The 57671-nt window shown below is 43.7% G+C and carries 59 protein-coding genes and 1 pseudogene (2 of these 60 cut by a window edge); 25 read left to right on the forward strand and 35 right to left on the reverse strand.

Annotated features, from left to right (window positions below):
- A protein-coding gene (locus FE810_RS10890; protein WP_246037024.1) for a S9 family peptidase crosses the window boundary here: on the forward strand, positions 1 to 297 show its end. 1788 nt of this gene lie to the left of the window's left edge; only the last 297 of its 2085 coding nucleotides appear in the window; the start codon falls outside the window, past its left edge; its stop codon occupies positions 295 to 297.
- A 109-nt stretch (positions 298 to 406) separates the two neighbouring features.
- Here FE810_RS10890 and FE810_RS10895 read toward each other — a convergent pair whose 3' ends face one another.
- A complete protein-coding gene (locus FE810_RS10895; RefSeq protein ID WP_138320090.1) occupies positions 407 to 874 on the reverse strand; it encodes a DUF6174 domain-containing protein in 468 nt (155 codons plus the stop codon).
- A 516-nt stretch (positions 875 to 1390) separates the two neighbouring features.
- On the opposite strand from FE810_RS10895, the gene FE810_RS10900 reads away from it, so the two are divergent.
- Together FE810_RS10900 and FE810_RS10905 are read left to right on the forward strand one after the other, a co-directional pair.
- Positions 1391 to 1849, forward strand: coding sequence for a hypothetical protein (locus tag FE810_RS10900; protein WP_138320091.1), 459 nt, complete (start codon positions 1391 to 1393; stop codon positions 1847 to 1849).
- A gap of 1 nt (position 1850) precedes the next feature.
- Positions 1851 to 2063, forward strand: a complete 213-nt coding sequence (locus FE810_RS10905) for a helix-turn-helix transcriptional regulator (protein WP_138320092.1) — start codon at positions 1851 to 1853, stop codon at positions 2061 to 2063.
- A gap of 67 nt (positions 2064 to 2130) precedes the next feature.
- Here the strand turns inward: FE810_RS10905 and FE810_RS10910 are convergent, their stop codons facing one another.
- From FE810_RS10910 to FE810_RS10945, 8 genes are all read right to left on the reverse strand, one after another.
- Positions 2131 to 2496: a hypothetical protein gene (locus FE810_RS10910; protein WP_138320093.1), complete on the reverse strand. Its 366-nt coding sequence runs from the start codon at positions 2494 to 2496 to the stop codon at positions 2131 to 2133.
- A 12-nt stretch (positions 2497 to 2508) separates the two neighbouring features.
- A complete protein-coding gene (locus tag FE810_RS10915; RefSeq protein ID WP_138320094.1) occupies positions 2509 to 3441 on the reverse strand; it encodes a peptidylprolyl isomerase in 933 nt (310 codons plus the stop codon).
- A gap of 143 nt (positions 3442 to 3584) precedes the next feature.
- Positions 3585 to 5042: a sodium/proline symporter gene (locus FE810_RS10920; protein WP_138320095.1), complete on the reverse strand. Its 1458-nt coding sequence runs from the start codon at positions 5040 to 5042 to the stop codon at positions 3585 to 3587.
- A 408-nt stretch (positions 5043 to 5450) separates the two neighbouring features.
- Positions 5451 to 6425, reverse strand: a complete 975-nt coding sequence (locus tag FE810_RS10925; protein WP_138320096.1) for a transposase — start codon at positions 6423 to 6425, stop codon at positions 5451 to 5453.
- Positions 6426 to 6687: 262 nt separating this feature from the next.
- Positions 6688 to 7767 carry a MaoC family dehydratase gene (locus FE810_RS10930; protein ID WP_138320097.1) on the reverse strand — a complete coding sequence of 360 codons (1080 nt, stop codon included), beginning with the start codon at positions 7765 to 7767 and terminating at the stop codon, positions 6688 to 6690.
- A 17-nt stretch (positions 7768 to 7784) separates the two neighbouring features.
- Positions 7785 to 8696, reverse strand: coding sequence for an HpcH/HpaI aldolase/citrate lyase family protein (locus tag FE810_RS10935; RefSeq protein WP_138320098.1), 912 nt, complete (start codon positions 8694 to 8696; stop codon positions 7785 to 7787).
- Positions 8693 to 10366 (reverse strand): acetate--CoA ligase, encoded by a 1674-nt coding sequence (locus FE810_RS10940; RefSeq protein ID WP_138320099.1) that lies wholly within the window; start codon positions 10364 to 10366, stop codon positions 8693 to 8695. Before FE810_RS10940 ends, FE810_RS10935 begins: the two co-directional genes overlap by 4 nt.
- The gene (locus FE810_RS10945) at positions 10366 to 11487 is read right to left on the reverse strand and encodes an HpcH/HpaI aldolase/citrate lyase family protein (protein WP_138320100.1); all 1122 of its coding nucleotides are present in this window, start codon (positions 11485 to 11487) and stop codon (positions 10366 to 10368) included. The genes FE810_RS10940 and FE810_RS10945 overlap by 1 nt, the downstream gene beginning before the upstream one ends.
- Positions 11488 to 12028: 541 nt before the next feature.
- On the opposite strand from FE810_RS10945, the gene FE810_RS10950 reads away from it, so the two are divergent.
- Positions 12029 to 13018, forward strand: a complete 990-nt coding sequence (locus tag FE810_RS10950) for an HpcH/HpaI aldolase/citrate lyase family protein (RefSeq protein WP_212744500.1) — start codon at positions 12029 to 12031, stop codon at positions 13016 to 13018.
- Between the two features lie 61 nt (positions 13019 to 13079).
- A complete protein-coding gene (locus tag FE810_RS10955) occupies positions 13080 to 14213 on the forward strand; it encodes a zinc-binding dehydrogenase (RefSeq protein ID WP_138320102.1) in 1134 nt (377 codons plus the stop codon).
- 25 nt (positions 14214 to 14238) lie between these two features.
- Here the strand turns inward: FE810_RS10955 and FE810_RS10960 are convergent, their stop codons facing one another.
- Together FE810_RS10960 and FE810_RS10965 are read right to left on the reverse strand one after the other, a co-directional pair.
- Positions 14239 to 14547, reverse strand: coding sequence for a DUF3630 family protein (locus FE810_RS10960; RefSeq protein ID WP_138320103.1), 309 nt, complete (start codon positions 14545 to 14547; stop codon positions 14239 to 14241).
- A 69-nt stretch (positions 14548 to 14616) separates the two neighbouring features.
- Entirely contained in the window at positions 14617 to 16170 is a 1554-nt protein-coding gene (locus FE810_RS10965; protein WP_138320104.1) for a protein adenylyltransferase SelO, read from the reverse strand.
- A 341-nt stretch (positions 16171 to 16511) separates the two neighbouring features.
- On the opposite strand from FE810_RS10965, the gene FE810_RS10970 reads away from it, so the two are divergent.
- The 7 genes from FE810_RS10970 to FE810_RS11000 all read left to right on the forward strand — a co-directional run bounded on the left by FE810_RS10970 (position 16512) and on the right by FE810_RS11000 (position 21635).
- Positions 16512 to 16811, forward strand: a complete 300-nt coding sequence (locus FE810_RS10970; RefSeq protein WP_138320105.1) for a c-type cytochrome — start codon at positions 16512 to 16514, stop codon at positions 16809 to 16811.
- A gap of 154 nt (positions 16812 to 16965) precedes the next feature.
- A complete protein-coding gene (locus tag FE810_RS10975) occupies positions 16966 to 17664 on the forward strand; it encodes a c-type cytochrome (protein ID WP_138320106.1) in 699 nt (232 codons plus the stop codon).
- Between the two features lie 80 nt (positions 17665 to 17744).
- A complete protein-coding gene (locus tag FE810_RS10980; RefSeq protein WP_246037025.1) occupies positions 17745 to 19016 on the forward strand; it encodes a hypothetical protein in 1272 nt (423 codons plus the stop codon).
- Positions 19017 to 19353: 337 nt separating this feature from the next.
- Positions 19354 to 20298, forward strand: coding sequence for a CsgG/HfaB family protein (locus FE810_RS10985; protein WP_138320107.1), 945 nt, complete (start codon positions 19354 to 19356; stop codon positions 20296 to 20298).
- An 11-nt stretch (positions 20299 to 20309) separates the two neighbouring features.
- Positions 20310 to 20636 carry a hypothetical protein gene (locus FE810_RS10990; RefSeq protein WP_212744501.1) on the forward strand — a complete coding sequence of 109 codons (327 nt, stop codon included), beginning with the start codon at positions 20310 to 20312 and terminating at the stop codon, positions 20634 to 20636.
- A complete protein-coding gene (locus FE810_RS10995) occupies positions 20633 to 20977 on the forward strand; it encodes a DUF4810 domain-containing protein (protein WP_138320108.1) in 345 nt (114 codons plus the stop codon). Before FE810_RS10990 ends, FE810_RS10995 begins: the two co-directional genes overlap by 4 nt.
- Position 20978: 1 nt before the next feature.
- Complete coding sequence (locus tag FE810_RS11000; RefSeq protein ID WP_138320109.1) at positions 20979 to 21635, forward strand: GNA1162 family protein; 657 nt, start codon at positions 20979 to 20981, stop codon at positions 21633 to 21635.
- 124 nt (positions 21636 to 21759) lie between these two features.
- Here the strand turns inward: FE810_RS11000 and FE810_RS11005 are convergent, their stop codons facing one another.
- Positions 21760 to 22848: a zinc-dependent alcohol dehydrogenase family protein gene (locus FE810_RS11005; RefSeq protein ID WP_138320110.1), complete on the reverse strand. Its 1089-nt coding sequence runs from the start codon at positions 22846 to 22848 to the stop codon at positions 21760 to 21762.
- 308 nt (positions 22849 to 23156) lie between these two features.
- Here FE810_RS11005 and FE810_RS11010 point away from each other — a divergent pair, with 308 nt between their 5' ends.
- On the forward strand, positions 23157 to 23633 hold the full coding sequence (locus tag FE810_RS11010) for a protease complex subunit PrcB family protein (RefSeq protein WP_138320111.1): 477 nt from the start codon (positions 23157 to 23159) through the stop codon (positions 23631 to 23633).
- On the opposite strand, the gene FE810_RS11015 is transcribed toward FE810_RS11010, so the two are convergent.
- From FE810_RS11015 to ubiD, 5 genes are all read right to left on the reverse strand, one after another.
- Complete coding sequence (locus FE810_RS11015; protein WP_138320112.1) at positions 23630 to 24226, reverse strand: biotin/lipoyl-containing protein; 597 nt, start codon at positions 24224 to 24226, stop codon at positions 23630 to 23632. The genes FE810_RS11010 and FE810_RS11015 overlap by 4 nt on opposite strands.
- A 441-nt stretch (positions 24227 to 24667) precedes the next feature.
- Positions 24668 to 25579: a hypothetical protein gene (locus tag FE810_RS11020; protein WP_138320113.1), complete on the reverse strand. Its 912-nt coding sequence runs from the start codon at positions 25577 to 25579 to the stop codon at positions 24668 to 24670.
- A gap of 18 nt (positions 25580 to 25597) precedes the next feature.
- Positions 25598 to 26299: a hypothetical protein gene (locus FE810_RS11025; RefSeq protein WP_138320114.1), complete on the reverse strand. Its 702-nt coding sequence runs from the start codon at positions 26297 to 26299 to the stop codon at positions 25598 to 25600.
- A 188-nt stretch (positions 26300 to 26487) separates the two neighbouring features.
- Positions 26488 to 27189 carry an NAD(P)H-flavin reductase gene (gene fre, locus FE810_RS11030; protein ID WP_138320210.1) on the reverse strand — a complete coding sequence of 234 codons (702 nt, stop codon included), beginning with the start codon at positions 27187 to 27189 and terminating at the stop codon, positions 26488 to 26490.
- A gap of 156 nt (positions 27190 to 27345) precedes the next feature.
- Positions 27346 to 28815 carry a 4-hydroxy-3-polyprenylbenzoate decarboxylase gene (gene ubiD / locus FE810_RS11035; RefSeq protein WP_138320115.1) on the reverse strand — a complete coding sequence of 490 codons (1470 nt, stop codon included), beginning with the start codon at positions 28813 to 28815 and terminating at the stop codon, positions 27346 to 27348.
- A 165-nt stretch (positions 28816 to 28980) separates the two neighbouring features.
- Here ubiD and FE810_RS11040 point away from each other — a divergent pair, with 165 nt between their 5' ends.
- The 4 genes from FE810_RS11040 (at position 28981) to FE810_RS11055 (ending at position 33042) form a co-directional block, all read left to right on the forward strand.
- Positions 28981 to 29547, forward strand: a complete 567-nt coding sequence (locus FE810_RS11040) for a hypothetical protein (protein ID WP_138320116.1) — start codon at positions 28981 to 28983, stop codon at positions 29545 to 29547.
- A gap of 137 nt (positions 29548 to 29684) precedes the next feature.
- On the forward strand, positions 29685 to 31112 hold the full coding sequence (locus FE810_RS11045) for an amidohydrolase (protein WP_138320117.1): 1428 nt from the start codon (positions 29685 to 29687) through the stop codon (positions 31110 to 31112).
- Positions 31109 to 32380: an amidohydrolase family protein gene (locus FE810_RS11050; protein ID WP_138320118.1), complete on the forward strand. Its 1272-nt coding sequence runs from the start codon at positions 31109 to 31111 to the stop codon at positions 32378 to 32380. The genes FE810_RS11045 and FE810_RS11050 overlap by 4 nt, the downstream gene beginning before the upstream one ends.
- 233 nt (positions 32381 to 32613) lie before the next feature.
- Positions 32614 to 33042, forward strand: coding sequence for a hypothetical protein (locus tag FE810_RS11055; protein WP_138320119.1), 429 nt, complete (start codon positions 32614 to 32616; stop codon positions 33040 to 33042).
- Here the strand turns inward: FE810_RS11055 and FE810_RS11060 are convergent, their stop codons facing one another.
- Both FE810_RS11060 and FE810_RS11065 read right to left on the reverse strand, forming a co-directional pair.
- Entirely contained in the window at positions 33043 to 34320 is a 1278-nt protein-coding gene (locus FE810_RS11060) for an MFS transporter (protein ID WP_138320120.1), read from the reverse strand.
- A gap of 3 nt (positions 34321 to 34323) precedes the next feature.
- Positions 34324 to 35700, reverse strand: a complete 1377-nt coding sequence (locus tag FE810_RS11065; protein ID WP_246037026.1) for an MATE family efflux transporter — start codon at positions 35698 to 35700, stop codon at positions 34324 to 34326.
- Positions 35701 to 35791: 91 nt separating this feature from the next.
- Between FE810_RS11065 and FE810_RS11070 the strand changes: the two genes are divergently transcribed.
- Positions 35792 to 36874, forward strand: a complete 1083-nt coding sequence (locus FE810_RS11070; protein ID WP_138320121.1) for a polysaccharide deacetylase family protein — start codon at positions 35792 to 35794, stop codon at positions 36872 to 36874.
- Between the two features lie 393 nt (positions 36875 to 37267).
- Here the strand turns inward: FE810_RS11070 and FE810_RS11075 are convergent, their stop codons facing one another.
- The gene (locus FE810_RS11075) at positions 37268 to 37876 is read right to left on the reverse strand and encodes a HEAT repeat domain-containing protein (RefSeq protein ID WP_138320122.1); all 609 of its coding nucleotides are present in this window, start codon (positions 37874 to 37876) and stop codon (positions 37268 to 37270) included.
- A gap of 226 nt (positions 37877 to 38102) precedes the next feature.
- Entirely contained in the window at positions 38103 to 38606 is a 504-nt protein-coding gene (locus tag FE810_RS11080) for a hypothetical protein (protein WP_138320123.1), read from the reverse strand.
- Positions 38607 to 38889: 283 nt separating this feature from the next.
- On the opposite strand from FE810_RS11080, the gene FE810_RS11085 reads away from it, so the two are divergent.
- Both FE810_RS11085 and FE810_RS11090 read left to right on the forward strand, forming a co-directional pair.
- Entirely contained in the window at positions 38890 to 39195 is a 306-nt protein-coding gene (locus FE810_RS11085; protein ID WP_138320124.1) for a Bor family protein, read from the forward strand.
- The gene (locus FE810_RS11090; RefSeq protein ID WP_138320125.1) at positions 39192 to 39491 is read left to right on the forward strand and encodes a Bor/Iss family lipoprotein; all 300 of its coding nucleotides are present in this window, start codon (positions 39192 to 39194) and stop codon (positions 39489 to 39491) included. The genes FE810_RS11085 and FE810_RS11090 overlap by 4 nt, the downstream gene beginning before the upstream one ends.
- Positions 39492 to 39800: 309 nt before the next feature.
- On the opposite strand, the gene FE810_RS11095 is transcribed toward FE810_RS11090, so the two are convergent.
- Positions 39801 to 40451, reverse strand: coding sequence for a class I SAM-dependent methyltransferase (locus FE810_RS11095; RefSeq protein WP_138320126.1), 651 nt, complete (start codon positions 40449 to 40451; stop codon positions 39801 to 39803).
- Between the two features lie 300 nt (positions 40452 to 40751).
- On the opposite strand from FE810_RS11095, the gene FE810_RS11100 reads away from it, so the two are divergent.
- Positions 40752 to 41417 carry a glutathione S-transferase family protein gene (locus FE810_RS11100; protein ID WP_138320127.1) on the forward strand — a complete coding sequence of 222 codons (666 nt, stop codon included), beginning with the start codon at positions 40752 to 40754 and terminating at the stop codon, positions 41415 to 41417.
- Positions 41418 to 41560: 143 nt separating this feature from the next.
- Here FE810_RS11100 and FE810_RS11105 read toward each other — a convergent pair whose 3' ends face one another.
- From FE810_RS11105 to FE810_RS11140, 8 genes are all read right to left on the reverse strand, one after another.
- Complete coding sequence (locus FE810_RS11105; RefSeq protein ID WP_138320128.1) at positions 41561 to 41956, reverse strand: hypothetical protein; 396 nt, start codon at positions 41954 to 41956, stop codon at positions 41561 to 41563.
- Between the two features lie 193 nt (positions 41957 to 42149).
- Positions 42150 to 42875, reverse strand: coding sequence for a YebC/PmpR family DNA-binding transcriptional regulator (locus FE810_RS11110; protein WP_138320129.1), 726 nt, complete (start codon positions 42873 to 42875; stop codon positions 42150 to 42152).
- A gap of 237 nt (positions 42876 to 43112) precedes the next feature.
- On the reverse strand, positions 43113 to 44087 hold the full coding sequence (locus tag FE810_RS11115; RefSeq protein WP_138320130.1) for a DUF2167 domain-containing protein: 975 nt from the start codon (positions 44085 to 44087) through the stop codon (positions 43113 to 43115).
- Between the two features lie 37 nt (positions 44088 to 44124).
- On the reverse strand, positions 44125 to 44757 hold the full coding sequence (locus FE810_RS11120; protein WP_138320131.1) for an SCO family protein: 633 nt from the start codon (positions 44755 to 44757) through the stop codon (positions 44125 to 44127).
- Between the two features lie 75 nt (positions 44758 to 44832).
- Positions 44833 to 45774: a heme o synthase gene (cyoE, locus tag FE810_RS11125; protein WP_138320132.1), complete on the reverse strand. Its 942-nt coding sequence runs from the start codon at positions 45772 to 45774 to the stop codon at positions 44833 to 44835.
- Positions 45767 to 46774: a COX15/CtaA family protein gene (locus FE810_RS11130; protein ID WP_138320133.1), complete on the reverse strand. Its 1008-nt coding sequence runs from the start codon at positions 46772 to 46774 to the stop codon at positions 45767 to 45769. The genes cyoE and FE810_RS11130 overlap by 8 nt, the downstream gene beginning before the upstream one ends.
- A gap of 48 nt (positions 46775 to 46822) precedes the next feature.
- Positions 46823 to 47383 carry a redox-active disulfide-containing membrane protein gene (locus FE810_RS11135; protein WP_138320134.1) on the reverse strand — a complete coding sequence of 187 codons (561 nt, stop codon included), beginning with the start codon at positions 47381 to 47383 and terminating at the stop codon, positions 46823 to 46825.
- A complete protein-coding gene (locus tag FE810_RS11140; protein ID WP_138320135.1) occupies positions 47370 to 48170 on the reverse strand; it encodes an SURF1 family protein in 801 nt (266 codons plus the stop codon). Before FE810_RS11140 ends, FE810_RS11135 begins: the two co-directional genes overlap by 14 nt.
- A gap of 38 nt (positions 48171 to 48208) precedes the next feature.
- Between FE810_RS11140 and FE810_RS11145 the strand changes: the two genes are divergently transcribed.
- Positions 48209 to 48424, forward strand: a complete 216-nt coding sequence (locus tag FE810_RS11145) for a DUF2909 domain-containing protein (protein ID WP_212744502.1) — start codon at positions 48209 to 48211, stop codon at positions 48422 to 48424.
- A gap of 45 nt (positions 48425 to 48469) precedes the next feature.
- On the opposite strand, the gene FE810_RS11150 is transcribed toward FE810_RS11145, so the two are convergent.
- From FE810_RS11150 to lexA, 5 genes are all read right to left on the reverse strand, one after another.
- Positions 48470 to 49348 (reverse strand): cytochrome c oxidase subunit 3, encoded by an 879-nt coding sequence (locus FE810_RS11150; RefSeq protein WP_138320136.1) that lies wholly within the window; start codon positions 49346 to 49348, stop codon positions 48470 to 48472.
- Positions 49349 to 49392: 44 nt separating this feature from the next.
- Positions 49393 to 49935, reverse strand: a complete 543-nt coding sequence (locus FE810_RS11155) for a cytochrome c oxidase assembly protein (protein WP_138320137.1) — start codon at positions 49933 to 49935, stop codon at positions 49393 to 49395.
- A gap of 15 nt (positions 49936 to 49950) precedes the next feature.
- Positions 49951 to 51561: a cytochrome c oxidase subunit I gene (gene ctaD / locus FE810_RS11160; protein WP_138320138.1), complete on the reverse strand. Its 1611-nt coding sequence runs from the start codon at positions 51559 to 51561 to the stop codon at positions 49951 to 49953.
- An 11-nt stretch (positions 51562 to 51572) separates the two neighbouring features.
- Positions 51573 to 53153 (reverse strand): cytochrome c oxidase subunit II, encoded by a 1581-nt coding sequence (gene coxB, locus FE810_RS11165; protein WP_442478232.1) that lies wholly within the window; start codon positions 53151 to 53153, stop codon positions 51573 to 51575.
- Between the two features lie 565 nt (positions 53154 to 53718).
- Positions 53719 to 54333 carry a transcriptional repressor LexA gene (gene lexA / locus FE810_RS11170; protein ID WP_138320139.1) on the reverse strand — a complete coding sequence of 205 codons (615 nt, stop codon included), beginning with the start codon at positions 54331 to 54333 and terminating at the stop codon, positions 53719 to 53721.
- A gap of 247 nt (positions 54334 to 54580) precedes the next feature.
- Here lexA and FE810_RS11175 point away from each other — a divergent pair.
- From FE810_RS11175 to FE810_RS11185, 3 genes and pseudogenes are all read left to right on the forward strand, one after another.
- Positions 54581 to 54790 (forward strand): annotated as a pseudogene (locus FE810_RS11175) (VF530 family protein); the annotation flags it as partial.
- Between the two features lie 369 nt (positions 54791 to 55159).
- A complete protein-coding gene (gene plsB, locus FE810_RS11180) occupies positions 55160 to 57589 on the forward strand; it encodes a glycerol-3-phosphate 1-O-acyltransferase PlsB (RefSeq protein WP_138320141.1) in 2430 nt (809 codons plus the stop codon).
- Between the two features lie 24 nt (positions 57590 to 57613).
- A protein-coding gene (locus FE810_RS11185; protein ID WP_138320142.1) for a Kelch repeat-containing protein crosses the window boundary here: on the forward strand, positions 57614 to 57671 show its start. The gene runs 1028 nt beyond the window's last position; the window shows 58 of its 1086 coding nt (coding positions 1-58); its start codon is at positions 57614 to 57616; the stop codon falls past the right edge of the window.

Raw genomic sequence — 57671 nt, forward strand, 5'->3', positions numbered from 1 at the left:
TGGATGCCAGGTATGCCTTGGGAGCAGGTCGATCATTTATGGAAGCACTCGCCATTAAGCTTGGTGGGTAATGTTTCAACGCCAACCATGCTGTTGACGGGTGAGCAGGATTACCGCACGCCGATGAGTGAAACCGAGCAATATTATCAGGCATTGCAACTGCGTAATATCGACTCAGCCATGGTACGTATCCCTAAGGCCAGTCATGGAATTGCAGCCCGACCCAGTAATCTGGTGCAAAAAGTGGGTTATATCCTCGCCTGGTTTGAGAAATATAAACCTGAACAGGCCGAATAATTCCAGCCATTAAAAAAGCTACCGACCTGGTAGCTTTTTTGTTTGCCTCGATCATGAGTTTATAACTCATTAAATCGCTCAATGAGCCGTAAACTATCGAGAAAATTTGTTAAATAAAATCGGTGATAATATATTGATACGCATCACAGCTACTTGAGGAGTAATCAAAAAAGAAGCTCGTTGGGTAACCTAAGTTGGGATCAAATTGTGGTAAATTCGAACTCATGTACGCATCACTGATATGGTCTGGTTTTTCATAAACAACACCGAGCATTAATACAAACATGTTATCAACCGTTAAGGCTTCCTCGGTATCAACAGCAATGCTGGTGCCACTGACATACACACCCGCTACCTGATTATCTTCTATTTGAATATCCAACGCTGGAATTTCATCTGCGACATCACAATCTGGCAGAGAAACCTGGACGGTAAATTGATAATCAATGATCCCCTGAGAGTTCCACAACCGTTGGTTGTCGGTAATGAGTGACGCTAAATCGATTTCATTGTTATCTTCATCGCCGCCACAGGCGGTTAACAGCAATACCGCCGAGAGTAGTAAAAATCGCTTCATATCCATTTCCTTGTTTTAACTTGAACGAACCATGTCAACGCTATATGGAGTCGCTTGATAATTGACCTTCGAAATTTATACTACCAGCGGATACTCGAAAACCCCAGACTAAAAATGCTCGTTGTATCAGACGGATAAACTTTTTTACTGGAGGTTAATTATCATTGTCTCTCCAAACGATATGGTAACAAATGGCCCATTTGAATCTGCCTGTTTTGGTCGAATCCCCACGGAACCGCAGATGCGGCATTTGCTGCGCCTCGTTACAACCAGACCATAGGTGTTTCCTCCTCGGAAAATATCACGTAAATCCGTATTGTTTTAAGCTAAAACGTTTGGATTGAAACATGGGTCACTATCATCGCTTTAGTCCATCTATAGCGATGAACACCAATAGCGTATTCACCTTAATTTTCGAACGTATGTCAAAAATGTTTGACATATGTTTAATGTCAAACTAACCTAACACCATGTCAAAAATATTGTACTTTCGTTGTTTGGCGTAGAGGAGCCATTATGTCTTATAAAGAAAAAAGCGTTTGGGTGTCATTAATTTTGAATCTGGCCATAGCTGGCTACTATATTTTCCACTTACATGGTTTGTATCAAGCGGATCTTTTAACGGAAGAAACATTGACGGGCCTATTTGTAAAGATTGTTCTGATGCTCATCGTCTGGGAAATTATTCTGCAGGCGAGTTTAGCTCTGCTCAATTATCATGAAAGTGATAAAGGCGAGGATGAACGTGAGTCTTTGTTTAAATTACGCGGCAACCGCAACGGTTATCATGTGCTTACGGCTGTTGTTTTTATGGCAATTTTTATTCTATGGAAGGTTGACTTCAGCGAGCATAGATTGGTGTTTAATGAACTCTCTGCAGCAATGAACACGTTGAACATTCTTGTGATGGGTGTCTTAGTAGCGGAAATCGTCAACTATGTCAGTCAGGTTTTCTATTTCCGCAGAGGTTATTAATATGGCGAAGGTGATAACTAATCAGATTCGCCGTCTGCGCTTTGATCATAATGAAATGACGCAACAAGAGCTGGCTGACGCCATTAACGTATCTCGGCAAACGGTTGTTGCTATTGAAAAGGGTAAGTATTCGCCGTCGTTAGAGGTGGCTTTTAAGATTGCTGATGTTTTCTCAAAACCTATAGGCGAAGTCTTTGAGTATAAAGAAGCGTAAATCAGTAGAGGCAGAGTTGTTAATTAGATTGTATTGAACAACTCTGCTCTATTCCATTGAAAGTGAATTATCGGCGCCGGGTCTTTAAGTCGGAAAATGAACTTGGCAGAATGTCGACCCCGACCCATTGACCCACTTTAATCACCACGGGGATGGTGATAGGGGCAAACGGCATGACCGCAAAGACCCCAAGACCAATACCTTTAAGCACATCAAGAAACTGCTCATTCGCCTGCGCCAATTGTTGTTTCGATGCCTGACCCTTGGTGTATTGCCGATAAATAATCAGCATTTCACGGGTTTCGTCTTTTTCCTGATGTAACGCGACTTTTAACAGTAGCATCTGCCTTTTCAAGCTGACACTACTGCGTTTGCGTTTAATCTTTATCGTGCGAACAGGTGCTCTGAGAACAAAGTTTCTGGCTTTAAACATTAATGCCAGATTTTACTTATTTACTGTGCGACGCAAACGAGATGTCAGGCCTAATGCAATAAGAGCCCACAGTGACAAACTTCCACCACCAGAAGAGTCGTTACTTTCGCGCTCTGATCGAGAAGGATCTAATGGGAAATCATCATTTGCATCGGCTACGCCGTCATTATCATCATCCGAATCTGCATTATTGCCAGTGCCGTCACTATCTGTATCCAACCATTCTGTGTCATCTTCCGGAAAAGCATCTACGTCGTTTGGGTAACCATCATGGTCAGCATCAATCGTCAAAGGAGGCAATAGCTCAAGGTTAGTATCAACATTATTGTCGGTTACCGTAATGGACTCGACAATGACAAGATGTTCATTGGTAATTTCGCCACCGTCTTCCGGCACACTAATCAATGGTGCGGAATCAAAAGCACCACCAAGGTTGTATCGGTCTAAGGCATTGATCGCATCGATAACTTCCATGCCATCACCCATCACAATTCCAAATACAGTAAAGCCACCATTTTGGAGGTCTAGGTTGGCGCTGTTGTCGCCCATATTCACAAACCACTGATTGGTCGCACTGTTCGGATCGCCACCAAGTTTGGCCATGGCGATGGTACCGCGAACATTAGAGAAAATGGGCTCATTGATTACAGGATCAAAGGCCGGCACCGCATCAACGGTGTTATCTTCTGAAAAGTAATTAAAGCCGCCGCCTTGTGCGACAAAATCAGTAACAGAGCGATGAATAATCGTATTGTCAAAGCTTCCTGCTTCAACATAGCTTAAGAAATTTTCGACTGTCTCAGGTGTTGATGAATCGAAAAGGTTAACGTCGAAATCACCCACGTTGGTTTTGAAGTGAACAACAGTCGCTTGCGCGTTAGCGATTAGAGCCGCTGCTGCAACGGCAATAGTGCGACGTAATAATTTTGTTTTAGAAAATGACATTAGCGTTCCTGAATAATTTTTTTCTGTCTGTCTTGATGGCTGTCTTCATTGAATATCATTAATTGAAGTTCAACACCGCTTCATCAGGACATACGAAGTCTTTATTATTCAATGGAGGTTACTCGAATTGAATGCAAAATTCATCAAGAATTGTGAGCTGAGCTGTGATTTTTTGTAGCTTCCACGTCAGTTGAGTGTTTCAATCGGCCAGTAAAAGCAATGTAAAATGCTAATGCAAAAGGGATTATTCGCTCAAGGTAATCGTCTGGTGGAGAATCAAACAAACTTAATAAAACTGCACTAAAAAAGCCAATGAACATGGATGCAAATGCGGCTTTACCTGCAATTTTTCTGCCTAACAACCGCACGATTAATAAAGGCCCAAATGCCGCTCCGAGTGCATTCCAGGCAAATAGGACTCTGGAAAAGATGTCTTCCGGGGCGAACAAGGCAATAATGACGGATATTAAGCACATGATGACTACTGTCAATCGCGATTTGAGTAGTGAATGCTGCGCTAACGAATGCTCATCTGTGGCTTTAATATCATAAGAAATGGCTGACGCACTGACCAGTAACTGACTGTCAGCAGTAGACATAATGGCCGATAAAATTGCGGCAATCATAATGCCGGCGATCATCGGTGGAAATAATTGGTTGGTAAAGTCCAAAAGCGCCTGTTCGCCGTTAGCTACCGGCTCAATGATGATTTTGGCGCACCAGCCTAGAATCAGCATGCCAGTGATGACAATCATTGACCATCCTATGGCGATCACTTTCGCCTGCTTCACCGCTTTGCTATCTCTTAGTGCCATCATTCGGTTGACCACATGGGGTTGGCCAGGATTTCCTAAACCTATACCAAGTAAACCGATGATAAACGCAAGGCCAACCAATCCCGAGTACGGGCCAGTAATACTGAGTTGCTCTGCTGTGAAGGCAAGTTGCATTTGTTGCCATAACTCCAGCGGTCCACCGAGCGTCAATAGTCCTGCTATCGGCAATATCAGTGCCGCTGCCGCCATTAACAGGCCCTGTAAAGTATCGGTAATGCTAACCGCCCAGAAGCCACCGAGCAGAGTATAAATCAAAATAATGATAGCCCCGGTAATCACGCTCCATTGCATGGACACATCAAAGGTACTGGCAAAGGTATTGCCGGCGGCTTGAAACTGTGCGGCGATATAGAAAGCAAATGAAAACACGATACATAAAGAAGAGAGGTACAAGATAGGCTTACGCCACCGGCCAGTACCATTTGCTAACAGTTGCGATAAAGTAATGGCCTGCTGCTGATCCGCGAGTTTCTGCAACCTAGGGGCAACCCAAATCCAGTTAAAACAATAACCAAGCACCACCGCCGGAACAATCCACACTGCACTGACACCCATAGTATAAGCAGCCCCACTCATCCCCAGTAGAGTCCAAGCTGACGATGCACTGGCCGCTGAACTTACTGCTGCCACCCAAGGTCCCAATCCTCGTCCCGCAATAAAATAATCTTCACTACTATTGGTACGTTTTTGGCTCCAAAGGCCAATACCAACAAGGAGAAATTTGTAACCAATCAGGGTGATAAGAACGGTGGTTGAATAATCCATAGGAATATCGCATTGCTATTTGATGATTCATCTAACCACAGCCACAGTCAAATATCGAGCCAGATATACCACGAGAAGTGAATGCTCACGTCAATTCACAAATCAAGATAATTAATAGAGCCACCCATACCGAATTGACAATTGATGCGAAATAAAAGAGATACTATGCAGACACCCACTATTAAACTAGATAGACACCCATCGTTCTTTTTCACAATCCATAGCTAATTAAGACACCCAAATCAGATGTGCTGAAAATAAACTCTTAAAGCGAATAATGTTTTGAGAAATTTTCAAAAATATCTGTATTTTTCACTTAACAAATAGAAATTTCTTAAAAAATTAAATTTTAGATGAGCGTATGCCTTAGCTTCGGCCAATGATTGGATTCCCAAGGATGGAGTTACTCTATCCGAAAAGCTGTTTACTTACCGCTATATTCGGACGTCTCATTCGGTTTTGCAATCTGCAAAAATCGCTTAATGCGACGCTATTTCCCACAGGACCCTTGAAGTAATCTTCAAATTTGGTCGTTAATTGATACCAATTGGATGACGATATATTCAACCGGCTGAGAATACCGGGTAGCGCACTATCAATTACATTTACCTGGCGATTCTTCATTGTCTTTCCCGTGAAATCCACAAGCTTAAGGTAATCATCTAAATTGAAAGGTAAGGTTTCTGATCGCTTTGATTTTGCTTTATCAGAGAAAGGCATGATTTGTTCATCTTCTTTGCCTTGGAGTAACGCTTTGATGCGACGACGGATGCTTGTGAACTCAGATTTTTCAGGGATATCAACAATACCAGCACGGACAGGGTTTAAATCTACATATGCCATACATGCTGCCAGAGCCGATTCATTTAATAGTGCTTGGCTTACGAATCGTCCTTCCCAAAATCTTCCCGTACATTCGTCTTCTGCATTTGCCATTCTAGCGATGGGTTCATTCAATAAACGCATGAACCAACTGACGCTAAAAAGTCGATTTCGATAAATGGAAATGGTTTGCTTTAAAGTAGGAAGGAGATCTCCATCTATCTGGTTTCCTAGCGCAAATTGTTGGGTGATCAGTGTGCCTTTACACACTTTATGCCAGCGATTAACTACTTCTTCATCATTGAGTTTAAGGGCTTGGGCGTGGTTTATGTGAAGCACTAGATGACAATGGTTGCTCATTACAGCGTAAGCGCAAATATCAATACAAAAAATTTGGGAAAGAAAAAGTAATCGTTTTTCTATCCAGCCTCGACGATGTTCGTAAGAACGATCTGAAACGTGGTCTTTACCGCACAAATAAGCACGTCGCACACAGCGACTGATGCAATGATAATACGGTGTTGCCTGCAAACATACCTGTTTGCTTCTTGGTGTTGGCATGATTCCTCTCCTTGGAATTGAACTGCTATTTTTTAGCTTAGCCAACAACGGGCTGTTTGCTTGATATTTAATGATGGAGGGTAACTTTCTGCAAAAATGGTGGGTGTCTCAATAAGTATATTCCCTATAAAAGGTGGGTGTCTCGATAGGGAATCGCTTAGTGTAATGGTGGGTGTCTCAATAAGGGAGGGTGGAAAAAAGGACCTGGCGAAACAGCTGCTCAGGCCCTGAGATTAACGAAATGGTTAAGGGGCGAAGTAGGTTAGCGTCGCATTAATACGCTGTAATCAATATCCAATACAACGTCGGAATGGTAGCGGGTGCGTCCATTGTCCACTTTGCTCAAGTATTCCATGTTATCCGGAGTATTATTTTTGATGCCTAGACTTTGTATGCGCACCAGCGCCATGTCATCGCGGCGGTTAAATTGCTTCACTTCTAATATTTTCGACTGACAATAAATTGTATCGCCGGCATAGCTTGGATTTGCATGGGTGCCTCCATGGATAGCGCTCAGCCATAATCCATTGCCGAGGCCGTTGTAGGATAACGCACGACATAATGAAATGATGTGACCACCAAATACTAAGCGTTTACCTGTGTGGGTGTTATCCATCATATGCTGGTCAAAATGCACCCGGGCATTATTTTGATACAAACGCGTTGCCATGGAATGTTCACTGTCATTAAGGGTTATGCCATCGCGATGGAACAAGATATCACCGGGTTTGAACTCATCGGCTCTTAACTGGTGATCACTGTAATGTTCTTTCCAAAGCTTTAAATCGAGATTTTTAGGTACGACTTGTTGCTCACTATCGACAACGTCAAGTAATTCGGGGATTACGGGTGTCTCCATATGGGTATGTAAGTCCCGTTTGTGCACCATGACCCAGCGCTTGAATGACAACACCACTTGGTGATGCTGATTCGTCGCAACAGAATGCACATAAACGATGCCGGTTTTGCCATTTGAGTTTTCTTTCAGGCCAATAACCTTACTGGTTACTTCCAAGGTGTCTTGGGTAAATACCGGAGTATTAAAGAGGACCTCAGCATATCCGAGATTAGCAACCGCATTTAACGAAATGTCGTTAACGGTTTTGCCAAACGCCATATGAAACACCAGCAAGTTGTCCACGGGGATGCCGTAGAATCCTGCACTTCTGGCCACGGTTTCGGCGCAATTCAATGCAAATCGCGACCCAGTTAGCGCTATGTACAGACTCACGTCACCTTCACTGATGGTGCGGGGCACACCGTGAATCAACTCTTGACCCAGCTTAAAATCTTCAAAAAATAAGCCGCTTGGGGTCGATAAGTAGTTATCTTGTTGTGTCATTACGCTGTCTTGTATCATCACTTTCTCTCCGGACCCAATAAATCACTTTGACCAATTTCGTTTACTATGTCGCACAAACACAGAACTCGATTTGCCCAATGTTCAAGGCAAGGTTCGATAATTCGTTCGTCGATAACGGCCATTGACTGGCCTTGCGACTTTGCTTGTTTTATCGCTTCGATGATGGCATTTGCCTTGGCAACTTCTTCGCGTTTTGGGGTCATCGCATCATTGGTATAAGTCAGTTGTACAGGGTGGATGACTGCCTTGCCGTCAAAACCGAGATCGCGCGCCTGGCGACAACTGTACTCACAGGCCACAACATCTTTTAGGTTAAAATGAGGGCCATCGATTATGCTTTTATGATGAGCGCGCGCGCCCAGCAAGCACATCGATAAGTAGGTGATTAAGCCTTGACGATCTAAGGTCTGGTTGACTCTGAGCGAATTGGCTAAATCACTAGTCCCCATAACTATGGTGGTTAAGCGTTCGCTACAACCTGCAATTTCTTCTGCGCGCAGCACACCCATTGGCGATTCGATATTTGCCATTACGGTTTTATCGGAGCCGCCGGCCTGATCTAGCGCATCAATAGCTCTGAGCAATTCATCCTTGGATTCTATGTTTGGGAATAGAACGGCATCAATATCCAACGCGGCAATCGCTTTTAGATCGTCCATTCCCCAAGGAGAATCGAGTTTGTTAACCCTGACAATTCGCTCCGAATAGCCAAAGTCACTTTGGCCTAACTCTTTGGCTAATAATAAACGCGCATCGATTTTGCCTGTTGGCGGCACGGATTCTTGCAAATCAAAAATAATGCAGTCGGCATTGAGCTTGCGAGATTTTTCGATAAATCGTTGTTCATGTCCGGGAACATATAAAGCGCTGCGACGAGGACGATAATCGTTCAACTGGTTACTATTCATGCTTGAGCCTCCGTCGGGCTTTGGGTTAATTGTTCTCGTTTGTTGGACAAATCTTCCAGCAGTTGTTTACGCAGAACTTTACCGTTCTTAGTACGGGGAAATTCCTGATAAAAATGCACTTGTTTTGGGGCTTTATATTTCGCTAAATGTCGATTACCAAATTCCAATAGCGACGCTTCATCGAGATGGGCATCTTTGGTTAGTATCACGCAGATGCTAACGATGGTTTTTTCCTTGGCAATGGTGTCACCCAAAGCAACACAATCGGCTACCAGTGGATGGGTTTTGACGACACGTTCGATTTCATGGGGGGAAACTCGATAGCCGAACGTGTTAATAATGTCGTCTTTGCGACCGACAAACCAGATATAGCCATCTTCATCCTGGCGGGCATAATCACCCGTTAGGAAGTAGCCCGAACGTCGACTTGCGCGCGTTTCCTGAGGCAATTGCCAATAGTGTAAAAACAATCCAGGATCCTCGATATTGATGGCAATCATACCTTCCTGACCCGATGCTACAGGGTTTAAATTGTCATCTACCAGCGCCACTTTATGCCCCGGTTGAATAAATCCTGCAGCGCCAGGGCGGATCTCTGCGCCAGTATGCTGAGAGATGTAATAAGAAAACTCTGACATACCAATCGCTTCATAGACATCCATCGCAAAACGCTGACGCCAAGCCAGCAACATTTCATCACTCAAATGTTCACCGGCACTCATACAATGGCGCAAACTTGGCACATCTTTGGCCGTGTATTTAGTTTTTTGAATGATCTGCCGATAGATTGTCGGTACACCTATGAAAATCGTACACTGATGTTTCGCAATTAAACGCGGCCAGGTATTCGCATCGTTTGCTCCTTCATGCACGATAACCGTATGGCCATGGAATAACGGGTCCATCAGTGCGGAACCCAAAACATAGGTCCAATTAAATTTTCCAGAATGTAAGATGCGATCGCCGGATTGAAAGTTGAACCAATATCGACTTGCCGGAATGCGGCCGATTAACGAACGGTGGCCGTGCAGCACGCCTTTTGGAAATCCTGTTGTTCCTGAGGTATATACGAGATAAGCAGGGTCATCGGGTCGTGTTGCCACTATGCTGTCGTCGACTGGGCTATTTTGTAAAGCTTCATGTAAATCAATGACTTCAAGATTGGCGCTGGCGTCTGTCTTCGGGATAGCTCCATCCCCCGCCAATAATACCGTTTTCAGCTTATCGTTTTTACCTAAGATATGACTTAGTTCTGACCACATCGATTTGTCTGTAACCAGAACCTTAGCGCCAGAATCCTTAGCCAAATAAGCCACTTCATGAGCCGACAACAAGGTCGATGTCGGTACCGCTACGGCACCATGTTTTAAGCATCCAAAAAAACTAATTGGATAACTGGACGCGTTGGGCAATCGAATCAACACCCGATCGCGTTCGCTGACATTCAATGACTTCAACAGGTAGTTAAATTGACCACTGGCCTTGTCCAACTCACCATACGTAAGCTCTGTAGTTCCAAGATTCTGATCCTCGACAATCATTGCCAATGTATTTCCGTTGCCTTGTTCGACGTGCTGGCGCACACAGGCATAGGCAATATTAAAGTGATTTGGTAGCTGCCAATGCCAGCCGCTGGCATCCTGAGTCAGTAAATTTTCAAAATTCAACATTAGATACGTCCATATGGCCAGTTTTCTCGAATAACGGTAATTGGAAGTTTTTTCAGGACATCCATCGCAAATTGCTTGTCTCTTTCATCCAGAGATTTCAAGGCATAAGCTCGCAGCAAGGTTTGCAGGGCCTTACCAAACATTGGTGGATCCAGCATTTCGCCTTCAAATTTAATCGCACCCCCAAGCAGAGCATCAGCGGCGATGGCGGCTTGTAAAATCTCAACATTCCGTTTGATTTCCTTCGGGGAAGGGGTGAAGGCAACCTTACATAAATGAATATGATAGGGGTGGATTAACTGTTTACCGGTCAGGCCCATTTGTGCTTCGATAACGGCGTGGCTATGGACTACATGGGATTCATGATCACCATGTAAATCTAACCAACGGCGAACATCGTCCGGTTCAATGTTTTTTTCTGGCATCGGGGTGTCATTGATCAAAACTTCAACGCCGCCGATGACCCCTTTACCGGCAATTCTTGCCTCCAGCAATAAGGTCCGCAGGTAAGTCAGCAATTCATCGATCCAACCTTCAGGTGTCAAGTGGATCGCCATCGCCTTGGAAAAATCATGAATACCGAAGACCACATGTTTTACCGCTGGAAATGCCATCAATTCGGCTGCAATTTTTAACGATCTTGGGTGCTCAATAATTGGCTGGATTTCAATGTCTGGATTAACCCCGACAAGCCAGGCACTGAGATCGCGAATTTCCGCGGCGCCATAGAGTTCACCCGCTTTGGCAAGCACTATCACATCGATATGCTCAGCTACCTGCATAATCATTTGCAGGTCTTTTTCATACTCGTCTGTGCGAAAAGGGTTAATTCGAACTGCAATTTGAAAGTTTCTTTCAGGAAATATTGGTAGCTCTTTGATCAGTAATTCTCGGGAAAGTGCCTTTTGACGACAGCCATCTTCCAGATCAAAAAGCAATGTGTGGGCTTGGCAAAGGTGCGCATGTTTACGCATTCTTTCCGTAGCCTGCTCCATAGATTCATACTCGCCATTCTTTGGAGAATACTTGATTGGCGGGTAATACAGCTGGATCCCGGGCCAAAACCCACCAAGGACATCTTCTTCATTCACCTGATCCAGGAATTCATTATGGTAATTCAAAGTACCCTCCAGCGTTTTAATTGATGACAGTTATCGATATTGTTTTGCATCACCCAAGGGATTTTCCTTGGTTGAATTTATTGTTGTTATAAGCGAAATGAAAGTTTTTATGTAAGTTTTCATGGCGACTTCTATTTATTCTTACAGCATTAGAGTATTTATTTCAAACTTTTGTTTAAAAAAGTGTTTGAAAAGTATCTACAATCTAAGGTAGTTTAATAGACATCTTGTTTATAAACCTTAATAAACAAGCTGTATCTAGTGCTTTAGTGGTATTGATAACTTTCTGATATCAAATAGTATTAGTATCTAATGCGAGTGCTAATTACGTTGTGTGAATGCCGATTAAGAGGTAATGATGTCAATAATTATGAATCGATTCGGCGAAGCGGTATTTTAGAGTGATTTTTTACCAAATATGACAACGTTTAGAGTTGTTTTGTAATATTACCTGTCGACTTTCATAATTGAGGGTGGACAATAAAATAAAGCGCGAATGAAAATTGTTGCTAGGACTGTTGAATATATACCAGGAGGATCTGTGTCATTACCTGTACACCCAAATAAAGCCTTGTTTGAGGGCGAGAAACCCTTTCCCGTATTACCTAGTTGTGAGCATTTTGCTGGTAGCGAAAAACTGATTAGCAAAGCAATGCAGATGCAGCAGGAATTAGGGCCGGTTTTCGATATTACCTGCGACTGCGAAGATGGTGCAGCCGCGGGCACGGAAGCGGAACATGCACAAATGGTGGCAAAACTGATTGCCAGTGATGCCAATAAACATCAAATGATGGGCGTTCGAATTCACGATTATACCCATCCTCACTGGCAAAAAGATGTGGATATTCTGGTGCCACAAATCGGCGAAAAAGTCGCGTATATTACCTTGCCTAAGTGTACTGAAGCGTTTCAAATTCAAGAGATGGTCGACTACATCAAATCCGTGGCCATTGCCCACAATATCCGTAGAGTTATTCCAATCCATGTCCTAATTGAAACCCATGGCGCCTTGCGTGAAATCTGGGAGTTGGCGGCAATTGATTGGGTACAGGTACTTGATTTTGGCATGATGGATTTTGTTTCAGGCCACAACGGTGCAATTCCAGCATCTTGTATGCGCTCGCCGGGACAATTTGATCACGCGCTCTTATACCGAGCCAAGAGTGAGTTGGTTGCGGCGGCGTTAGCGAACGGGGTAGTGCCTTCTCATAATGTTACATTAGATCTGAAAAATGTTCAGCAAACCTTAGATGATGCCAGCCGAGCGCGTCAGGAATTCGGATTTTTAAGAATGTGGAGTATTTACCCAACGCAAATTCAGGCAATTGTCGATGCCATGAAACCGGATTACCAGGAAGTGGAAGATGCCGGCGCCATTTTATTGTCGGCACAGGCGAATGATTGGGGGCCGATTCAACACAAGGGTGAACTGCATGACCGGGCAACCTATCGATATTACTGGCAGTTATTGCAGCGTGCCCATGTTACAGGCATTACCATGGATGAGCAGGCGAAAAGTGCATTTTTCTAAATTAGAGTGCGTATTATTAAAAGCTTAACCGCTTTTTACGCGCTGTTTTATTGTAATTGGTATGACGCCCGCTATTATTGCGGGTGTTGTTACTATGGCAAAACAAGGCATTTTTGTGACTCAATCAAGTAATACTCAATCAACAAACGATACAATCCCAACCACCAATAAAGGGATTGCCCTTAAGTTTAATCCCAGTGCCGACATTCCGTTTAAAGAGCGAATAGAAATTACCGAAAAGCCGATCCCAGCACTACGCTCAGGACAGGTATTAATCAAAATGCTGGCAACGCCAATTAATCCCTCGGATCTTGTCTATCTGATGGGTAAATATGGTTTACCACCTCAAGATGGCGCTTATGTGGGATTCGAAGGTGCAGGTGTTGTCGTCGCTGCTAATGCGGGCATGTATGGTCGTTGGTTAATTGGCAAACGAGTAGCGATTTCCGCAGAGCCGGGGAATGACGGGGTTTGGGCTCAGTATGCAATTACCAGAGCTAATCTTTGTTTGCCCGTACGCAAAGAATTGACCGATGCCCAGGCGGCAACCTTGATTGTCAACCCGTGCACATCGGTATGCCTTGTCGACAGAGCCAAAGCTTTGGGGGCCAAAGCCGTTGTGCTCAATGCCGCGGCATCGCAAGTGGGAAAAGGCGTTATTCGCTATGCCAAAATGCATAATATCAAAACGATTGCCACGGTCAGGTCCAAGAGTAATGTAGATACCCTCAAAGCATTAGGGGCTGACGCGGTGGTGTTAACAACCGCAGAGGATTACCAGCAACAATTAAAAGATGTATGCCATCAACTTAAAGCCAGAGTTTTACTGGATGCCGTTGCCGATATCGATACACCTACGGTCATGAGTTGCATGCCAAAACATTCAACCGCCATTGTTTATGGTCGATTGACGGAAACTCAGCACCCCATTGGTGGCCAGTTTTCGGTTGCAGATGTGATTTTTAGAACCCATAAAATTGAAGGATTTTGGTTGGCAACTTACTTCGGTACTGCCAAGCCATGGCAGGTCTTGAGCTTAAGCCGAAAAGTGCAGCAGCTATTTGCAGAGGGGATATTTGATACCGATATCTTTGGTGAATATGATTTCCACAACTTTACACAAGGGCTCGAGCACTATGCGGTTAATAAAAGCGATGGCAAAGTTATTCTGCATCCTAATGCGATTAGTTTATAGCGGAATCAATCCGCGCGGATACCGCTTAAATGGAATCGAGCAACTGCCGATACAGGGTGGATATGCCGGGCTGACTGAATTGGTCTTCGGCCTCAATCCAACAGGCGTTACTGTAGCTTTCAAATTGCAGCATAAAATATAAACCACGATAGGAAAAACGCAGATATTCTCTATCTGCACCGATGACATGTTCCAGAATTTGATGATCGGCAATTTTATCGAGAACAAGCGGTAACAGTTGTTTGATGTCTTCTTGCCCCCACATTTTTGCAAAACGGAACTGGATAATGTTGTCTTCACTTAATGTAATTGCCTGAGTTGACGCAAGTTGCATCTCGGTTGTTCCTTTCCTATCAGCGTTTCATCGTCGATGTTACGAATATCGCTGGTTAAATGCCTGTCACTAAGTACCGCAAAATGTTCGGTAGCCTTTGTCTTTATCCTTTGCCGCATCTTGAAATTGGGCGGTCAATTCAGTTTCGCAATAGGGTGTTCTCAATACGCTCAAAAACTGCTCGAGTTGTGTCTGCGCCTGTTGTTTTCCTTTACCACTTAACAACGCCTGTTGATAGCGCTCGAGAATGTCTTCGACGTGATGATTCCTGGGGATCACAGCGGGGTTTGCGTGTTGCATTCGAGTGATTGCATCAGTGACATTATCCGTCTTCTCATGTGGTATCGACGTTGCGGATTGTTGGTGATTTTCAGCCTTAGTCGTGATTTCATCTACGCTGCCTGAGATGCCTAACCTTTGTAACCAATCCGGTAACCAGGATTTTAATATCGTTGCAGTTTCCTCCGTCAGTCTATTGCCATTAAGCATTTGGGTTAGTGCTAAAAAAGTCTGGGTATAGTCTAATTCATTCGATTGCATCAGCCCTAAAAAGGTTTCAATTAAATGCCAATCGCTTTCATCGGAATAAGCGAATCCCAGCTTATTGGCCAGCATTACCCTGTAAGCCTTAGTGAAATCCGTAACCAACTGCTTAATTACCGTTTCTGCTTTGCTAATCGCTGCGTCTTGTTCCGGTGCCAGAAGAGGCAGCAGGCTTTCCGCCAGACGTGCCATATTCCATATCGCGATGTTTATTTGATTACCATAAGCATACCGACCCTGAGCATCAATTGAGCTGAATACGGTGCCGGGATGATAGTCACCCATCATGGCGCACGGTCCATAATCTATGGTTTCGCCGCTGATTGTGGTGTTGTCGGTATTCATCACGCCATGAATAAACCCGACCCTAAGCCAATGACAAACTAACGTGATCTGTCGATTGCTGACCGCAGATAGAAACTCAAGCGCTTTCTGGGCTTCGTCGGCGTTAACATCAATTTCTGGGTAGTGGCGGTTGATGGCATAATCGAGTAATTTTTTTAACGATTCCGTATCGCCGCGACTACCAAAATGTTGGAACGTACCAACTCTGAGGTGGCTTTGTGCGACTCGGGTTACGATAGCGCCTGGTTGTGGTAAATCGCGATACACGGTTTCACCGGTACTAACAACGGCAAGACAACGACTACTCGGAATATTAAGTGCGTGTAATGCTTCACTCATAATCAATTCCCGAAGCGCTGGTTTTAACGCACAGCGGCCATCTCCCTGACGCGAGAAACGTGTTGCCCCTGAACCTTTTAATTGGATATCAAACCTACGTTTGTTGAGGTCAAATAATTCGCCAAGTAGATGTGCTCTGCCATCCCCTAACTGCGGATTAAAGTGGCCAAACTGATGCCCTGAATAGGCTAAGGCTATCGGGGTGGAAGAGTCATGAATGCGATTTCCCGACAATATCTGGGCTCTATCATGGTCATCATTTAATGCACCACTGAGTTGCAGGGTTTTAGCAAGTTGTTGATTCCATAGCAATAGCTGTGGATTTTCCACCGGTGTTGGCAAAATCTGCTGATAGAAATTTTTGCCCAGGTTGAGATAGGAGTTTTGAAATTCCAATATTTTTCTCGCTGTTTACTGACCTATTTATTGTAACCCTAGTTACCGCGCATTTACTAATGTGTTTATCAAGGGAGTGCTCGATTATGCCATCAGATGTTATATTTTATTGCCGCCGCACTGACGATTGGCTTTAAGCTTTTGAAATATCGTCAGAATCACGCTAAATTAGGGGGACGCGCACATTTGCTGATAAAACATACAATCTGTGCCGGGTTTTTGTGCGTACAATGTTAAAGATGCTGGACTTTATTGAAAAAAACCGCAGACACTCAAGGGTTTTTTTCATATAATCTCCTCAGTTAATTTAATAATTATTAGGCATATTAAGAGAAGTCATTATGAAAAAACTAACTCTAGCTCTTGCAGCATCAGTTGTTTTCGCTGCACCAGCAATGGCGGCTGATATTGAAGCCGGTAAAGCAAAATCTGCCGTGTGTGCGGCGTGTCACGGTGCTAAAGGTATTTCTGCAGTTCCAATGTACCCGAACCTTGCGGGTCAAAAAGAAGCGTACATTGCAAAGCAATTGAAAGATTTCAAAGCGGGTACCCGAAAAGATCCAGTAATGGCGCCAATGGCTATGCCGTTAACTGACGAAGATATTGCGAACATTTCTGCGTATTACGCAAGCTTGAAATAAGCGGATTGAACGATTGACAAAAAAGCGCATTTATTGCGCTTTTTTATTACATGAATGAATGTCCGGATAGCGAACGACCGGAACTTTTTCGTTTGATTATGTTCAGAACATAAAATAAATTTCGCGATTTTCGTTTTTTGAAGTGGATGTACCAATGACTGCCCCCGACATTGGCATGAACCAACGCACATTAGTGTTCGTTGCTGTGATGCTGTTATTTTTTACGACTGTGAAACTGGCAAATGCACGAGATTCCGGCGCGCAAGTTAATACGAATGCCGCAATTAATGCCAGTGCTGCAATTAATGTCAGTGCTGATATCAATACTCATATTGCTGCAGAGCTCGATTCGATATCTTTGCAACCAGAGCCTGTCGACACCAATGCCATGGATGATGGCAAAAATAAAGCTGAGGCTATAGAAAGCGTTGCACTGAGCCCAGCTCAAAGGCTTCGCAAACAACGCAGATTAGATGCGCAAGTGCAATTCTGCTCTCCATGTCATGGCATTAATGGCGTCGCCCGCCAGAGCCTGTATCCGGATCTTGCGGGAAAATCACAAGAGTATTTGTTGAATACCCTACTTAGGTACAAACAAACAAAAGCGCCGGATGCGATTATGCCTGGTATGGTTGCACCATTGAGTGAAGAGGATTTACAGGCACTGGCAAGTTATTATGCCCAGCAGTCACTTCCACACAATACGATGTTGGCGGTTGAAAAAGAGGTACACACTGAAGCTATCTCTGATCAAACAATACCCGGTGACACTGCCAATATTGAGTCCAATACTCAACCATTTGATGTCGGAACACAGTCGCGTCTAGATGCAGAGGAGATTAACCCTAAATGAATGCCAATACTGATCATGTAATTGGGGCAATGCTGAGGTATTCGAAGCAACGCATAAAGACGCTTTCGATGATGATAGTCATGTCAATCACAATGCTAACCGCAGGCTGTGGAAAAGAAGTGACTCCTGAAAAACCAGCACCGCAGGAAATAAGTATGAATCAATTGGCTGAACGATACGTCAAATTAACTTTGGCTGTAGGTCAACACCATGACTACTACATCGATGCCTATTACGGTCCCAAAGAATGGCAACCAACGGATAAGCTTGAACTCGACATTCTGCTCGAGCAGGGGCAAACGCTGGTTGAAGATATGAATCAGGCGAAGATTTCAAACTCTGAAAAAGCCCGCTATGATTTCTTGTTGGTCCAGGCTCAATCCGTAGTTTTCTTTATCCAGCAATTACAGGGGATTCAGTTTAGTTTCGACGAAGAATCGCAAGCCTTGTACGATGCCACCTCACCGGACATTAGCGAAGCGGAATTTGATCAGGCGTTACTGGAGCTCAATGGCTTGTTGCCAGGAGAAGGCCCTCTCAATGATCGGATGGCAATGTTTACCAAGCAATTCGAAATTCCCAAGGACAAACTTGATGCGGTATTTCGTGCCGCAATTAAAGAATCTCGAGAGCGAACCAAACAATATATCGAGTTACCGGAGCAAGAAAGCTTCACCCTCGAATATGTTACCGATAAGGTCTGGTCTGGATACAACTGGTATAAAGGTAATAGCTTTAGCCTGATTCAGATGAATACGGATTTTCCGATTACTATCGACAGGGCGATTGATCTTGCCAGTCACGAAGGTTACCCAGGACATCATGTGTTTAATTCTTTGATGGAAAAGCACCTGGTTAATGGCAATGGCTGGATCGAATATTCGGTTTACCCACTATTTTCACCAATGTCATTATTGGCGGAAGGCAGTGCTAATTTTGGAATCGATGTCGCGTTTCCTGAAAAAGAACGCATGGCGTTTGAAAAAGATGTGCTTTTTCCGCTTGCCGGATTAGATAGCAGTAAAGTTGATTTGTATTATTCAGTTCAGGCGGTTCGCAAGAAACTATCCTACATCGATAATGTTGTTGCTAAACGCTATCTGGATGGGCAAATCGATAAAAAGACTGCACAGCAAATGCTGATGAAATATGCCTTAAGTAGTGAGAAGAAGTCGTTGCAGCGTATTGGTTTTATTGAGCAGAATCGCGCTTATGTGATTAATTACAATCTAGGTCAGGACATTGTTCGTGATTATGTCGAACGGTTGAGCAATGGCGATGAGCAAAAACGCTGGCAGGTGTTTAGTGAGTTGCTCGCATATCCTAAGACGGCCTCAATGATGAAGCCTTAATTCGTCGCAATAATGAATAGCAATGGATAGCAATCGTTAATGGTGATTTTCGGGTGATACTTGCGTGAAATGGGAAAGCGTTATGACAACCAGATAAAATAAATTGCCAAGATGAAAGCCGCCTAGTGCGGTTTTTTTATGACTAAAATCTTTTCTAATTTAAAAAAACTTGGTCAATATTGTGGAAATCTCTGTTCAGATTATCACCCATTAATAACAAAATTTATATAGACCTGACAGACACTTGTTCGTTTTTTAAATGTTCTATTTACCTCAAAAAGAGATTATAGTGATTTGTGTTAAAGGTATAACATATGAAAAAAGGAAGAGGTTTTATATGAATTTAAAGATGTTGTCGGTTGTTGCCTCAATTCTCGCGATAAGCGCTTGTACGAGCGCGACAAAAGAAGTTGTAAACCAACCAATCAAAACCACACCAAGCATCAGTAAAACAATTGCTGAAGCGCCAGATAAATCGTTAAAACGTGTTGTTGCAATTTCACGCTTTACGGATGAGACAAAGCGTGGCAATAGCTTTTTGGTCGATCAAAATAATGATCGCATTGGCAAGCAAGCTTCAGATATTTTGTCCGCTCGACTGACGGATAGTGGCAAATTTATCATGCTAGAGCGCTCTGACATTAATGCCGTTTATCAAGAAAATATGGTTGATGATGAGCAAAGCAGTATTACTGCCGCAGATTATTTGATCATCGGGTCAGTGTCTGAATATGGCCGTTCTAATGTCAGCGATGTTGGTATTTTTTCGCGAAATAATAAGCAAAAGGCGTTTGTAACCGTCAATGTTCGCTTAGTTAACACCAAAACGTCTCAGGTTGTTTTCTCTGAAGAAGCTTCCGGGGAAGCCATTACTGAAGCCAACAAAGTTTTAGGTGTTGGTGACAGTGCCGGTTATGACAGTTCTCTTGATGACAAAGCTCTGTCAGCGGCCGTGTCGAAACTTGTTTCTGACATTATGGAGAACCTTTTAGACGCTCCTTGGCAGGCATATTTACTGAGCCAGGAGAATGACGGTTTCTTTATGTCAGGTGGTGAAAGCCAGGGCATTAAAAAGAAAGACAAATTTGCGGTTATCAGCAAAGGAAAACTGATTAAGAATCCGCAAACGGGGATGATGGTAGAAATTCCTGGTAAGGAAGTCGCACAAATTGAAGTTGTGGATTTTATCGGCGATGGCTTGAGTTCACTGTCATTCACCCAACTGGTTAGTGGTGAAATTGATGCAACAAAACTTAATGAGTATGTTGTTCGGGAATTATAAGGAAATAAATCATGATAAAAAAAATACTGAATGTTTGTTTTGTGTTTTTGTTGAGTGCTTGTGCAGCGGAATACAATTCAAATCAACAAGTGGACGAAACGGCATATTTACAGTTACAGGGTAATTTCATCAATACCGAGCTGGTCTTAGATGATGCTGAACCGATTAATTTAAACAAAAATACCGTTGATACTTATAAATTTGAAGGGAAAACAATCGCCAAGTTTCCAATTTCAACAGGCAGTCACAAAATTAAAATAACTCGTGGTGAAGAAGTCCTGGTGCTTCGCTCAATCTACGTGAGTGCAGGAAATTCATTTGAGGTAACCGTTCCATGATAAGAATAATAGCAATCAGCCTGGCCATGCTCACAGTTGCAGGCTGCGCGGCACCGACAATCTATTACTGGGGTGATTATTCAGACACTCTATATCAGTATACCAAAGAGCCTACCCAGGAAACGTTAGCTGCTCATCGCAACGAGCTAATGGAAATCATTGATGTTGCAGAGAAAAAACGTAAAAAAGTACCTCCTGGAATTTACTTTGAGCTAGGTATGATAGAAGCCAAAGCTGGAAACCAGAAAGCAGCAACGGAATACTTACTGCGTGAACAGTCTTTGTTTCCTGAATCGGAAACCTATGTTGCACTAGCCCTTAAGGAAATAGAGGTTATATAAAATGATCAAAAAGATTTTATTGCTGGTCGCAGCGATTGCATTAGGTGGCTGTCAAACTACCACCTTAACGAAAGAACAAGCATTTCCAAATATGTACAAAGAGAAGCCGTCAGCGTTATTAGTCGTACCAGCGATCAATGAAACGACAGCAGCGGATGCGGCAGATCTTTATGCAACAACAATAGCAAAACCTCTCGCTGAAGCGGGTTACTATGTTTTATCCGTACCTTATACCCAACAATTTTTAAATCGTGAAGGGGTTGTTGATGGAAAGCAGCTAGAAGGGGTTCCGCTTAATAAATACAAAGAGATGTTCGGTGCAGATGCCGTCTTGTTTGTCACCATTAAAAATTGGGATACCAATTATTATGTGACCGGTGGTAACGTCACAGTTGCAGCCAACTTTGATTTAAAATCAACACAAACTATGGATACTATCTGGGAATATGATGGAATTGTCGTACACAATACCTCCGGTAATTCAGGCAACCTAGTCGCCGATTTGATTGCAACTGCAATTGCTACGGCGATGGTTGATTATGTTCCTGTTGCAGACCAGGTAAATACACGGATCGTCAATACATTACCCGTCGGTAAGTATCACAAGCGTCATAATGTGGATGGCAAGGATAAAAACGTCGTAGCCGCAACCAATTAGGGTAAGTCGTTTACGATAGATATTAAAAAGCGCCGTCATAATACGGCGCTTTTTACGTTAGCAGTCGAGAATATTCATGGCTTCGATAGCGAAGACTGTGTAACCCATTATTTGGTAATCGTGGTTATGGAAATTTTAACAATACCTTACCGGTTTTGCCCGCCTTGGTTGCAGCGTGAAGCGCTTCAGCAATATCTTGCAGGGAAAATACCGAATCTATCGGAGTGTCAAAACATCCTTTAAGCGCCATCTTTTTCATCCCGCGCATCAGGCTTATTTTTTGTATCAAGCTCTTTTGGGCCAGCCAATTTCCGGCAAAGAAGCCTTGAATACTGGCGCATGGCATCATCAAATCTCGAGAAAATACCTGAGCATCAGCTTTTGCCAACGTCCCATAAACCAGCATTTGGCCATTTAAGGTTAAGCAGGGAAGCATGGCTTCGAGCAAAGGCCCGCCAATGCAATCCAATCCATAATGTACGCCTTCTCCTGACGTCGCCTGATGTACTTGCTGCTGAATGTGTGAGGCCAAAGTTTCTGCATTGCAGCTTTGTATTGAAATGACTTTATCTGCGCCGATTTCTCGTAAATCGGCAATTTGCTCGTCGCGCCTAACAATACTGATGGTTTTTACTCCCAGTATTGCCGACATACGAATAATCATTTTCCCTAGCGCTGAAGCGCCGCCACTTTGCAGTAACCATGTATTTCTCTTAACGTTCAGCACATCGGTTAACATGCCGAATGAGGATAACGGGTTTATTAACAACATTGCCGCTTGTTGATCGTGAATCTCAGACGGTACAGCGACCGCTTTTTTCGCATCAACGACTGTATACTCCTGCCAGGTTCCCATCGGGGGGCCTGCAGATATCGCTACTCGCTTTCCTTGCAATTGTCTGGCCAGCAATCCACCGCCATTCCCGACAACAATGCCAACACCTTCTCCGCCGGGAATATAGGGTAACTGTGGATGAGGATGCTGCCCGTTTGGCTGAAATGAAGGCAGCTTGTCTAGCTCTGTCCGATTCCAAATCAGCCGGTCTAAGGCAACCTGATAATCACCGCGAATGTAATTTACATCACTCGGATTAATCGCGCTGTAGAGCATTTTTACCAGCACTTGTCCTTTTCCGGGCGTGGGGATTTCCTTTTCGGTAAGCTCGAGTTCGTTAAAATTACTGGTAAATTGATTGAGTTGAATTGCTTTCATAAAAACCTGTAAAGCACTGTTTATTCTCAGTACGTTTATTAATAAGATCAATGCGTTTGCATGATTAGCCTTAGTTAAAGATACCTTATTCCACCCATCGACAACATAGTTTATTGTCGAACACGCCACGCAGCCATGCTGGAAATATATAGTGAATCTTCTAGCCTTAAATGGTTGAAGTATTGATTTATCTTAGATGTCGCTATTTAAACCTGCGACAGGATAGCCATTTTGCGGGGGCGTTCGACATCTAAGTGAAGAATTCAGTGCAGTTTTAAGTGACATATAAGTGAAGGTGTGAAGTACTTATGATGCAAATAACAAAGCGATGTGTTTTTATTTTTTGTCTGATGTTATTGGTATTGTCGCCGATGACATATGCTGCAAAGCGTGCCATTCCTTATCAAGTTTTATATCAAGACTCGGATCACTATAGCGACGTGTTCGCAAACAAAACCATCATGGTTATTCGCGATTGGAATTCCTATACCGATGCTGTCGTCAAACACTCCAGCGATGAAATTATTGACGTAAACTTTTCTGAATCACAAGTGGTGTTGATCGATATGGGAAACCGCCCTGATACAGGCTACGGTTTAAAGGTAGCAAGAGTGTTGGAGTTTGACGACCACATAGTCGTTTACACTAAGTTTACGGTTGGTAGTTCTAGCTGCGGCCTGTTTGGGCAGGCAATAACCAATCCGATCGCAATTATAAAAGTTGATTCCCAGAAAGAAATTATTGTTCGGGAAAAGTTTAAGTCTTTCGAGTGCAATGATAATTAAATGAAACTGATTAAAAGGCCCATTGCGCATATTGCCCCGAATAACAGGGCGATTTGCAATGGCGAAAAGCTAGTTGTCGTCGGGATGTCATTCGGTTTTTCTTGTGGTTGCGGGACAGAAGTTGGTTCGGCGCTCTCCGTGTTTTCAGCTCCCCGCTCGGAATCAGTATTTTCGCTGACCGGTTCTGGTATTTCAGATTGATTGTCTGTTGGGTTTGTTAATTGCTCAACCTCTAAAGTTGAATCATGCTCGCTAAACAATGGTTCGTCATTTACTGACTGTTCCGATTGCTTGCCGGCATTTTTAAGGTCATTGTCTTCAGATGGATTTGGTTCAGGATTTGCGGGCATGGGGCGATTGTCTGAAAGTTGCAAGACGATTTGCCCTGATGTAACCAACGCTCCGGGCTCGATCATCATTTCGCTAATGGTTCCCCTTTCGGGGGCGCTTACTTCCAACACTACCTTATCCGTTTCCACATTAAATAAAATGTCGTCCTTGTTAACGGGCATTCCCTGATGAACATAGATATCGAGGACTACCGCCTGTTCATTTTTGTCGCCAAATTCCGGTATTCTGATATCGATATTCATTGTTATATTCCCCTTGAAGGTGTTTATCCAGAATACCTACCGAACCGCTAATTGCAATCTTAACAAGTACGATTTAGCTAAAATGTAAATTTATTTGTTGTAATGGGGGAACGTTGAATAAACCAATGAATCACGGTTCCTAAATCTAGCTGTCCCCATAATAATCAATAAGCAGGTCGCCGTAGCGTTAAAACTTTCGGTGGTACTTTCTTTCAGCATCTTATGCGGGCAAATTGGGTAAAGTAGCGGGGCGGTTAAATCAATATCCCAAGGTTCATACCTATTAGGGGATAATTATGTGTATCGTCAGGAAATGTTGAAATGGCGCGCGAGCACCCGAATGTTATTGAATATATGCAGCGCATAGAAACAGACAGAGTAAGGGCGTTAGCTGAATACGATTTGTAATTAACCTAAAAGGGAGGGGAATAAAAGCAGTGACTATGCGTCACTGCCTACTTGGGAGTGGGCTAATGCGCACTCATTACCGACTGTTGAAGTCTGGCCTTTGGGTAGTACAACAAACCATTGGTGAAGATTTTTTACTACCTGATGATTACAGGTCTCTTCAACAAGCACTCCGCGAATCACCTTTTTGTTATCGCTTTCTTTCAGGAAAAAGGTTTTGGATGCACCCTTGATATCTTTATATTGTCCTGTCAGTTCAGCTTTAGCGATATCCAGGGAAGTTTGCAGCATCGATTGCAATTGCTGTTTCAAAGCATCTGAATCGCCACTTTGAAATTGCTGGCGTTGCTCTTCACTTAATAAATTACTGTGAACATGAATAAGATTGCTATAAAGATAAGCGTGCTTAAGTTTTTTCTTTTTCTTGCGAAGTTTTTCCGGCCACTCAATCCAAACTAATGTTTTTAAGGAAAGTTTCGAATGATCGGTTTGCCCAAAAAATATCGGCTTTACATGAATGACCGATTCCGGGGTAAAATCTCCTTCAGCGATATCTGATGCATGGTCACCAGCAATATCCGTTAAAGAAAATGACTTACTGGCATTTATCGCTGCAGAAATAGATTCATTCGCCTGCTGTTGTTGCTCCGAAAGTTGTCCCTCTCGTCCACTTTGCACCATTGCAGAATGAATTCCCACCTGAAGTGCTAAACCCACCAGGCCAGCTCCACCGTGATACATCACAGGAGTCGCAGCGGTATCTGTGTTCGATGAATAGGCACCGCGCAGATCAATTTCTTTGCCAGCTGCGAACTTGAACTGGTACTGATCTGGCTGTATGTAGTTACCTCGTAACTGATTTGTGTGCTTCGCATAATCATCACGATAGGGTGTCGATTGACACCCCATCATGAATAATGCGGATATTATTAAAATTATACGCATACAGATTTAGTTAACCTTTTAGATAGCTTCAGTGATGGTTTGCTTGGTGTTTTCTAAAGCCTGATAATAAGAAGTGGTTACACTTGGGAACGTTGGTGGTTCATCCCACTCACCGCTTGGTTGGATAGTCTCACTGAACTTCATATATTGAACGTATGCATTGGTTTTAAGATCGATACCGTATACCAACCCTGAAATGTGACCTTGTGGATCACCATTGGGAATGTAGTTGCTGAAGCTACGAAATGCGCCATGCTCGGTGATTTCAAGAACCACTAATACATCAATATCCAGCTTTTCCTTTAGAGAACGAAAATCTTTATTTGCAAAACCCAGTTCACCTTTGAATTTTTTCATTTTATTAACGGGAACGGGTAACTCAACTAAGCTCACATTTTTAGTCTTTAGCTTATAACGCTCAACAACCAGATTTTTGATATTTTCTAGCTCGCTATGATCGATGTTACTCTTTAGGTGAGTATCTAATTGAGCGGTAAGTGCACTTGCAACACCGTAGCAAAGTAAACAACCAGCACCATAAATATGAGTTGTAGCCTGTGAAGCTGGCTCGATATAAGCAACACCAACTTTTAAGTCTGGGTTTGCAAAAACGTTTGTGCTTAGAGCTACGGTAGTCTGTGGAGTGCTGCCACAAGCAGTTAGGGTAATTGCCAAAATGGCAACGACAAAGTATTTAAATTTAGCGAATAGAGGTTTCATTTTAGGTCCTTTTTTTATTTTATTCGGTCAATGAATCGTTAAACTCCGAAAAGTAACGTACATGATTTGAACATTTTTTAGGACGATTTGTAAAGAATTGTAACATTCTAAAAACTCAATTCTATTTTCTCATACGTTTAGAACTGAGTTTTTTAATGAAACAAGATGAAGACGATATAAATTAATCGTTAGCTTTTGATAAATGCAAAAGCATCGGCATACATATGCTCTGGTAATGCGCCTTTTCGGATGAATTCATCCCGCAAAAATCCGACCATATCGAAACGACCTGCCAGATAAATATCATACGGTTCGAGGGAGAAAATATCTTCCATTAACGGCTCATGCACTTTACCTGTTCGCCCTTGCCAGTGTGCCGTGGCATTTTCGACAATTGGGAAGAATTTGGCACGAGGCAATTGTTTCACTAAGGCTTTAGTTTCGGCAAGCTGATAACAAGCGGACTCATCACGTAGGCCCCAGTATACCCAAACTGGACGCTGGGTTTGAGATTTTACCAACTGCCCCAATATGGATTTAATATAGGAAAACCCTGTACCGCCGGCTAAAAGAATGACCGGGCGATGGCTATCTTCCCGAAGGTGGGCATTGCCCGCAGGCATTTCGACGGTTACGGTTTCATTGGCTTTAATGTGATCAATTACCTGCATTGCCCAGCCGTCAGCGGCAAACGCCCCGATTTGTAATTCAATCAATTCATCACCAGGGCTACTGGCGATTGAAAAAGGACGCTTGTCGTCCTCGCTCATCACAAAACTCAGATATTGACCGGCTTTAAAGTCGCAGGCCTTTTCTGGTTTTAACAGAATTTGATATACATGCGCCGTTAACGGCGTGATGGATTGAACGTTACAGCTAATGGTGTTCATTTCTAATTTGCTTCTCATTTAACGTGTACTGAACTGCCAATATAAGACTAGCCCAGATAATACTTTACGTGGCGTATTTGCAACATTGCAGGCATACTCGATTTCCAGCGTATGTGCTTGGTCGCTATGCACTGACAACGTACTTGTTGCCACTTCTTACTTAGTGATCTCTAATTCATCCCAGAGGGCATCGACTTCATCGATAACCGTTTGATCCATCACTATCGGGGTGCCCCATTCTCGGTCGGTTTCCCCCGGCCATTTATTGGTTGCATCCATTCCCATCTTTGAGCCTAATCCGGATACGGGAGAGGCAAAATCGAGATAATCAATTGGCGTGTTCTCAACCAAAGTCGTATCTCGGGCGGGATCCATGCGAGTAGTCATGGCCCAAATTACATCTTCCCAGTTGCGAGCATCAACATCGTCATCGCAAACAATAACGAATTTGGTATACATAAATTGGCGCAGGAATGACCAAACCCCCATCATTACTCGTTTCGCATGGCCTGGGTATTGCTTCTTCATGGTGACGACAGCCATGCGATAAGAACAACCTTCAGGAGGTAGATAAAAATCGACAATTTCCGGGAACTGTTTTTGAATTAAAGGCACAAATACTTCATTGAGTGCGACACCTAAAATTGCCGGCTCATCTGGCGGACGTCCAGTGTAAGTGCTGTGATAAATCGGCTCTTTACGATGTGTCACATGAGTCACGGTAAATACCGGGAAGTCATCTACTTCGTTATAGTAACCGGTATGATCGCCATAGGGGCCTTCCGGTGCCATTTCATCGGGATCGATATAACCTTCAAGCACGATTTCCGCCGAGGCTGGCACTTCCAAATCATTGCTAATGCATTTAACCACTTCGGTTTTGCTGCCACGTAATAAACCGGCGAAGGCGTACTCGGACAGGGAATCTGGAACTGGAGTTACCGCTCCTAAAATGGTCGCTGGATCTGCACCTAATGCAACGGATACTGGAAATTTCTCGCCGGGATGGCGTTGTTTAAATTCCTGAAAATCGAGGGCACCACCGCGGTGCGACAACCAGCGCATAATGACTTTATTTGGGCCGAGTAACTGTTGGCGATAGATACCAAGATTCTGGCGTTCTTTCTCTGGCCCGCGGGTTACGGTTAAGCCCCAGGTAATAAGAGGCGCGACATCACCTGGCCAGCATCGCTGGATCGGTAACTTGGTCAAGTCAACGTCATCGCCGGTCATGACATAGTCCTGACAAGGTGCTTTTTTCAAACGCTTGGCCGGCATATTTAATACCTGCTTGAAAACCGGCATCTTATCCAAAGCGTCTTTGAAGCCCTTGGGAGGTTCCGGTTCTTTTAGCATGGCTAACAATTTTCCGACTTCCCGCAGCGCTGCAACGTTTTCCTGGCCCATAGCCAGGGCGACGCGCTCTGGCGTCCCAAATAAATTGGTTAACACCGGCATATCGTGGCCAATCGGGTTTTCAAATAATAGTGCCGGGCCCTTGGCTTTTAAGGTTCGGTCGCTGATTTCGGTCATTACCAAATCGGTTGAAATGGGCTGACTAATGCGCTTTAACTGGCCTTGCTCTTCCAGTTTATTCATAAAGTCGCGTAAATCTTTGTATTTCATAAAGTCCGCAAAACGCTGTGATCAATCAAATGCTGAGTATTATACCGTTTGGTGCAGATAATGCCTAACAAAGCGAATGATTTATCCGAAAGTTGAGTCGGAGCCTCGAACAATCTAATCTGATAGTTGTAATGAACTGTTTTTATTGAGCTAAATGAGGTTGGTATGAACATAAAAAGACATGTTATCTGCTTGTGGCTACTAATTGGCACATTGGCTTTTCCAGCAGTGGCCGCCGCGAATTGTAATGAAGCTGCCTATAACCAATTTGATTTCTGGTTGGGGGAATGGCAGGTATTCAATGAAACGAAACCGCTGGGTAGTAATGTGGCTAGCCAAGCCAGCAATAATTCGCCGTCGGCGACCAGTAAAATCACCAAGATCCTCGGTAATTGCAGTATTTTGGAAGAATATCAAACGACCAGTGGTTTTATCGGTAAAAGCCTGAATATCTTTGATAAGCAAAAAAATGCCTGGCACCAGACTTGGGTCGATAATTCTGGTTTGCTGTTACAACTTGATGGCAAATTTGAAAATAATGTGATGGTATTACAAGGCGTCATTACCAATAAAGATGGGGCTAAAGTTGAACAGAAAATAAGCTGGCAAGCACTTGAAAATGGTGATGTTCGTCAGATTTGGGAGCAGCGAAATTCCGGCGGCGACTGGCAGATTTTGTTTAATGGCCGATATGTAAAAACTGAAACTGTGGTTTCCAGTGGTGGACAGTGATATTTTCACAAAGAGGAAATCGTGAGCTTGTAGCTCAATGACCTGTTTTTCCAGACTAACAGCCATGACAATTGGCAGTCGCACTGATAGCATGGTTCGGCTAATCTTAAAAATATTTTAATAACGTAAGAGAAACTATGATTAATAAAACGCTCAACAAGGCGTTGTTCACAGGAGTCTCTTTGCTGGCGCTTGCTACCCTTGCGGGATGTGGCGAAGCAGAGAAAAAGGACTCGAAAGAACAAGACGCTCTGGTCGAAATTAATAAAGACCCATTCCCAAGTACTTATAAACCACTACCAACACAAACGACATTGATTACCAATGTGACCTTGCTTGATGGTATTGGTGGACAATTAGAAGATGCTTCTATTTTGCTTGAAAATGGCAAAATCAAAGCCGTTGGCAATGACATCAGCGCGCCAGAAGGTGTGAAGGTGGTCGATGGTGAAGGCAAATGGGTTACGCCAGGGATTGTTGATGCACATTCTCACTTAGGTGTTTATGCAACGCCTGACGCGCACGCGCATTCAGACGGTAATGAAATGACTAAGCCGGTAACGGCAGCGGTTTGGGCGGAGCACTCAATCTGGCCTCAAGACCCAGGTTTTCGTCGTGCGCTTGCAGGTGGTGTAACTTCTCTGCAAATCTTGCCAGGTTCTGCCAACTTAGTTGGTGGCCGCAGTGTGACGGTGAAAAACTTACCGAACCGCACAATGCAGGATATGAAATTTCCAGACGCGCCTTATGGTTTGAAAATGGCCTGTGGTGAAAACCCGAAACGGGTTTATGGCAAAAAAGGCGGTCCAATGACCCGTATGGGTAATGTTGCGGGTTATCGTCAGGCCTGGATTGAAGCGCAAGCGTACAAAGAGCAGTGGGATAAATATTACGACGAATATGATGCTGGAAAAAATCCAAAAGCACCAAAACGTGATCTTGCCAAAGATACCTTAGCCGGTGTGCTTGACGGTGACATATTGGTTCATATGCATTGTTACCGCGCCGATGAAATGGTGGTAATGATCGATGTGATGAAGGAATTTGATTATCAAATCACCAGTTTCCAGCATGGCGTTGAAGCATACAAAATTGCTGACAAGCTTGCCGAAAACAACATCTGTTCAGCGATGTGGGCAGATTGGTGGGGCTTTAAAATGGAAGCCTATGATGGTATTCGTGAGAATATTCCGATGGTTGAACAAGCCAATGCATGTGCCATCGTACACTCAGATTCTGATCAGGGTATTCAACGATTGAATCAGGAAGCGGCAAAAGCGTTATCTGATGGTCGTCGTGCCGGTATTGATATTTCAAAAGCGAAAGCCTGGACCTGGTTGTCGGCTAACCCAGCGAAATCATTGGGTATCTTTGATAAAACAGGTTCATTGGAAGTCGGTAAAAACGCCGATGTGGTTTTATGGTCAGCAGATCCTTTCTCAACATACGCACAAGCGGAATTAGTTTACATTGATGGTGGTCTGGCATTTGACCGCACCAACCCTGAAAGCTGGGCGATTAGTGACTTTGAATTAGGACAAGCAGGCGAAGGAGATCACAAATGAATAAGACGTTAATTGCTTCAATTATCGCTGCAGGTCTTAGTGTCAGCGCGGGTGCCGCGGCGGAAAAAATCGCCATTGTTGGCGGTAAAGTCCACACCATGACATCGACTGGCACGTTAGAAAAAGCCACGATTCTTATCGAAGACGATAAAATTGTAAAAGTGGGTAAAGATGTCACCGTTTCTGGCGAATATCGAGTAATTGATGCCACGGACAAAGTTGTCACGCCTGGTCTGATTGGTGCGTTTACCTCACTCGGTTTAGTCGAAGTGCCTTCTTATGGTTCTGGTGTTGATGCGAATGCGAGTAAAGCTGCCATCAGCGCTGCAATCGATGCATCTTATGCAATCACGCCTGACACCAGTTTACGGGATATCACTCGTATTGAAGGTTTCACAAGTGTTGCTAGTGCGGTTTCGCGAACTGCGACCATCTTTAAAGGTCAAGGCGCAATTGTTACTTTGGGTAATGATGATACGCCGGTCACGAAAGCTCGTGCATTTATGGTTGTCGATGTTAGTGAAAGTGGTGCGAGTGCTTCCGGCGGTAGCCGAGCCGCGTTATGGGTTGAACTTCGTGATGCGTTAAAACAAGCACAATATGCGCAAAACATTCGCTTTACACCGCAAACGGAATGGCATGGATTGCCAGTGGCAGATGTCAAAGCATTAGTGCCCGTTGTTAAAGGTGATATGCCGTTATTGGTTGTTGCCCATCGCGCCACTGATATTCGTCAGGTGATTGCCCTTAAAGAAGAGTTCTCTTCGTTAAACATTACCTTGGTTGGCGCTGCAGAAGGCTGGCGTGTCGCGGATGAAATTGGCAAAGCGGATTTTTCAGTGATATTAAATCCAGAATCTAATTTGCCTTATAGCTTCGAGCAAAATGCGTCGACGTTAGCAAACGCGGGACGTTTAAATGAAGCCGGTGTTAATGTTGCTATCGGCATGAACACTCATAACATCCGTCTGGCGACTCAAAATGCCGGTAATGCGGTTGCGAATGGCTTGCCACATCAGGCGGGTCTGGCGTCGTTAACGTCTTCAGTCGCAAAGATTTATGGACTTGAAGACAGTCATGGTAGCTTAAAAGCTGGAATGACTGCGGATGTCGTGGTTTGGTCCGGTGACCCATTAGAGGTGATGCATGCTCCTACCAATGTGATCATCAATGGTGAAGAAGTGAAACTTGAGTCTCGTCAAACGAAACTGCGCGATCGTTACTTGAGTTTAGAATCGGATAAACCCGTGCAATATACTCGCCCATAAACGCTGCTGCGTTGTAAGTTTTTGCATGAAAAGAAACCGGCTTAGGCCGGTTTCTTTGTTTCTTAGCACAAATAATACGACTTTTTGTTTTGCCAACCTTTACGCTTCCTTGACAGACGCAATGTCAATATCTCGGTATGCTAGAACGCGTGTATAGAAAATACATGTTCACAGTCAAAATATTTGACGCATAAATAAACTCCAAACGCTGAACCTAAAATTACGAGTGTATCTTGATTATTTTACCTGCATTAACGAATAAACCTCGATGGCTAGTGACGGCAATATTGTTGACGTTGACCGTAGCCTGTACTGTAAAACCCAAGGTTATCAAACAAAACTTTATTACCAATATTGCTGATGATGGCTCGAAACGTTTTGAGTTATCGCTTGAATTGCCAATGCGCCAGGAAATGGCGACGAAAGAGCCAGGGCAAAGGGCTAAGAATAAAGGTTCGGGTAAAGGGCGTCAAAACCAAAGAGATGACTGGTCGAGTACCAAAACGTCTGAAAACTACCAGGAATTATTGGAACAATATCTTCAACAAACTATGCTCGACAGTGGATTTTGCAAGCAAGGTTATATGATTTTCGAGCGCAACTTGAGCCGCGATTTTTTAAGCGTACGTGGGGAATGTAACGAAAGTTCGCAAGGCTCGTGATCAACAACTCTGACCCCTTGATCGTTCTCGGCGATACTGGATTATGCTGATCAGGAACATGACCGCGACCAAAGGTGATGCAATCATTACCAGGGTTTTCCAATTGCTGGAAAACAGTAAATACCCTGCCAGCAGTGAGCCCATCGCCTGCACCGTAAACACGGTAAAATCATTCACTGCTTGCACTTTAAAGCGTTCGTTGTGTTGATAACTCTGCGGCAATAATACGGTGCCGGTAATAAACATAAAATTCCAGCCGATGCCAAGCAACACAAGCGCCCACCAATAATGCATAACCTGATGGCCACCAAGCGCAATAATCAGTACCAGTAGCATCATCAAAGAACCTGCGATCAGGATTTTACCGGCGCCAAAACGTTTTATCAGGCTGCCGGTAAATAATGAGGGTAAAAACATTGCGGCAATATGGCTTTGGATAACCCACTTGGTATCGGCGAGGCTATGACCATGGACATCGTGCATGCTCAGTGGTGTTGCGGTCATCAAAAGACTCATCACACCATATCCAATTGCGGCGGAGCACACGGCAATAATAAATACACTTTGACGAGTAATTTCAGACAAAGGCCGACCGCTTTTCTCAATGGTCTTCAATTCGGCTACAGCAGGGTTAGAAAACCCCTGAAAAATTAACATGCTGATCAGGATTAATCCCGACAATGCGACAAACGAGCCCACATAAGTACCTTGTGATGGTAGCCAGTCTTTGCTGAGCAAGGCTACTTCAGGGCCTATCATGGCGGCCGCAATTCCTGATAGCATGAGCACCGAAATCACCCGTGGGCCATCTACCTCAGAAACGCTCTCAAGGGCGGCAAATCTCAGTTGTTGTGAAAATGCCAAACTGGAACCAAAACATAAGCTGGCGGCAATCAATATATAAAAATTTGTATTTTTTGCTGCGAAAATCGCCAATAGCGCACCGATAAGCGCAATGATATAGCCAACATTGGTGGCTTTCTTTCGGCCAAATTTTGCACTTAAACGTGCCGCCAGTAACGTTGATAGAGCTAATCCGACAATCATCATGGTCAGTGGCAAGGTTGCCAGTGTGGGATCCGGGGCAATTTTTGTCGCTAATAAACCGGAAATAAAAGTCATGGTCGGTGAAATGCACAATAGCAAAGGTTGTGAGACGACCAGCACCCAAATATTTCTTGGATACTTAAACACATGGTTTAATAAGAATACGCCAACCGACATGGCAATAACTACCATGAGCAATGTTGGATTAAACCAGAGTGTGGAATTGAACATTAACTAATTTCTCTGCGGCGATATGCCTGACTCAATAAATTTATGGTGATTGCGATGGTAATGTAATCCCAGCGTCACCCCACGGCTTATCATGAATATGCAAAACGCTGCCCACAGGCCATGATTGCCATAATCTTGCAATAACCACCAGACTGGGAAGAAGCAGCCAAATGTGGCAATAATCATTGAATTTCGCATCGCTTTTGCCTGGGTTAAGCCAATATATATCCCATCGTACAAATAACACCAGCAGCTTAAAATGGGCAGCAAAACCATCCAGGGAAGAAAACGACCGGCATAATCGACTACCGATTCAATATTGGTAAGCAGACTAATAAACCAATGGCCGAGCAGTAAAAACAATAAGCTGTAACACAAAGCAAATAGTGCATTAAACAACAAAGCAGTATTCACTGATAAGGCTAATGCGCTTTTATCTTTCGCACCTTTGGCTCGGCCAATGCGTGCTTCTGCACCATAGGCAATACCGTCTAAGCCAAAGGAAATTAACAACAAAAAATTTAATAAAATCGCATTCGCGGCAACGACCGTATCGCCAAGGCGTGCCCCCTGAAACGTGATAAAAACAAAGCAAATTTCCAGGCACAAAGTACGGATAACAATATCGCGATTCAGTTTTACAAAGGGAATGAGTTGCGCTTTATCCAATAAGTGTTGCTTTAACCCGTCCCAGATCTCACGTCGTTGTTGTTTTTTCAAGCCAATAGTGCGATGCACGAGGTACAGGCCAAGGGCAAAACTGGAGTACTCGGCAATCAATGTTGCCCAGGCAATGCCAAGTATTTGCCATTCAAAACCGATAACAAATAGTAAGTCCAAACCGAGGTTGACTAAGTTAGTAATAATGATCAACCACATGGCATATTTTGCCCTGTGCATGCCTAGCAACCATCCAAGGATCACCAGATTACACAAAGACGCGGGAAATCCCCAGATGCGAACACTGGCGTATTGCTCAGCATAAAATTGGACCTGCTCGCTACCACCAGCCAGAGCTAATGCAAAATTGATGTAGGGTGATTGAAATGCGATTAATATCAGACCAATTACCAAGGCGACTAACAGCCCACGGCTAAATATCAAAAACATCTGGGTTTTGTCGTCACTGCCAAAGGCTTGTGCGACCAGGCCGGTCGTCGACATACGCAAGAAACCACAAAACCAGGTAATAAAGGTGATGATCATCGCGCCAACGGCGGTAGCACCGAGAAAATAAGCATTAGGTAAGTGACCAATCACTCCGGTGTCAACCAGCCCCAATAAAGGTACGGTAATATTCGAAAGAATCATCGGGATCGCCAGAGCAAATAACGCTTTGCGTTCAGTCTGACGTGCTTGTTGAATTGCAGTTGTGGTCAATGAGATGCCTTCAGGGGAATTAACTCCTTGAATAATAACACGACTTGGTTGATCATCGAGATTAAATTAGCCTATCGCATGTAGGGTCAATATGACATTTTTCAAATTTATTCATTCGTACTTACTTGCTTTGTTTGTCTTTGCATTTTCCTTTGGTACCGCCCAGGCTGCGGTAATTTTAGTCTATCACCATGTCAGTAGTGAAACGCCTGCCAGTACGTCTTTGTCCGCGGAGCAATTTAAAAAACATTTAACCTATTTACGGGATAATGGCTTTACCGTGATGGCATTAAATGACCTTATCGACAGCCTAAAGGCGGGTAAAACGATTGTTGATAAGGCCGTCGTAATCACCTTTGATGATGGTTATACGGATATTTTTGAGCAGGCCCATCCAATGCTTAAATTATTCGATTATCCCTACACTTTGTTTATAAATCCGGGGAAGGTTGCCAAAAATAAGTCCGGCTATTTGACCTGGGCGCAATTAAAAGCGATGGCAGATGATGGGGTGTTAATTGCCAACCATGGCCTGCATCATGACTCGTTGATTAAAACACCTGAAGGTATGTCACAAGAGCAATGGGCTGCGCAAAAAATTGCTGAATTACAGCAATCTGAACAAATACTCGCTGACCAACTAGGGCAAAGCTGGAAATATTTTGCCCTGCCCTATGGTGAATATACCGCCGATATTCAACAAAAACTGCAAGATTTAAACTATGTGGTATTTACACAGCAATCGGGCGCGGTTGGGTTGGATACAGATTTAACGGCAATACCAAGATTTCCAGCATCGCAACCCTACGACAAGATAAAACCGTTGGCGACAAAATTAAAATCGTTACCATTTGATGTCGCTGCCAGTTCCCAGCGCAGTAACACCATTGTCGATGCGAATACACCCCCAGAGCAATTGGATAAACACATTAAAATCAAGGTGAAAGATTTTTACGCGTCGCAACTAAATTGCTTTGTATCCGGACAGGGACGGGTGGACGTGAATTGGGCTGCGGACAAATCCAGTTTCGACTTGCAGATTAAAGCACCTTTGGATATTGGCCGGGTCCGCGCCAATTGTACAGCGCCTAGCATCGCCAACCCTGGTCGATACTATTGGTATTCTCGCCCATGGTTTGTAAAAACTGACGATGGTTCCTGGTATAAGGATTAGCGCAAAACGCAAAATGGAAGGTGGAGAAAGAAACAAGTTTCTTTGGGTGGATAAGAGCAGTACGTATCGCAAGCGATACTTCGGGTACGCGACGGAAATCGTCACTTCGAGTACACAATCGAAGATTGTTTCGGGTACGCTGATGTCATCAGCTCCGAGTACACGCTGTTTCGAGTTGCCTATATGGATATAGGTATGTCGACAGCGTCTGGAACTGGCTGTCGATTGATGCAACCTAACCCCGCGTCATTCCCTGACACTACAGGGAATCTTAGCCTAAGCCGAATGTCTCAAAAGTTCCAATAGCTGCCCGCTAGCAATTGCTAATATACGATAATTTTATGGTGTACTTTGGCCCACCTAGCCGGAACTCAATACATTTTTTGTTTATCATTACAGTGGCTGCCATTTTCGATATTTCTTCTTTAGCGCCAGGTCAGCGGCATCCTTAAATTCTTCTCGACTGGAGTTCTTACATTGTTCGAGGAAATGTTTAACATCATCGCCTTCCCAACCTGGTGCCGCTGCAATTACCCAAAACCGAATGCCTTCATTTAAGCCAAAAGAAGACACAAATTCTATAATTGCTGAAGTCTGCTCTCTATTGGGTTGCATCCGGAGCATTGCTATAGCACGGAGAGCGCCATCGGCGAGCATTTCATTCCCAGATTCTAGAAGATTTAAAGCAGGAGAAGCATCATTCTCATGTTGCTTTGACAACCTAACAATTGCATCCCCTAGAGCCATGTAAATCATTGTGGCTTCGAAGCGTTTATCAGATAGCCTCATAAGAAAGGGGAGAGCTTTCGTATAACTACTCTCTCCCAAAGCCATTATAATCTGATACTGAGTTTCCCAAGTTCGCTCATCTTTAATCTCCTTTTCTAGAGCATCAAGTAAATAGGAACCTGCTTCCACATTACCCAGTTTTCTTAGCTTCTTTGCTGCAGAGCGTCTTTTCGGAGACCTTTTATCTTTTAATTGCTCAAGAAGATCTTGCATTGTTACTTGTTCCAAACACCGATGCCACAATGAACGACAAAAGGGGTTAAATAAAATTATCTAGGCACGGACACGAGCCAGCGTTACCAACTCAGTTAAAGTACCTGTGAATCACGCAACTTGGCCTAAGTTCATCCTAATACCTTTGGGTGTCAACTCTACTCAGCGGCTGCAGTTCGCTCATACCGGCCCTAGACGGAACAGCTCATAGTAATTTTAGGAAAAATTAATTTCTGCTTTTACAATCGTTGTAATAACTAAAATTATCTGGCTTAAGTAAATTCGTGTCTTTTGGGATACTGTACAGCTTGGCAACGCATTGATGAGGACTGGCTAATATGTTCCCTGTAATTCTAATCTCATAATTCACATTATCTTCTGGAATTAAGCTCACAACAAGAGGACAAGAGCTCATTCCCGCTCGCGTATCCATTTGCAAAAATACTTCTTTACCAGGCTCCAACTTTACTCCTTCTAAGTTGAAATCTGATATTAGTGGATTAAAAGCTCCAACATTCATAAATTTTGAAACTTTCTTAGCATCAAAGCTTATACACTGCATTTGAGCATCAGAAGAATAAATTGAAGTTCTACTGCCAAGAATCGGTTCGTTCAGGAATCTTGTGACCTTAAGGACAGAGCCATCATCACCAGAATATTGGTTTACATTTGGCACCGAAGCACAACCAGCGATAATCACTGAGCAGCATAAAACAACTTTGCGTAACATCCGTATTTTTCCTTTTTCTATGACTGTAAGTCGACACTGAAGCCGCTCGCGACTAACAACTTTTCAATAACTTACGTTATTTAAGGCGACGTCGCAAATATGCCAATAGCTGCCCGTTAGCAATTGACAATAAAAACGGTATGTAGGTTTAATCGATCAAATGGATGTCTAGTTGGGCCTAGTTGATTCGGTTAAGAATAATTTATTATTTTTTATTGAGTTATCTGATAGTCTTTTGCTTCCTGTATTTAACAGGTCAGTCTTTTTCTTAAAGGAGTTAAATATGATTAAGAAATTTGTATTCTTGCTTAGCATCATGCTAGCAGGATGCTCAACAATCACTATACAACCAGAGCAAACGGTAAAATACTCTTCCGAACCAACTTATGAAGAATCAAAACACTTTTTTTTATGGGGAATCGTTGGAGAACATAGAGTAAACGTGACTGAAATATGTGGCAACCGAGAAGTTATCCAGATGCAATCACAACAAACGTTTGTTGAGGGTGTACTGGGGTTAATTACTCTAGGCATTTATTCACCTCATTCAGTCAAAGTCTGGTGTTCAGAGGCGGGCGCAATATCATGAAAAAAACACTAACGTTAATCGCAATATTTTCGCTAACTGCATGCACTACTATTCATTTTGATAAAGTACCTGTTACTAAAGAAGCGACTGTTCATAAAGAGCAATGGCATCACAACTTTATACTGTCATTGTATGAAGGATCATCCCCTGTTGATTTAAATAAAGCTTGTAACGAGCAAGAGTGGGTTACGGTTAAAACCGAAACGTCCTTTATAAATGGATTAGCAGGCGCCGCCGCAAGCACAATTATTGGTCCGATGTGGACACCAAAAAAAGTTGAAGTAAGCTGTAAATAACTGAGGTAGTCCTCCGGTAAACCTCCCATTTTTAATTCACATCAAAAATGGGAGGACTAGCTTTCTAGCCGCATCAAGTGCGGGATGACGATACATAATTAAAAGAAAGTGGAAGGTTCAACGGCAGAAATTCGCTCACGAAATTCGCTCACTATAGTCAATCCAGCCTCTGATCTGAAAGCACCCCCTGAGAGGGTGTAATTACGGTGATTACTAAAGACAAAGTGAGGAATTTAATTGGCGACAATTTTCTCAAGAAAATTTCGTATTCGAGGCATCATTCTTTGGGCTTGAAGCTTGGCAGTGTTCTTAACGGCTGTACGTGAGGATATGACCTTTGAACGTCTGTTCGAGGTAATCGGTATGTTTAGGCTTTGATAATGACGCGGTAAAGCCGAGCGCTTGCATACGGGTGCTGAGCTTGTTTTTTCTGCCGCGGCCGGGATCGACAATAATAACTTCGCAGGTTGCGTTTGAATGGTCATTAATAAAATTGGCAAGCAAATCGATGTGGCTGTCTTCATATAAAAGATCGCTACCGATGATGATATCAAAAAGTCCTAAATCATCGTCCTTTGCGGCCCAGTCGACGCGTTCAAAATCAATGTCATCATCGCCATTTAAAAGTACGTTTCTATCGAGAAAGGATTGTACTTCTGGGTGATAGTCCGTTGCCGTAACATCGGTAGACATTTTATTCAGCAGCAAGCTAGAAAGTGCCATCCCACACCCTACTTCCAAAACCCGTTTCGATTCGGTGTCGTAATCAAGCATGTAGTGAGCCAGCACCAAACTGGAAGGCCATACGACCCCAAATATTGGCCAGGACGCTGAACAGATACCAAGTTTTTCGGCAATACCATCGGGATCGGAAAATTCCTGTCGATTGCGCAAGGTACAAAGGTGAATATCAATTTTACCAAACTCTATGGTCTGGTAACTTAATCGCAGGTCTGTCATTTGGCCGCCTATTCTTGCTTAATGCTAAGCCAGGTATCCAAGATAAATGACAAAACGAGGAAGGGTAAGTAAGGCGTGTTTTGTTCACCATACTTAGGATTCGTTTACGCCTCAATTCACTTAATTTATAGCCATACAGACGCAAAAATTAGCGTATTGAAGTGCCCATAGGGTAGCGCATTGAATTAAAAAGGCAATGGTTTTAAAGAGATCCGGGCAAGACGGATTTATTGTTTGTCGACATTGAATTCTTCCATCTTCCCCCAATATCCTAGTATTGCAATGAAACAGAGATGAATTATGAACCAGGATTTAACCCTATTCGGTGCCGCGATTTCCCCATTTGTGCGCAAAGTTCGCTTGGCACTGGCCTATAAAGGTCTCGATTATGAGCAAGTCAATGTGGTGCCTTTTGGCACAGACATTCCGCAAGAGTTTAAAGACAATAGCCCGCTAGGGAAAATTCCTTTATTTAAAGTGGGTAATGACTATATCAGTGACTCAGAGGTCATTTGCGCGTATTTGGAAAAAGCATTTCCACAACAGCCTATGTTGCCACAAGACCCATTGCAAAACGCTCGAGCCCTATGGTTTAGTCAGTACGCAAGCAGTGTTATGGTCACCGCAATTGGCGCGCATTTATTTGCCGAGCGCATATTAGCCCCATTTGTTTTTAAGCGTGAACCTATCGAATCTGATATCAGGATGGCACTAGACACGGAAATCCCTGCAATCCTTGAATACCTGGAAGGTGAACTGAAAAGTGACTTTTTGGTAGGGGATAGCCTGACCTTTGCTGACTTTATGGTAGGCGGTATGTTTATCACGCTGCATTTTTGCAATGAACGTGTCGATGCGAATACTTATCCTAAGGTCGCAGCTTACGTGGAGCGTGTTCATAGTGAACCGGTGTTTGCAAAAATCATTACCGAAGAGCAAGCCATGTTAAAAGCATTTATCGGTTAATTCCGGCTTTATTTGGCAATGGTATTGCGTAATGTATTGTTCATTAGTTGGTAAAATCGAACACAAAGGTGACACAGGCATTCGCTGGTGATATAAAAAAGCTGGGTTATTCCCAGCTTTTTTATATCACCAGAACGTATGCGTTAATGATACGCGTACAACACCAAAACTGCGAAGGCGACAGTGACAAGGCCCACGACAACATGCACCAGTGGCGTTAAACGTGCGACCCAGGCAATCAGACGGATAAAGCGATTCCTGCCAATCAACATTAATACTCCCCCTGCGGCGATAGAGATATAACCGAGAATCGTGACTACTTCGGGTATTTTTGTCTGACTGGCAGTATAAAGCAGCGCAGCACCAAATAAGAATCGAACCGCAACCGCGAGAAAATGAAACAAAAGCAAATGCTTGAATCGGCCCAGAAAACCAAAAATAGGTGAAGGTAGAATGGTAATTACCACGCCAAAGCCGCCAATGAATACAGCGAACCAGTGGATAAATTCCAAGGCCCAAGTTGTAATTGTTGCTTCCATCGTTTACCCAGTTTCAATTGTCTATTTAAAAACCTTAGTTGATATATAGTGAAAATAAAGCTCATCATTTGGAAGGGTTTTTAGGAATGTGTTTGCGCAGTAGTTTAAAAAGCTTCGATAGGAGCCGAGTCGATTTAACTTTACCCATAAAAAAGCCAGCTTCTTCGCTGGCTTTATTCTTAACGGATTAGAATTAGTCTTCTAATTCGGCGTTGTGATAGATGTTTTGTACGTCATCACTGTCATTCAACATATTGATAAACTTTTCAAAGTTTGCCAAATCGTCTTCACCACTAATCGTTGTATAGGTTTGCGGAACCCAGGTAATTTCTTCCATCTCAAAGTCGATATCCGGGAATGCGCCCGTTAACGCGGTTTTGGCTTTGAAAAACTCGGTATGAGGTGCGAATACCGTCATCATCCCTTCTTCGTCTTCAATGTCAGTAACATCTACGTCAGCCATCATTAGCGCTTCAAGTACGGCTTCTTCGTCATCATGTTTAAACGAGAATAATGCCTGATGGTCGAACATATGAGCGGCAGAGCCAGGACCGCCAATTTTTGAGTCGGTTTTGGTAAATGCTTGACGAACATCTTTGATAGTCCGGTTGGTATTATCCGTTAGACAATCCACTATAACCATGCAACCACCTGGACCGAAACCTTCGTAACGGGCCATTTCGTAATTTTCACCACCGCCACCTTTGGCTTTGTCGATGGCTTTATCAATGACATGCGTTGGCACCTGATCTTTCTTGGCTTTTTCTATTAAGCGGCGGAGTGCCAGGTTGCCATCAGGATCTACGCCACCATTTTTGGCGCAAACATAAATTTCTTTACCGTATTTGGAATAAACCTTGGTTTTCTGACCCTGGGTTTTTGCCATAGATTCTTTACGGTTTTGAAACGCTCTACCCATATTTCTGTGCTCATTCTTTTATCAGTCAATATTGCCGTTAATTTTATCAGGAGTCGTACAAAAAGTACCAGAAAAAATACTCTGGCGGTAAGTTATTGCGAATAATTGTTTGCTGCTAGTGTGCACATTCGCGTTAATGGACAGTGCCAGCTTCATTGATACGCGTGAAGAAAAGACAAAGGGCGATGTTAAACATCGCCCTTTGTTAGGTTAAGGCTTGCTCTAACGGCACAGTGTTTAAACCGTTTCTTCTGTTTTTGTCTTTCGGGAAAACAATTTTTTCAAAAATGCACCGATGGCAATAAGGATAAATATACCGAATTTTTTTAAGAAAATAATCGCCGCTGCCAGAAACCCGGTTTTCGCCAATACTTTGCCGGCGACCAAAGCACCAACACCGTATGCGGCAACTTCATCAATTTCAGGATCGAAATCCGCGTAACGTGACCCTTGATCAAAATCCGCCATGGCTAACACGGAATCGAGTTGAGCATCGATAATGTCTTTTTGCTCCATGGCTGCGATGAAGTTTAAAACCAATACGCCTTTTCGGCCTAAAACACGAATGTTGTAGTTTAAGGTATTCTGTTCATAACCATCGACATTCAGCTCTTTCGCCCAATGCATTTTATTGGTTGTTTGGTCGTAAAATGGTGTGCTTGCCCAACCGACGAGATGCATCGCAGGATAGCCGGCACTAATGCGCTCTTCATTTACGGATTCAGTATCTTCTTGCATTTGGGTGAGTAATTCTGCGTAATCGATATCCGCAGCATCCTCGTCAGAAACGTATCCATCTTGTGAGAATTCAATGGTGACGGCCCAGGACTCGGCATCAAATGGCGTTAGGCCTGCCGGTAGCAACATACCCAAGACCGACTCACTCGGAGGATTTCCCCAAATATCTTCTAGCACTACTCGAGCGTCTTTTTGGTTTAGAAAATAATACTGCTCAGGTACCGTTAAAGTGGCACCAGCATCTTCAATCTCGACAACACCGGTAACCGGGGTTAACGAGTCTAAGGTTTGTTCTGCCCAAAGCTGATACTGCTCTTCTTCGGAAAGCGCCACAGCAACTTCTGTAGGTTCACTCAATACTTGAGCTTCTTGTGCTGGCGTTGCCACCGGCTCCTGGCTCCAAGCCAGGGTTTGGGTGCTAAACAGACAAATAAAAGTGGTAAGAGCCGAATAGCTCCTTATAGGATTTTTCATGGTATTCCCTGTAACAGGCTTACTGCCTTTTTCTCATTTATGATGTTTGTTTGACGATTTTGGTAAAATCGCTGAGTAAAATTTTGGCGTCAACGCTCGGTACCTGACCAACGTTAATGGCGGGCTTAAATATCGCGTGAATTTGTCCTTGGGGGTTAATCAGAACAATGGATGCACTATGGTTTACTAGATAATTTTCCTTACTCATGTCGTCACTAATGGAATACATAAGGCCAAGATTTCTGGAGAAAGGAAACAATACATCGTGCTCTGCTCTTAACGCGACAAACTCGCGATTAAAATAATTAATGTAACTATTCAATCGTTCTTCTGTATCACGACGAGGATCGGCACTAATTAATAGCACCTGAACTGGGTCTTTGGCCGCCTGATTTAAGTCCTTATAGACATAGTTCAATTCCTGCAAGGTGATTGGGCACACGTCTGGGCAGGATGTATAACCAAAAAAGACGAGCGACCATTTGCCACTAAGTCTCTCATTGGTAAATTCTTCACCATTATGATCGGTCAATGAAAACGGTAAGACACTGCGGGGTTGTTGATAGACTAACGCCTGCTCGACTTCCTGGCTTTGTTTATATGTCTGGTATAGCACCAGTCCAATTGCACCGGCAATGATTGCCAGAATAACGGCTAAAAATTTTTGCATAACTCACAACCTTGACTCAAACCAGCGTGTTATAAGAAAGCGCTGGTATCATCTGTATTTTTCTTATGGGCGATTTTATGGGTTTATCGGCAACAGATAATGATCTGCCAACAGAACCACAAACAATACCATTAAATGAATGATCGAGAAACGGAAGGTTTGCATTGCAGTATCCTTCTCAGCGTTAAATTTCAGCTTCCAGGCATAAGCTAAAAAAATCAGATTCAGCGTAACCGCACCGATTAAATATAACCAATTGCTCATTTCCACTAAATACGGGATCAGGCCAACGATAAAGAGTAAAACCGTATAAAGCAGTATTTGGGTTTTGGTAAAGTTAATACCATGGGTAACCGGTAGCATTGGAATATTAACTTTCGCATAATCATCACGGCGATGAATTGCTAACGCCCAAAAATGGGGGGGCGTCCAGGTAAATACCAATAACACCAACAACAAAGCATGGGGGTGAATTTCATTGGTAACGGAAGTCCAGCCAAGCAGAGGTGGAATAGCACCCGCTAAGCCGCCTATCGTAATATTCTGCGGCGTGGCGCGTTTTAAATACATGGTATAAATCACCGAATAGCCGACTAATCCAGAAAGGGTTAGCCAGGCGGTAAGGGGATTTACCCAAACATAAAGCATGGTAAAGCCAATAAGGCTTAACATTGCGGTAAATACAATGGCTTTTGATGTGGTGATCCGGCCATTGGGGAGTGGACGATGACTGGTTCGCGCCATCTTCGCATCAATTTGTTGGTCAACGATGTGGTTAATCGCTGCAGAAGCGGAGGATAACAACCAGATCCCGGCAATACTCGGCACCATAATTTGCCATGGTATCGCCCCTGGCATTGCCATGCACATACCGACTAAGGCGGTTAACACCAATAGTGCGACGACTCGCGGCTTGGTGATTTCGTAATACTCCCGCCATAACGGCGCTTGTGCCTTGGTACTCATGGATTCGGTAACGACCGACTCCGTGTCGGTTTCGGTGACTAATTCAGACATAAGCATTCTCCGGGCGAGATTTAAGGGAATAGGTGATTGTGATCAGAGCCAACATTAGCAATGCGGCGACAATGTTATGGGCAACGGCAACGGCTAAAGGAAGCGCAAAAACGACATTTGAAACGCCTAGCCCAACCTGTACCAATAAAATTAAACCCAATACCATGGCGGATTTTTTTATGCCCGAAGATTGCGCTTTAAAAAATAAAGTAATCGCTAGCCAGGCTAAATACACGAATGTGATCATCGCGCCAATGCGGTGCATGGCATGAATCGTGATGCGCTCCGCAGCGCCAAGATAGCCATATTCGTAGGTATCTCTTTGGGGTGGGATCAGCTGAAAGGATTCCGTAAACGTTAATTGTTCCATCCAGCCGTCATGACAAACCGGAAGCTCCTGACACACCAAGGCTGCGTAATTCGAAGAGGTCCAGCCGCCCAGGGCGATTTGCAAGGTAAGAATCACAATGCCAATAAACGCAAAGGGGGTATAGCGAGCTAATGATAAGTCCATTGATTTGGCGCCGGTGTTACTGATCCTAAGATACAGCAGGTAAAGCAAGCAGAGGGTCAAAAAGCCACCAAGCAGATGTCCCATAACAATAATCGGCATCAACTTTAATGTCACCGTCCAGGCGCCGAGTGCGGCCTGAAAGATAACAACGCCAAGCATCAATAAAGGAAGATAAAGTGGCCCGCCCTGATCGCGATTTCGAAAAGATAAGATAAAGATTAAACCGATGAGTAAGCCCAATGTTCCGGCAAAATATCGATGGATCATTTCATTCCAGGCTTTTTCCGGCTCTACGGGACGTTCAGGAAATGCCAATTGCGCTTGGGCGATTTGTTCTTGAGTTTGCGGAACATCAACTAAACCATAACAACCAGGCCAGTCCGGACAACCAAGCCCTGCATCGGTTAAACGCGTGAAAGCTCCCAGGGTAATCACCCCAAGGGCTAAGATCAGAGTGAGGATAATCAAAGGTTTATTATTCTTCATACGTCTTTCCTTTGCGAGATTTAGTGGCCGTGTAAATGCGTGTAACGATTAGCCGATGCGTGAATACTTGAGTAATTTGCGCATATCCGACAACAAATTTTTTGAAAATTGCTTAAATTCTTGTTCCGTTTCCGGACGAGCATAAATCATCATCACATTGCCCAGCGGGTCAGCAATATAGATTTGGTTCGGCAACACCCTTAGGGTGGCTTGTAGTGATGAGGGTTGGACCTGCCAATGTTGAGGATTTAATTTGCCAATCAAATCTTGATGAGTGCCCACGGGATCCATCACCAGCGGCGTGACTCTTGGTGTTTCACGCCCGAGTGCCAGATAAGATTGATTAATGGAAAATAATGTTTGATCGCATGTTTCATCGCAATGCTGTGGAAGCCCGTAAATTATCAGCCATTGCTTATCGATGGCATCGGTATTGATGCCCAGTTCTTTAAGGTCCAATGGTTGTTCGAGTAACGCCCCTTGGTTAGTGACACCTTCATTAAACCAGTGGTTGGTTAAGGCAAGCTTGGCGATAATCACCGGCACTGCAAACACACCGATTACCAGAATAAGGCTGAGACGAGATTTGGATTTATCAGTTAGGCTCATGATCACTTCCTTTGTTTTTATCTTTATTTTTGTCTTTATTTGTATGAGCAGCCCATATCATCAGAGATAAAAATGCGACCGCCAGGCTAAACCATTGCCAGGCATATCCACGGTGTTTCTCCGGTGGCATTACGATCGGATGCCAGTTCTTTTTATAACCAATTGCGACCTCAGGGTCGAGATAAATTACTACAGGTGCCAGATTTATTTTCAGATGGTCTGAAATTAGTTGAGGGTCAATATGTTGGACACGTTGTGGCCAGGTATGATTGAGTGTTTGCGGAACGTGAAAAACTGGCGCTTGCGGCACTCGTACGTGCCCAGTAAACTCCTGCAGGCCCTTGATGTTGGCAATGTCGGGAATAATTGAACGGTCAATACTGCCCGCTATCCAACCTAGGTTCACCAGTATATGCTGGCCACTTAAGGCATCATTAAAGGGAATAAAAACGCGATAACCTGTTTTACCTTTATTGGTCTGGTTGTCGAGTAAAAATATATGAGCGTTTACGAACTCGCCAGATAACCGAATCGGCACATCATTTAGCAACTCCTCAGTTAGTTCGTAGTTCACCTGATTTAATTGCAATGGTTGGGATTGGGTAAGTTCCTGCATTCTGTGTAAGCGATCAAATTTTTCATCGGCGCGCTGCCATTGCCATAAACCAAGCTTGATTAATGATGAAAATACCAGCAAGGTAAATAGTACCCATGGCCAACGCCAGTGACTGACAACTGCAAGGGGCGACTGTATGTGTTCGTGTTTGGATTTAACTGACTCTGCCATTACTACTTCAAATTAAAACAACTACAAATGGAGGTATCTTGGATACGTTATTTAAAATATTAATTGTGGTGCTTCTTATCACCATGATTTACAACTTGGTTCGAGCTATGCGCCTGATGGTGAAAAAGCCTCAGGGACAAGAAAAAATGTCTAAATTTATTGGTCGCCGAGTTGTGTTCTCAGCGCTGATTATCGCGTTAATTCTGCTAGGATTGGCAACGGGAATTATTACCCCAAACCCGCGTCCTTTCTAAACGGTTGGGGCTAAGCCCCAACCATCTAACCTTCGTCTTTTTGTTTTAAAGAATGTAAACAAAAACGAAAAGTAATACCCAGACCACATCAACAAAGTGCCAGTACCAACTGGTAGCCTGAAAAGCAAAGTGATTCTCAGGCGTAAAATGGCCTTTCATCACCCGCAAAAACATGACGATTAGCATGATAGTACCTAAGGTTACGTGCATACCATGGAAGCCGGTAAGCATATAAAAGGTATTACCGTAAATACCACTGGCCAGCGTTAAGTCCAAGTCTGCATAGGCATGTTGATATTCCACGACTTGTAATATTAAAAACACGGTACCGAGTAAAATGGTGCTAGCCAACCAAAACTTTAACGATGCGCGTTTATTGTTTTCTAACGCCACGTGGGCAAAATGCGCAGTAACGGACGAGGTTAATAGCAAAATGGTATTGATCAGAGGTAATCCATACCAACCCATGCCGGTGGTTGTGCTGCCATCGGGTGTTTTGATCAAAGGCCAGGCAGCCTGAAATTCTGGCCATAAGACATTCCAGGTTTCATAGTTGTTGCCTTCACCGCCAAGCCAGGGCACCGACAACATGCGAGCATAAAATAATGCTCCGAAGAATGCCGCGAAAAACATGACTTCCGAGAAGATAAACCAACTCATACCCTGGCGAAATGATGCGTCCATTTGCGCGGAATACTTGCCGGCCATAGATTCATTGATGACATTGCTAAACCAGCCAAACATCATATAAACAATCAACGCGATACCGGCTAGCAGGATGTAACCACCCACACCTTCCCCGGTATCCAGGTTCGCCACATAGCTACCTGCGCCGATGGCGATTAAAAATAGTGCTAGTGCACCAACGATGGGCCAGTGACTTTGCTCCGGCACATAATACGTTTCGTAATCTTTATTAGACATAAGATTTCCTTCATTCCTGTAAGCCCTGCATTACCTGATTTCAATTAAGAACCGATAGTCGCCGTAATGTCATACAAGGTGTACGACAAGGTTAGCTCGGTCATATCTTCAGGTAAGTCCGGATCGACATAAAACTGCAATGGCATCCAGATATCTTCATTTGCCTGCAACGGCTGCTGGTTAAAACAGAAACATTCAATTTTCTGAAAATAATTCGCAGCTTGGCCCGGTGATACAGATGGCACGGCTTGTGCGACTGCATTGGCTCCGGTGTTGTTTTTGGCGTAAAACTTCACAAACTTCATTTCACCCGGGTGAACCTGGATGGAATTCATTTCAGGTTCAAACTGCCAGGCTGCGTTTTTCGCCGTGCGGCTAATAAACTGCACCGTAATGGTACGACTTTCATCGATACCGTCGGCTTGATAAGTGGTCGCCTCAGTGGCGGTCTTACCATTTAAACCCGTTACTTCACAAAACACGTCATAAAGGGGTACCAGAGCAAAACCAAAGGCAAACATGGCGACAACTGTCATACACAGTTTGGCGACGGACTTCTTAATTTGCGGTTGTTGTTGCTCTGACATAAATCCCTCTTTGCATTAATCGACTTTAGGTGGTGTTGCAAAAGTGTGGTACGGCGCAGGTGATGCCACCGTCCATTCCAAACCTTCTGCACCTTCCCAGGATTTTGCTTCTGCCTGTTTACCCGCACGGATACATTTGATAACCAGCGCCAGGAAGATCAGTTGGGATAAACCAAAGGCAAATCCACCAATACTGACCCACTTGTTAAAGTCGGCAAACTGCAATGCATAATCTGGAATACGACGCGGCATACCGGCCAATCCTAAGAAGTGCATTGGGAAAAACAATACGTTTACTGAGATCATCGAACACCAGAAGTGTAATTTACCCAATTTTTCGTCGTACATGTGTCCAGTCCATTTTGGCAACCAGTAATAAACCGCAGCGAATATAGAGAACAAAGAACCCGTAACCAGTACGTAATGGAAATGGGCAACAACGAAATAGGTATCATGGTATTGGAAATCTACCGGTGTCATCGCCAACATGAGTCCTGAAAACCCACCGATGGTGAAGAGAATCACAAACGCGATGGAAAACAGCATTGGCGTTTCAAAACTGATTGCTCCGCGCCACATGGTGGCTACCCAGTTAAAGACTTTTACCCCGGTCGGTACGGCGATTAACATGGTGCAATACATAAAGAACAACTCACCCGCTAACGGCATACCGGTGGTAAACATATGGTGCGCCCATACAATAAACGACAGGAATGCGATCGATGCGGTTGCGTATACCATGGAGCTGTAACCAAATAGTGGTTTACGACAAAACGCCGGAATGGTGGTTGAAACAATACCAAAAGCAGGCAGGATCATGATGTACACTTCCGGGTGACCAAAGAACCAGAATATATGCTGGAACAATACGGGATCACCGCCACCTGCGGCATCAAAGAAAGAGGTGCCAAAGTAAGTATCCGTCAATACCATGGTTACTGTACCCGCAAGCACGGGCATAACCGCGATTAACAAGTACGCGGTAATAAAGAAGGTCCAAACGAACAATGGCATTTTCATATACGTCATGCCAGGCGCGCGCATGTTCATGATGGTAACGATAATATTAATCGCACCCATGATGGAGGAAATCCCCATAATATGTACGGCGAATACAAAAAATGCGGTACTACCGTTTGAATAGGTCGTGGATAATGGTGCGTAGAAAGTCCAGCCGAAGTTCGGGCCACCGCCTTCCATAAACAACGACGCCAGCAAAATACCGAAGGCAAAAGGCAAAATCCAGAAGCTCCAGTTATTTAACCGAGGCAGCGCCATATCTGGCGCACCTATCATCATCGGTATCATCCAGTTTGCCAAACCGGTAAAGGCCGGCATAATGGCACCAAACACCATGATTAATCCATGAACTGTGGTCATCTGGTTAAAAAAATCAGGCTCTACAATTTGCAAACCCGGTTGAAAGAGTTCTGCCCGGATAACCATGGCCATGGCGCCACCGGTCAGCAACATAATGAACGAGAACCACAGGTATAACGTACCAATATCTTTATGATTGGTCGTTAACAGCCAGCGTTTAATTCCTGTCATTTTGTGGTCGGCATGATGATCATGATGATCATGATGTCCATCCACGTGTTCCATTGTGTCTGTTACAGTCGTCATGTCTTACCTCATTATTCTTTTTTGGCATCGATATCGCTTGCTTGCACAAGCTCACCGGTGTCATTACCCCAGGCGTTTCGCTCATAGGTAATAACCGCAGCCATTTCTCTGGCATTTAACTGATCTTTAAAGCCCAACATGGCGGTACCCGGCTTGCCGTTTTTCACCATTTCGATATGAGCTGGAATGTCTTCGGTTACCATGGCACTGCCCTTTAAGGCAGGGAAGGCTGGCGGTAAGCCCGCGCCATTGGCTTGATGGCATGCCGCGCATTTCGCGATATACACTTGCTCGCCTTCGGACATCAATTGCTCCATGGTTGCTGGCTCACTGACACTGGCAGCCGATTCAGATTTTTCTTGAACGAGGGCGACCGTTTCTATCTTGTCATTCGTGGCTTGTTCCGTCGCTGCTGCATCAGAAGCGTCTTTCGCATTGACTGCAGCAGATTGAGGCGCAGGAGATAATGCATTGACGTCTGCAGGCTGAACCATCTCGCCAGTATCATTACCCCAGGCATTACGCTCATAGGTAATAACTGCAGCAAGTTGTTTAAGATTCAACTGCTTGCCAAAACCCGCCATTGAGGTGCCCGCTTTACCATTGAGCACAATATCTATGTGAGCGGCTTTATCTTGAGTCACCATTGGGCTGCCCTTAAGAGCAGGGAAGGCTGGTGGAAGGCCCATGCCATTGGGTTGGTGACATGCGGCGCAATAAGCGGTGTAGGTTTCGGAACCGAGAGTCATCAGTTCTTCCATTGACATGGTCGCACCTACAGACTCCTGTTCAGCAAGTTTTGCCTGTTCCAGAGCCATTTTTTGCTCGTCTATCCACAATGCGTAATCTTGTTCGGATTTCACTTCAACCACAACCGGCATATAGCCATGGTCTTTACCGCAAAGTTCAGCACACTGACCGCGATAAATACCTGGCTCGTTCACCTTGGTCCAGGCTTCATTGATAAATCCTGGATTGGCATCTTGTTTGACGGCAAAATCGGGTACCCACCAAGAGTGGATAACATCGTCAGAAGTGATCAGAAAGCGAACCTTCTTGTTTACAGGGATAACCAAGTGCTTATCCACTTCCAGCAAATAGTTTTCGCCTTTGGTGACATAGCTACCATCGCGATTATCAAATTGATCTCGCGGGGTAGTTAGCACTGAGTAGAATTCAATATCGGAATCGAAGTACTTATAATGCCATTTCCATTGCGAGCCGGTAACCTGAATTGTGATATCAGAGTTATCGTTATTCTCCATGGCAATAAGCGTCTTAGTGGCGGGCCAGGCCATACCAATAAGAATAAGGATCGGAATTGCAGTCCAAAGTATTTCGACTTTGGTACTTTCGTGGAAGGTGGCGGGTTTCACACCTTTGGATTTGCGATGAAAAATCATCGACCAGAACATGGCACCGAATACAACAATACCAATGACAGTACAAATCCACATAACCAACATATGCAGTCCGAATACTTCCTGACTGATATCGGTAACACCTTTGGTCATGTTTAACTGCATGTCTGCCCAAGCTGCGCTGGAAAACAAACTTCCCAACATCAGCCAACTCAGGTTACGTCTCTTCACTAGACATCTCCTCTGCTTTAGCGAACAAAGACAGAAACAAGCGACAGGATACAACTGAATTCGATGTCTCAAATTTCCGTAAAATTTATTTTTATTATCGGGGCGGTTAAAAACTTTTACTGAGCAATGCTCTTAAAAAGGCTAACTGTCCACTTTCTTACGTACCGCATTCCTACATCGAAGAGGTGGTAGGATTTAGCGTAATTATTATGATTTTTTCTAATTCGACTTCTAGGATTACTCAATTTTTAATCAAGGTCTAGTGCTTTACACGGTTAATTTGCTTTTTTTTTGAACGAAAATTGTAGAGTAATTGCTCACATTATGTTCACAGGAAGTGATTTAAAAGGGAATGAAACTTTAAATATGCTCAATTCAAAACAATATGGTGCAATATTAAGGAGTAACAAGTGGTTAAAAAGTGTGCGAAGAAAAAGCGTTTATCGGGCAAAATTATGGGAGTGTGGATAAAGCGGAGAGAAAAATGGGTAATAACTACCTGAAAAGGGACCGGCCAAGTATCCCTGGATGTACTTTCAGGTAGTTAAATTGGTTTTGTATTCAGTTACATCCAATCAGCGCTACGAATAACACCGACGGCTATGCCTTCAATATTAAATTGTTGACTGGTTAAATCGACCTTGATTGGCTCAAACGCTTCGTTTTCGGCATGTAGATAAACAACATTACCTTCGCGTTTGTAACGTTTAACGGTTACGTCTTCTTCAACCCGGGCAACCACAACCTGACCATTATGGATATCTGTGGTTTGATGCACAGCCAATAAATCACCGTCCATAATACCGATATCTTTCATGCTTTCGCCATTAACGCGTAATAGATAATCCGCATTAGGGTGAAACAGGTTGCCATCAATTTGATATCTGTCTTCAACGTGTTCCTGAGCCAATATGGGCTCGCCAGCCGCGACCCTTCCGATCAAAGGTAATCCGAGCTCTTCATTATGTTCATCTGCCAGACGTATGCCCCGGGATGTACCCGGCAACATTTCAATAAAGCCTTTCTTTGCCAGTGCCTTTAAATGTTCTTCCGCGGCATTTGCGGATTTAAACCCAAAAAAGTCAGCGATCTCTGCTCGGGTTGGTGGCATACCGGTATCTGCGATTTTTTCTTTTATTAAATCAAAAATTTGTGATTGGCGCGGCGTTAAAGGACGCATAACATTCCTGTTTATCTGTACAGTACATTGTACTGTGAGTATATACAGTTGATTGTTAAATGCAAATGAAAACAGGGTTTGATTTTTGTGCGGCTTTTTTAAGGCAACTTTTTAACGAAGTGATTTTGAGGCCCACGAGCAATGGAAAAGCAAACGTTGAATGCTATTTTAGTTAATGAAACCCATTCATGCGAAGCAATTCGTGTTAAAATGAGGCGTTTTTATTTGACGGAATGTTGCCTTTATCATGAGTAACTCACAACCCAATAACCCCTTACATGGCCTTACACTCGAAAAAATCGTGACCAGTTTGCAACAACACTTTGGGTGGGATGCTTTGAGTAAACAGATAAAAATAAACTGTTTTACCAACGATCCTTCGATTAAATCCTCATTGAAATTCCTAAGAAAGACCCCGTGGGCGAGAGCAGAGGTAGAGCAGCTCTACATTGACACGATAGTCAGGGATAGCAAAGTTGATAATCCAGATTCCCCTTCTGAGGCGAGCCAAGATTCTGATCCCTGGGCGGATTTTCAATCGAAACAGGAACCCTGACCCTGCGAAGTTTCTGTGCCTGCTTCGGTGCGGGTGTGTTATTGGGCTATGCACAATGGGCTTAGCTCAATGGACTAAACACAATATTCAATTAGCCGAGTATTTGTCGACAAAATGTGGACGCTGCGATCCACTATTTAACGCGAAAACGATATTAAAAAAAGTAACTCTCTAATAAATCGACTAAAATTTGTTCATTGTGGAATACACCTTGGCAATAGTGATATCATTGCCGGATATTTTTTCTGTAAGTTTTAAATTAAGTTCCGTATGCGCTCATTGTTTTATTTTCTACTTTCCTGGCCGATAAAAATGTTGGTGCGATGCAAAATCGTACCTGACAATCCGGCTCAGTCCCTGGATCTGGAAAACAACAAGTCTGTTTTCTATATTACCCGTCATCAATCTGCGAGTGATTTACTGGCATTGCAGATGACCTGTAAAAAACTCAATCTGCCGGATCCATTGCAAGTCGTGGAAATTAACGGGAGCAAATTCAACCGCTGTTTGTGTTTGGATAAACCCGCATCGGTACTGCCATGGCGGGATGTCGGCGACACCCATGCGATTGAACAGGGACAAGCGTTATTAAAACACCATCAAAACAATCCTCAAGAAGATGCGAAACTGGTGCCGGTGAATATTCTTTGGGGTAGAGCACCCCATAAAGAAAAAGCCGATGTCGGTACCGTAATTGCCGATCAGGAGTCTCCGAGTTGGTTTCGTAAATTCTGGATTGTATTGTTTTCTGGTAGAGACACGTTAGTACGTTTTTCCAAAGCCGTTTCGTTTCGAGAAATGGCAGAACAACAAGGCAGTGATGAAGTCGCCGCTCATAAACTCATCCGTATCGCCCGTTTTCATTTTCATCGTCAAAAAATTGCCGCAACCGGGCCGCGCCTTATGGGGCGTCAGCAAAAATTTATTGCGCTTTTTGCTAACCCAGCGATAAAGCGGGTCATAAGCGATGAAGCGAAAACAAAAGGCGTTAGCGAAGAGGTGGTCAAAAAGCAGGCGCTCGGGATGATGACTGAGATTGCTGCGGACTATCGAGATAGCACAATCCGATTGGGGCAGCGCATTCTAGCCTGGTTGTGGAATCGCTTATACGACGATATTGAAGTAAAACATGGTGACCGGTTAAGAGAGTTATCGCAAAGTGGTCATGAGATTATTTACGTACCTTGTCATCGTTCTCATATGGATTATTTATTGCTGACTTATGTCATTTACCAACAAGGTTTGGCAACACCGCGCATAGCAGCCGGAATCAATTTAGATTTTTGGCCCGCTGGCCCTATTTTCAGAAAAGCCGGCGCGTTTTTTATTCGCCGCAGCTTTAAAGGTAACCGCCTTTACTCGACAATTTTTCGTGAATACTTAGGCTTGCTATTTTCCCGCGGTTATCCGGTTAAATATTATACCGAAGGTGGTCGTAGCCGAACGGGTCGGCTGTTGCAACCGAAAACCGGCATGCTGGCGATGACCATTCAAAGCATGCTTAAAGGTATCGACCGTCCTCTGACTTTAGTCCCGGTCTATCTTGGTTATGAACATGTGATGGAAGTAGCGAGTTACCACAAAGAACTGAAAGGCAGCTCGAAACAAAAAGAGTCGGCTTTTGGCATCATCAAAGCGATTCGCAAACTCAGAAATTATGGCCATGGCTATGTCAATTTTGGCGAACCAATCAATATTAATGAATTCTTGAACAAACAAGTCCCAGATTGGAAGAAAAGTATTGACCCAATCGACCCGCCGAAGCCGAGCTGGTTGACCCCAGCGGTGAATGCGATGGCAAATGAAGTTATGACTGAGATTAACAAGGCCGTGGCCTTGAACTCGGTAACGTTAACGGCTTTAGTGTTGTTGACAGCAGAGCAGCACGCGATGACCCGCGAAGAGTTGATTGAATATCTGAACTTCTTTTTGGATGTGCAGCGTAAAGCGCCGTATAGCGAAGAAATGTCCATTCCGGTAGAGGATGGTGAAGCGTTAATTGAGCAGGTAATCAAACTCAACAAGGTTGAAGTAAAGGACGATAAACTCGGCCAGATCCTGTCGTTAGGTAAAAGTGCATCATTGGAAATGGGTTACTATCGCAACAATATTATCCATGCATTTATTCTGCCATCGTTACTGTGTCGATTATTGAAATCTTACGAAAAGTTAACCACCGAGGATCTGACCGATTCTGTCTCAACCTTGATGTCATTATTTAGAGCCGAATTATTCTTATGGCCGGAACGGGAACAAATCAAACTACAAATCGAAAATTTACTCGGTACATTTGCGGACCAAAACTTGGTAAAACAAAGTAAAGCCGGATACTGGTCTATTATCGATGAGCATGAGCAAGGCTACACGCTAACGCTGATGGCAAGTTGTGTCAGCGAAACGATTCAGCGCTACGCGATTGTAATGAAATTGATTAGCCAATTACAGCCGGTAAGTCGCACGTCATTGGAAAGTGATGCGACCGCATTGGCGAGCCGAATGTCGACGTTGCATAATATTAACGCCCCGGAATTTATCGATAGAAAGGCGCAAAGCTCAATTATTAATGCCTTGCGAGATCACAAATATATTTACTCCGATGATAATGGCAGCTTTGTCGCCAATGAGTCGTTTGCAGCCTTGGATCAGCTAATTCGCGATTTAACTGAAGATGACGTCTTACAAAGCATCCTTCACTCATAACCTGATGTAATAAGAGAGCGAGTAATGACACTGAATAGGTTTTGCCAATTTTTAACTGTCACTACCGCTCTTTTTGTTTGTG

It is taken from the genome of Thalassotalea litorea (genome assembly GCF_005843925.1).
In the GTDB taxonomy this organism is placed as follows: domain Bacteria; phylum Pseudomonadota; class Gammaproteobacteria; order Enterobacterales; family Alteromonadaceae; genus Thalassotalea_A; species Thalassotalea_A litorea_A.

What these genes read in the sequence shown, in the direction of transcription:
- FE810_RS11150 (WP_138320136.1), bottom strand. Translation starts at nt 49,348, where the DNA reads ATGTCTAATAAAGATTACGAAACGTATTATGTGCCGGAGCAAAGTCAC.
- FE810_RS10900 (WP_138320091.1), top strand. Translation starts at nt 1,391, where the DNA reads ATGTCTTATAAAGAAAAAAGCGTTTGGGTGTCATTAATTTTGAATCTG.
- FE810_RS11025 (WP_138320114.1), bottom strand. Translation starts at nt 26,299, where the DNA reads ATGAAACCTCTATTCGCTAAATTTAAATACTTTGTCGTTGCCATTTTG.
- FE810_RS11135 (WP_138320134.1), bottom strand. Translation starts at nt 47,383, where the DNA reads ATGAGCCTAACTGATAAATCCAAATCTCGTCTCAGCCTTATTCTGGTA.
- FE810_RS10980 (WP_246037025.1), top strand. Translation starts at nt 17,745, where the DNA reads ATGTCAATCACAATGCTAACCGCAGGCTGTGGAAAAGAAGTGACTCCT.
- FE810_RS11095 (WP_138320126.1), bottom strand. Translation starts at nt 40,451, where the DNA reads ATGACAGACCTGCGATTAAGTTACCAGACCATAGAGTTTGGTAAAATT.
- FE810_RS10970 (WP_138320105.1), top strand. Translation starts at nt 16,512, where the DNA reads ATGAAAAAACTAACTCTAGCTCTTGCAGCATCAGTTGTTTTCGCTGCA.
- FE810_RS11040 (WP_138320116.1), top strand. Translation starts at nt 28,981, where the DNA reads ATGAACATAAAAAGACATGTTATCTGCTTGTGGCTACTAATTGGCACA.
- cyoE (WP_138320132.1), bottom strand. Translation starts at nt 45,774, where the DNA reads ATGTCTGAATTAGTCACCGAAACCGACACGGAGTCGGTCGTTACCGAA.
- FE810_RS11105 (WP_138320128.1), bottom strand. Translation starts at nt 41,956, where the DNA reads ATGGAAGCAACAATTACAACTTGGGCCTTGGAATTTATCCACTGGTTC.
- FE810_RS10985 (WP_138320107.1), top strand. Translation starts at nt 19,354, where the DNA reads ATGAATTTAAAGATGTTGTCGGTTGTTGCCTCAATTCTCGCGATAAGC.
- FE810_RS11110 (WP_138320129.1), bottom strand. Translation starts at nt 42,875, where the DNA reads ATGGGTAGAGCGTTTCAAAACCGTAAAGAATCTATGGCAAAAACCCAG.
- FE810_RS10975 (WP_138320106.1), top strand. Translation starts at nt 16,966, where the DNA reads ATGACTGCCCCCGACATTGGCATGAACCAACGCACATTAGTGTTCGTT.
- FE810_RS11090 (WP_138320125.1), top strand. Translation starts at nt 39,192, where the DNA reads ATGAAAAAAACACTAACGTTAATCGCAATATTTTCGCTAACTGCATGC.
- FE810_RS11050 (WP_138320118.1), top strand. Translation starts at nt 31,109, where the DNA reads ATGAATAAGACGTTAATTGCTTCAATTATCGCTGCAGGTCTTAGTGTC.
- FE810_RS10925 (WP_138320096.1), bottom strand. Translation starts at nt 6,425, where the DNA reads ATGCCAACACCAAGAAGCAAACAGGTATGTTTGCAGGCAACACCGTAT.
- FE810_RS11080 (WP_138320123.1), bottom strand. Translation starts at nt 38,606, where the DNA reads ATGTTACGCAAAGTTGTTTTATGCTGCTCAGTGATTATCGCTGGTTGT.
- FE810_RS10920 (WP_138320095.1), bottom strand. Translation starts at nt 5,042, where the DNA reads ATGGATTATTCAACCACCGTTCTTATCACCCTGATTGGTTACAAATTT.
- FE810_RS11085 (WP_138320124.1), top strand. Translation starts at nt 38,890, where the DNA reads ATGATTAAGAAATTTGTATTCTTGCTTAGCATCATGCTAGCAGGATGC.
- lexA (WP_138320139.1), bottom strand. Translation starts at nt 54,333, where the DNA reads ATGCGTCCTTTAACGCCGCGCCAATCACAAATTTTTGATTTAATAAAA.
- FE810_RS11015 (WP_138320112.1), bottom strand. Translation starts at nt 24,226, where the DNA reads ATGAATATCGATATCAGAATACCGGAATTTGGCGACAAAAATGAACAG.
- FE810_RS10940 (WP_138320099.1), bottom strand. Translation starts at nt 10,366, where the DNA reads ATGTTGAATTTTGAAAATTTACTGACTCAGGATGCCAGCGGCTGGCAT.
- FE810_RS11045 (WP_138320117.1), top strand. Translation starts at nt 29,685, where the DNA reads ATGATTAATAAAACGCTCAACAAGGCGTTGTTCACAGGAGTCTCTTTG.
- FE810_RS11070 (WP_138320121.1), top strand. Translation starts at nt 35,792, where the DNA reads ATGACATTTTTCAAATTTATTCATTCGTACTTACTTGCTTTGTTTGTC.
- FE810_RS10935 (WP_138320098.1), bottom strand. Translation starts at nt 8,696, where the DNA reads ATGAATAGTAACCAGTTGAACGATTATCGTCCTCGTCGCAGCGCTTTA.
- FE810_RS11005 (WP_138320110.1), bottom strand. Translation starts at nt 22,848, where the DNA reads ATGAAAGCAATTCAACTCAATCAATTTACCAGTAATTTTAACGAACTC.
- FE810_RS10930 (WP_138320097.1), bottom strand. Translation starts at nt 7,767, where the DNA reads ATGACACAACAAGATAACTACTTATCGACCCCAAGCGGCTTATTTTTT.
- FE810_RS10990 (WP_212744501.1), top strand. Translation starts at nt 20,310, where the DNA reads ATGATAAAAAAAATACTGAATGTTTGTTTTGTGTTTTTGTTGAGTGCT.
- FE810_RS11000 (WP_138320109.1), top strand. Translation starts at nt 20,979, where the DNA reads ATGATCAAAAAGATTTTATTGCTGGTCGCAGCGATTGCATTAGGTGGC.
- FE810_RS11010 (WP_138320111.1), top strand. Translation starts at nt 23,157, where the DNA reads ATGATGCAAATAACAAAGCGATGTGTTTTTATTTTTTGTCTGATGTTA.
- FE810_RS10955 (WP_138320102.1), top strand. Translation starts at nt 13,080, where the DNA reads ATGACGCCCGCTATTATTGCGGGTGTTGTTACTATGGCAAAACAAGGC.
- FE810_RS11075 (WP_138320122.1), bottom strand. Translation starts at nt 37,876, where the DNA reads ATGCAAGATCTTCTTGAGCAATTAAAAGATAAAAGGTCTCCGAAAAGA.
- FE810_RS11020 (WP_138320113.1), bottom strand. Translation starts at nt 25,579, where the DNA reads ATGCGTATAATTTTAATAATATCCGCATTATTCATGATGGGGTGTCAA.
- FE810_RS11140 (WP_138320135.1), bottom strand. Translation starts at nt 48,170, where the DNA reads ATGGCAGAGTCAGTTAAATCCAAACACGAACACATACAGTCGCCCCTT.
- plsB (WP_138320141.1), top strand. Translation starts at nt 55,160, where the DNA reads ATGCGCTCATTGTTTTATTTTCTACTTTCCTGGCCGATAAAAATGTTG.
- fre (WP_138320210.1), bottom strand. Translation starts at nt 27,189, where the DNA reads ATGAACACCATTAGCTGTAACGTTCAATCCATCACGCCGTTAACGGCG.
- FE810_RS10895 (WP_138320090.1), bottom strand. Translation starts at nt 874, where the DNA reads ATGAAGCGATTTTTACTACTCTCGGCGGTATTGCTGTTAACCGCCTGT.
- FE810_RS11060 (WP_138320120.1), bottom strand. Translation starts at nt 34,320, where the DNA reads ATGTTCAATTCCACACTCTGGTTTAATCCAACATTGCTCATGGTAGTT.
- ubiD (WP_138320115.1), bottom strand. Translation starts at nt 28,815, where the DNA reads ATGAAATACAAAGATTTACGCGACTTTATGAATAAACTGGAAGAGCAA.
- FE810_RS10915 (WP_138320094.1), bottom strand. Translation starts at nt 3,441, where the DNA reads ATGTCATTTTCTAAAACAAAATTATTACGTCGCACTATTGCCGTTGCA.
- FE810_RS11155 (WP_138320137.1), bottom strand. Translation starts at nt 49,935, where the DNA reads ATGTCAGAGCAACAACAACCGCAAATTAAGAAGTCCGTCGCCAAACTG.
- FE810_RS11100 (WP_138320127.1), top strand. Translation starts at nt 40,752, where the DNA reads ATGAACCAGGATTTAACCCTATTCGGTGCCGCGATTTCCCCATTTGTG.
- FE810_RS11130 (WP_138320133.1), bottom strand. Translation starts at nt 46,774, where the DNA reads ATGAAGAATAATAAACCTTTGATTATCCTCACTCTGATCTTAGCCCTT.
- ctaD (WP_138320138.1), bottom strand. Translation starts at nt 51,561, where the DNA reads ATGACGACTGTAACAGACACAATGGAACACGTGGATGGACATCATGAT.
- FE810_RS11115 (WP_138320130.1), bottom strand. Translation starts at nt 44,087, where the DNA reads ATGAAAAATCCTATAAGGAGCTATTCGGCTCTTACCACTTTTATTTGT.
- FE810_RS10960 (WP_138320103.1), bottom strand. Translation starts at nt 14,547, where the DNA reads ATGCAACTTGCGTCAACTCAGGCAATTACATTAAGTGAAGACAACATT.
- FE810_RS11120 (WP_138320131.1), bottom strand. Translation starts at nt 44,757, where the DNA reads ATGCAAAAATTTTTAGCCGTTATTCTGGCAATCATTGCCGGTGCAATT.
- FE810_RS10905 (WP_138320092.1), top strand. Translation starts at nt 1,851, where the DNA reads ATGGCGAAGGTGATAACTAATCAGATTCGCCGTCTGCGCTTTGATCAT.
- FE810_RS10910 (WP_138320093.1), bottom strand. Translation starts at nt 2,496, where the DNA reads ATGTTTAAAGCCAGAAACTTTGTTCTCAGAGCACCTGTTCGCACGATA.
- FE810_RS10995 (WP_138320108.1), top strand. Translation starts at nt 20,633, where the DNA reads ATGATAAGAATAATAGCAATCAGCCTGGCCATGCTCACAGTTGCAGGC.